The organism is Mycobacterium sp. (assembly GCF_051006775.1).
Taxonomy (GTDB): Bacteria; Actinomycetota; Actinomycetes; order Mycobacteriales; family Mycobacteriaceae; genus Mycobacterium.
The window spans coordinates 1-57671 of record NZ_JBPCSX010000177.1; the positions used below are offsets into that span (position 1 = coordinate 1).

The 57671-nt window shown below is 66.7% G+C and carries 50 protein-coding genes and 2 pseudogenes (1 of these 52 running past the window's edge); 10 read left to right on the forward strand and 42 right to left on the reverse strand.

Going from position 1 to position 57671, the window contains the following annotated elements; translation table 11 throughout:
- The 12 genes from ACR2JI_RS12825 to pyrR form a co-directional block, all read right to left on the reverse strand.
- Positions 1 to 614 (reverse strand): S-adenosylmethionine synthetase N-terminal domain-containing protein (locus ACR2JI_RS12825; RefSeq protein WP_526390484.1); only part of this gene is annotated, 614 nt, incomplete at its 3' end.
- Positions 615 to 686: 72 nt separating this feature from the next.
- A complete protein-coding gene (coaBC, locus tag ACR2JI_RS12830) occupies positions 687 to 1934 on the reverse strand; it encodes a bifunctional phosphopantothenoylcysteine decarboxylase/phosphopantothenate--cysteine ligase CoaBC (RefSeq protein WP_526390486.1) in 1248 nt (415 codons plus the stop codon).
- A gap of 21 nt (positions 1935 to 1955) precedes the next feature.
- The gene (gene rpoZ, locus ACR2JI_RS12835) at positions 1956 to 2276 is read right to left on the reverse strand and encodes a DNA-directed RNA polymerase subunit omega (protein ID WP_526390601.1); all 321 of its coding nucleotides are present in this window, start codon (positions 2274 to 2276) and stop codon (positions 1956 to 1958) included.
- 31 nt (positions 2277 to 2307) lie between these two features.
- Positions 2308 to 2904: a guanylate kinase gene (gmk, locus tag ACR2JI_RS12840; RefSeq protein ID WP_526390488.1), complete on the reverse strand. Its 597-nt coding sequence runs from the start codon at positions 2902 to 2904 to the stop codon at positions 2308 to 2310.
- A gap of 20 nt (positions 2905 to 2924) precedes the next feature.
- Positions 2925 to 3236 carry an integration host factor, actinobacterial type gene (gene mihF, locus ACR2JI_RS12845; protein ID WP_526390490.1) on the reverse strand — a complete coding sequence of 104 codons (312 nt, stop codon included), beginning with the start codon at positions 3234 to 3236 and terminating at the stop codon, positions 2925 to 2927.
- A 369-nt stretch (positions 3237 to 3605) separates the two neighbouring features.
- Positions 3606 to 4436, reverse strand: a complete 831-nt coding sequence (gene pyrF, locus ACR2JI_RS12850; protein WP_526390492.1) for an orotidine-5'-phosphate decarboxylase — start codon at positions 4434 to 4436, stop codon at positions 3606 to 3608.
- Positions 4437 to 4439: 3 nt separating this feature from the next.
- The gene (carB, locus tag ACR2JI_RS12855; RefSeq protein WP_526390494.1) at positions 4440 to 7781 is read right to left on the reverse strand and encodes a carbamoyl-phosphate synthase large subunit; all 3342 of its coding nucleotides are present in this window, start codon (positions 7779 to 7781) and stop codon (positions 4440 to 4442) included.
- Between the two features lie 95 nt (positions 7782 to 7876).
- The gene (carA, locus tag ACR2JI_RS12860) at positions 7877 to 9001 is read right to left on the reverse strand and encodes a glutamine-hydrolyzing carbamoyl-phosphate synthase small subunit (protein WP_526390496.1); all 1125 of its coding nucleotides are present in this window, start codon (positions 8999 to 9001) and stop codon (positions 7877 to 7879) included.
- A complete protein-coding gene (locus ACR2JI_RS12865; RefSeq protein ID WP_526390498.1) occupies positions 8998 to 9537 on the reverse strand; it encodes a PH-like domain-containing protein in 540 nt (179 codons plus the stop codon). The genes carA and ACR2JI_RS12865 overlap by 4 nt, the downstream gene beginning before the upstream one ends.
- Positions 9534 to 10832, reverse strand: coding sequence for a dihydroorotase (locus ACR2JI_RS12870; RefSeq protein WP_526390500.1), 1299 nt, complete (start codon positions 10830 to 10832; stop codon positions 9534 to 9536). The genes ACR2JI_RS12865 and ACR2JI_RS12870 overlap by 4 nt, the downstream gene beginning before the upstream one ends.
- Positions 10829 to 11779 carry an aspartate carbamoyltransferase catalytic subunit gene (locus ACR2JI_RS12875; RefSeq protein ID WP_526390502.1) on the reverse strand — a complete coding sequence of 317 codons (951 nt, stop codon included), beginning with the start codon at positions 11777 to 11779 and terminating at the stop codon, positions 10829 to 10831. Before ACR2JI_RS12875 ends, ACR2JI_RS12870 begins: the two co-directional genes overlap by 4 nt.
- Positions 11776 to 12342, reverse strand: a complete 567-nt coding sequence (pyrR, locus tag ACR2JI_RS12880) for a bifunctional pyr operon transcriptional regulator/uracil phosphoribosyltransferase PyrR (protein ID WP_526390504.1) — start codon at positions 12340 to 12342, stop codon at positions 11776 to 11778. Before pyrR ends, ACR2JI_RS12875 begins: the two co-directional genes overlap by 4 nt.
- 76 nt (positions 12343 to 12418) lie before the next feature.
- Between pyrR and ACR2JI_RS12885 the strand changes: the two genes are divergently transcribed.
- Positions 12419 to 13621, forward strand: a complete 1203-nt coding sequence (locus ACR2JI_RS12885) for a serine hydrolase domain-containing protein (protein ID WP_526390506.1) — start codon at positions 12419 to 12421, stop codon at positions 13619 to 13621.
- On the opposite strand, the gene ACR2JI_RS12890 is transcribed toward ACR2JI_RS12885, so the two are convergent.
- The 4 genes and pseudogenes from ACR2JI_RS12890 to ACR2JI_RS12905 form a co-directional block, all read right to left on the reverse strand.
- A complete protein-coding gene (locus tag ACR2JI_RS12890) occupies positions 13618 to 14529 on the reverse strand; it encodes a class I SAM-dependent DNA methyltransferase (protein ID WP_526390603.1) in 912 nt (303 codons plus the stop codon). The genes ACR2JI_RS12885 and ACR2JI_RS12890 overlap by 4 nt on opposite strands.
- Positions 14515 to 14982 (reverse strand): annotated as a pseudogene (gene nusB / locus ACR2JI_RS12895) (transcription antitermination factor NusB); the annotation flags it as partial. The gene ACR2JI_RS12890 and the pseudogene nusB, both read right to left, overlap by 15 nt.
- Positions 14983 to 14984: 2 nt before the next feature.
- Positions 14985 to 15545 (reverse strand): elongation factor P, encoded by a 561-nt coding sequence (gene efp / locus ACR2JI_RS12900; RefSeq protein WP_526390508.1) that lies wholly within the window; start codon positions 15543 to 15545, stop codon positions 14985 to 14987.
- A 113-nt stretch (positions 15546 to 15658) separates the two neighbouring features.
- The gene (locus tag ACR2JI_RS12905; RefSeq protein ID WP_526390510.1) at positions 15659 to 16750 is read right to left on the reverse strand and encodes a M24 family metallopeptidase; all 1092 of its coding nucleotides are present in this window, start codon (positions 16748 to 16750) and stop codon (positions 15659 to 15661) included.
- 33 nt (positions 16751 to 16783) lie between these two features.
- On the opposite strand from ACR2JI_RS12905, the gene ACR2JI_RS12910 reads away from it, so the two are divergent.
- The gene (locus ACR2JI_RS12910) at positions 16784 to 17305 is read left to right on the forward strand and encodes a B-4DMT family transporter (protein WP_526390512.1); all 522 of its coding nucleotides are present in this window, start codon (positions 16784 to 16786) and stop codon (positions 17303 to 17305) included.
- A gap of 20 nt (positions 17306 to 17325) precedes the next feature.
- Here ACR2JI_RS12910 and aroQ read toward each other — a convergent pair whose 3' ends face one another.
- From aroQ to ACR2JI_RS12960, 10 genes and pseudogenes are all read right to left on the reverse strand, one after another.
- Positions 17326 to 17757: a type II 3-dehydroquinate dehydratase gene (aroQ, locus tag ACR2JI_RS12915; protein ID WP_526390514.1), complete on the reverse strand. Its 432-nt coding sequence runs from the start codon at positions 17755 to 17757 to the stop codon at positions 17326 to 17328.
- A 31-nt stretch (positions 17758 to 17788) separates the two neighbouring features.
- Positions 17789 to 18883, reverse strand: a complete 1095-nt coding sequence (aroB, locus tag ACR2JI_RS12920) for a 3-dehydroquinate synthase (RefSeq protein WP_526390516.1) — start codon at positions 18881 to 18883, stop codon at positions 17789 to 17791.
- Between the two features lie 146 nt (positions 18884 to 19029).
- Positions 19030 to 19536: pseudogene (locus ACR2JI_RS12925) on the reverse strand (shikimate kinase); the annotation flags it as partial.
- A 5-nt stretch (positions 19537 to 19541) separates the two neighbouring features.
- Positions 19542 to 20756 carry a chorismate synthase gene (gene aroC / locus ACR2JI_RS12930; RefSeq protein WP_526390518.1) on the reverse strand — a complete coding sequence of 405 codons (1215 nt, stop codon included), beginning with the start codon at positions 20754 to 20756 and terminating at the stop codon, positions 19542 to 19544.
- Between the two features lie 22 nt (positions 20757 to 20778).
- Positions 20779 to 21207 (reverse strand): prepilin peptidase, encoded by a 429-nt coding sequence (locus ACR2JI_RS12935; RefSeq protein WP_526390520.1) that lies wholly within the window; start codon positions 21205 to 21207, stop codon positions 20779 to 20781.
- A gap of 9 nt (positions 21208 to 21216) precedes the next feature.
- On the reverse strand, positions 21217 to 22041 hold the full coding sequence (locus tag ACR2JI_RS12940; protein WP_526390522.1) for a shikimate dehydrogenase: 825 nt from the start codon (positions 22039 to 22041) through the stop codon (positions 21217 to 21219).
- 3 nt (positions 22042 to 22044) lie between these two features.
- On the reverse strand, positions 22045 to 23295 hold the full coding sequence (locus tag ACR2JI_RS12945) for an endolytic transglycosylase MltG (RefSeq protein ID WP_526390524.1): 1251 nt from the start codon (positions 23293 to 23295) through the stop codon (positions 22045 to 22047).
- An 11-nt stretch (positions 23296 to 23306) separates the two neighbouring features.
- Positions 23307 to 23792 carry a Holliday junction resolvase RuvX gene (gene ruvX / locus ACR2JI_RS12950; RefSeq protein WP_526390526.1) on the reverse strand — a complete coding sequence of 162 codons (486 nt, stop codon included), beginning with the start codon at positions 23790 to 23792 and terminating at the stop codon, positions 23307 to 23309.
- 20 nt (positions 23793 to 23812) lie between these two features.
- Positions 23813 to 26518, reverse strand: a complete 2706-nt coding sequence (gene alaS, locus ACR2JI_RS12955; protein WP_526390528.1) for an alanine--tRNA ligase — start codon at positions 26516 to 26518, stop codon at positions 23813 to 23815.
- Positions 26519 to 26758: 240 nt separating this feature from the next.
- The gene (locus tag ACR2JI_RS12960; protein WP_526390530.1) at positions 26759 to 28108 is read right to left on the reverse strand and encodes a replication-associated recombination protein A; all 1350 of its coding nucleotides are present in this window, start codon (positions 28106 to 28108) and stop codon (positions 26759 to 26761) included.
- A 308-nt stretch (positions 28109 to 28416) separates the two neighbouring features.
- Between ACR2JI_RS12960 and ACR2JI_RS12965 the strand changes: the two genes are divergently transcribed.
- The 3 genes from ACR2JI_RS12965 (at position 28417) to ACR2JI_RS12975 (ending at position 31492) form a co-directional block, all read left to right on the forward strand.
- A complete protein-coding gene (locus ACR2JI_RS12965) occupies positions 28417 to 29802 on the forward strand; it encodes a hypothetical protein (protein ID WP_526390532.1) in 1386 nt (461 codons plus the stop codon).
- A 101-nt stretch (positions 29803 to 29903) separates the two neighbouring features.
- Positions 29904 to 31172 (forward strand): LGFP repeat-containing protein, encoded by a 1269-nt coding sequence (locus ACR2JI_RS12970; protein WP_526390534.1) that lies wholly within the window; start codon positions 29904 to 29906, stop codon positions 31170 to 31172.
- A 56-nt stretch (positions 31173 to 31228) separates the two neighbouring features.
- Entirely contained in the window at positions 31229 to 31492 is a 264-nt protein-coding gene (locus ACR2JI_RS12975; RefSeq protein WP_526390536.1) for a hypothetical protein, read from the forward strand.
- A gap of 67 nt (positions 31493 to 31559) precedes the next feature.
- On the opposite strand, the gene ACR2JI_RS12980 is transcribed toward ACR2JI_RS12975, so the two are convergent.
- The 5 genes from ACR2JI_RS12980 to aspS form a co-directional block, all read right to left on the reverse strand.
- Positions 31560 to 34454: an MMPL/RND family transporter gene (locus ACR2JI_RS12980; protein WP_526390538.1), complete on the reverse strand. Its 2895-nt coding sequence runs from the start codon at positions 34452 to 34454 to the stop codon at positions 31560 to 31562.
- A complete protein-coding gene (locus ACR2JI_RS12985; RefSeq protein ID WP_526390605.1) occupies positions 34451 to 34855 on the reverse strand; it encodes an MmpS family transport accessory protein in 405 nt (134 codons plus the stop codon). The genes ACR2JI_RS12980 and ACR2JI_RS12985 overlap by 4 nt, the downstream gene beginning before the upstream one ends.
- 301 nt (positions 34856 to 35156) lie before the next feature.
- The gene (locus ACR2JI_RS12990; protein WP_526390540.1) at positions 35157 to 36482 is read right to left on the reverse strand and encodes a hypothetical protein; all 1326 of its coding nucleotides are present in this window, start codon (positions 36480 to 36482) and stop codon (positions 35157 to 35159) included.
- A gap of 20 nt (positions 36483 to 36502) precedes the next feature.
- Positions 36503 to 37825, reverse strand: a complete 1323-nt coding sequence (locus ACR2JI_RS12995; RefSeq protein ID WP_526390542.1) for a hypothetical protein — start codon at positions 37823 to 37825, stop codon at positions 36503 to 36505.
- Positions 37826 to 37839: 14 nt separating this feature from the next.
- On the reverse strand, positions 37840 to 39627 hold the full coding sequence (aspS, locus tag ACR2JI_RS13000; RefSeq protein WP_526390544.1) for an aspartate--tRNA ligase: 1788 nt from the start codon (positions 39625 to 39627) through the stop codon (positions 37840 to 37842).
- A 155-nt stretch (positions 39628 to 39782) separates the two neighbouring features.
- Between aspS and ypfJ the strand changes: the two genes are divergently transcribed.
- Complete coding sequence (gene ypfJ, locus ACR2JI_RS13005; RefSeq protein WP_526390546.1) at positions 39783 to 40661, forward strand: KPN_02809 family neutral zinc metallopeptidase; 879 nt, start codon at positions 39783 to 39785, stop codon at positions 40659 to 40661.
- Between the two features lie 12 nt (positions 40662 to 40673).
- On the opposite strand, the gene ACR2JI_RS13010 is transcribed toward ypfJ, so the two are convergent.
- From ACR2JI_RS13010 to ACR2JI_RS13025, 4 genes are all read right to left on the reverse strand, one after another.
- Entirely contained in the window at positions 40674 to 41120 is a 447-nt protein-coding gene (locus tag ACR2JI_RS13010; RefSeq protein ID WP_526390548.1) for a hypothetical protein, read from the reverse strand.
- A gap of 77 nt (positions 41121 to 41197) precedes the next feature.
- Positions 41198 to 41626: an Rv2576c family protein gene (locus ACR2JI_RS13015; protein ID WP_526390550.1), complete on the reverse strand. Its 429-nt coding sequence runs from the start codon at positions 41624 to 41626 to the stop codon at positions 41198 to 41200.
- Positions 41627 to 41660: 34 nt separating this feature from the next.
- Positions 41661 to 42920: a histidine--tRNA ligase gene (gene hisS / locus ACR2JI_RS13020; RefSeq protein WP_526390552.1), complete on the reverse strand. Its 1260-nt coding sequence runs from the start codon at positions 42918 to 42920 to the stop codon at positions 41661 to 41663.
- Positions 42917 to 43588 carry an MBL fold metallo-hydrolase gene (locus tag ACR2JI_RS13025; RefSeq protein WP_526390554.1) on the reverse strand — a complete coding sequence of 224 codons (672 nt, stop codon included), beginning with the start codon at positions 43586 to 43588 and terminating at the stop codon, positions 42917 to 42919. The genes hisS and ACR2JI_RS13025 overlap by 4 nt, the downstream gene beginning before the upstream one ends.
- Positions 43589 to 43736: 148 nt before the next feature.
- Between ACR2JI_RS13025 and ACR2JI_RS13030 the strand changes: the two genes are divergently transcribed.
- Both ACR2JI_RS13030 and ACR2JI_RS13035 read left to right on the forward strand, forming a co-directional pair.
- Positions 43737 to 44609, forward strand: a complete 873-nt coding sequence (locus tag ACR2JI_RS13030) for a peptidylprolyl isomerase (protein WP_526390556.1) — start codon at positions 43737 to 43739, stop codon at positions 44607 to 44609.
- 118 nt (positions 44610 to 44727) lie between these two features.
- Positions 44728 to 45702, forward strand: a complete 975-nt coding sequence (locus ACR2JI_RS13035; RefSeq protein ID WP_526390606.1) for a peptidylprolyl isomerase — start codon at positions 44728 to 44730, stop codon at positions 45700 to 45702.
- Positions 45703 to 45814: 112 nt separating this feature from the next.
- Here the strand turns inward: ACR2JI_RS13035 and ACR2JI_RS13040 are convergent, their stop codons facing one another.
- The 6 genes from ACR2JI_RS13040 to yajC all read right to left on the reverse strand — a co-directional run bounded on the left by ACR2JI_RS13040 (position 45815) and on the right by yajC (position 53833).
- Positions 45815 to 48151 carry a RelA/SpoT family protein gene (locus tag ACR2JI_RS13040; protein ID WP_526390558.1) on the reverse strand — a complete coding sequence of 779 codons (2337 nt, stop codon included), beginning with the start codon at positions 48149 to 48151 and terminating at the stop codon, positions 45815 to 45817.
- Between the two features lie 33 nt (positions 48152 to 48184).
- Positions 48185 to 48715, reverse strand: coding sequence for an adenine phosphoribosyltransferase (locus ACR2JI_RS13045; RefSeq protein WP_526390560.1), 531 nt, complete (start codon positions 48713 to 48715; stop codon positions 48185 to 48187).
- Positions 48712 to 50373, reverse strand: coding sequence for an ABC transporter substrate-binding protein (locus ACR2JI_RS13050; RefSeq protein ID WP_526390562.1), 1662 nt, complete (start codon positions 50371 to 50373; stop codon positions 48712 to 48714). Before ACR2JI_RS13050 ends, ACR2JI_RS13045 begins: the two co-directional genes overlap by 4 nt.
- Before the next feature lie 7 nt (positions 50374 to 50380).
- Positions 50381 to 51592 (reverse strand): protein translocase subunit SecF, encoded by a 1212-nt coding sequence (gene secF / locus ACR2JI_RS13055; protein WP_526390564.1) that lies wholly within the window; start codon positions 51590 to 51592, stop codon positions 50381 to 50383.
- 3 nt (positions 51593 to 51595) lie between these two features.
- Entirely contained in the window at positions 51596 to 53425 is a 1830-nt protein-coding gene (gene secD, locus ACR2JI_RS13060; RefSeq protein ID WP_526390566.1) for a protein translocase subunit SecD, read from the reverse strand.
- Between the two features lie 84 nt (positions 53426 to 53509).
- Positions 53510 to 53833, reverse strand: coding sequence for a preprotein translocase subunit YajC (gene yajC, locus ACR2JI_RS13065; protein WP_526390568.1), 324 nt, complete (start codon positions 53831 to 53833; stop codon positions 53510 to 53512).
- Between the two features lie 139 nt (positions 53834 to 53972).
- Here yajC and ACR2JI_RS13070 point away from each other — a divergent pair, with 139 nt between their 5' ends.
- Positions 53973 to 54692: a nitroreductase family protein gene (locus tag ACR2JI_RS13070; RefSeq protein WP_526390570.1), complete on the forward strand. Its 720-nt coding sequence runs from the start codon at positions 53973 to 53975 to the stop codon at positions 54690 to 54692.
- Positions 54693 to 54789: 97 nt separating this feature from the next.
- Positions 54790 to 56130, forward strand: coding sequence for a 4-aminobutyrate--2-oxoglutarate transaminase (gabT, locus tag ACR2JI_RS13075; RefSeq protein ID WP_526390572.1), 1341 nt, complete (start codon positions 54790 to 54792; stop codon positions 56128 to 56130).
- Positions 56131 to 56209: 79 nt separating this feature from the next.
- On the opposite strand, the gene ACR2JI_RS13080 is transcribed toward gabT, so the two are convergent.
- A protein-coding gene (locus tag ACR2JI_RS13080; RefSeq protein ID WP_526390574.1) for an amidohydrolase crosses the window boundary here: on the reverse strand, positions 56210 to 57671 show its 3' portion. 164 nt of this gene lie beyond the right edge of the window; only the last 1462 of its 1626 coding nucleotides appear in the window; its start codon lies off the right edge, out of view; the stop codon is at positions 56210 to 56212.

The following is a 57671-nucleotide window of genomic DNA, read 5'->3' on the forward strand; positions in this document are numbered from 1 at the left end:
TGCTGGGTGGACAGCACCACGGTGTCCAGCCGGATCGGAGTGGTGCCCTCGTACTGGATGGTCACCTGGGTCTTGCCGTCCGGGCGCAGATACGGCAGCTTGCCGTTCTTGCGGACCTCGGACAACCGGCGGGCGAGCCGGTGCGCCATGGCGATCGGCAGCGGCATCAACTCGGGAGTGTCCCGGATGGCGTAGCCGAACATCAGGCCCTGGTCTCCGGCACCCTGGGCGTCCAGCGGGTCCCGCTCCCCCTCGACCCGCGACTCGTAGGCCTCGTCGACACCCTTGGCGATATCCGGGGACTGCCGGCCGATACCGACGTTGACCCCGCAGGACGCCCCGTCAAAGCCCTTCTCCGAGGAGTCGTAGCCGATCTCGAGGATGCGTTGCCGGACGGTGTCGGTGATATCGGCGAAGGCCTCCTTGGCCGAGGTCGTCACCTCACCGACAACGTGCACCTGACCGGTGGTCACCAGCGTCTCCACCGCAACGCGAGACGTCGGGTCCGCCGCCAGCAGCGAGTCGAGGATCGAGTCACTGATCGCGTCACAGATCTTGTCGGGGTGTCCTTCGGTCACCGACTCACTGGTGAACAGCCGACCGTTGTCGCTCACAATTTCCCCTTCGCTGAACTTCCGATCAAATCCTATTAACCCGGGCTGACACCGACGGTCGCCGGGTGAACGCTATCCCTCGCGGCGGCGAAGGAACGCTGCGACCGCGTCCACGATACGGCTCGCCATCAGAGTCTTCGAACCGTGCTCAAGGGTCACCTCGGTTCCATCGGCACCCAGCAGCCAGCCGTCATTGCTGTCCACCTCGAAGGCCCGTCCGTCCCCGACCGCATTGACCACCAAGAGGTCGCAAGCCTTGCGCTGGAGCTTTGCCCGGGCGTGGAACAACACATCGCCCTGGGCGTCACCGGTCTCGGCGGCGAACCCGACGATGACGGCCATATTCGGCAGTTGGCCGTCGGAACGCTGCCGTACCGCACCGGCCAGCACATCGTCGGTGCGCACCATGTCCACCGAGTAGCCCTCGGTGGCATCGGCGGTCTTCTTGATCTTGCTGGTCGCCACCTGCACAGGCCGGAAGTCGGCCACCGCGGCCGCCATCACCAGCACGTTCGCATCCGGGGCGTGCTTGGAGACCGCCTCGTGCATCTGAGCGGCCGATGCCACCCGCACGACCTCGACGCCGGCCGGGTCAGCCAGGCCGGCGGTGTTACCGGCGATCAGCGTGACCTCGGCACCGCGCTGTGCTGCCACCCTGGCCACCGCATAACCCTGTTTTCCGGAACTGCGGTTACCGATGAACCGGACCGGATCCAGGGCTTCCCGAGTGCCACCGGCGGTGATCACGACCTTCACCCCGGCCAGATCGAACGGCAGCGCATCGCCGCGGGCCAGGAGCAGCTCGGCGAAGGCGGCGATCTCCTCGGGCTCGGGGAGCCGGCCCGGGCCGCTGTCAGAACCGGTGAGCCTCCCGGCGGCAGGTTCGAGCACCACCGTGCCGCGGCGGCGCAGGGTGGCGACGTTCTCCGAGGTGGCGGCGTGCTGCCACATCTCGGTGTGCATGGCCGGGGCGAAGAGCACCGGGCAGCGCGCCGTCAGCAGCGTCGCGGTCAACAGATCATCGGCGCGGCCGGCCGCGGCGCGGGCCAACAGGTCTGCGGTCGCCGGAGCGACCACCACCAGATCGGCTTCCTGACCCAACCGGACATGCGGGACTTCGGGGACATCCTCGAAGACCCCGGTGCGCACGGGATGACCGGACAGCGCCTCGAAGGTAGCCGCACCGACGAATCGCAACGCCGACTCGGTGGGCACTACTCGAACGTCATGGCCGGCTTCACCGAGCTGACGAACCAGTGAGCACGCCTTGTACGCGGCGATGCCACCGGCGACGCCGACGATGATCCGCTTGGGAGTCATGGCAGACCCGTGCCGGACGTGCTATTCGCCTTCGGTGTGCTCAAGCAGGTCGGCGTGGATCTCGCGCAGCGCGATCGACAGGGGCTTCTCCTGCAGGCCCGGCTCGACCAGCGGGCCGACGTACTCGAGGATGCCGTCACCGAGCTGGTTGTAATAGTCGTTGATCTGACGCGCGCGCTTGGCGGCATAGATCACCAGCGCGTACTTGCTGGAGACCCGATCGAGGAGCTCGTCGATCGGCGGATTGGTGATGCCCAGCGGGGTGTCGTAGGCGGTCGCGGCACCGGGGGCCGGATCGTAATGATCCGAAGTGATAGTCACGTAGAACGTCTCCTGGCGGATTGAGGTGGGTTCACGCCGGCCTCGGCGCTCATCAAGGCGTGCTGCCCACCAGCAACGATACCAATTCAGCGCATGCCGATTCCAATTGGTTGTTCACAACGACCCTGTCGAACTCCCCCTGAGCGGCCAGTTCGGCCTCCGCAGTGGCCAGTCGCCGGGCTATGACCTCGGGCGTTTCGGTTCCCCGGCCAACCAGTCGCTGCTCCAACTCGTCCCAACTCGGCGGGGCAAGGAACACCGTCAGGACCTCGGGCAGGGCCGCTTTGACCGCCCGGGCACCGGCCAGGTCGACCTCGATCAGGACGGGCCTGCCCGCCGCCGCGGCGGCGGCGACCGGTTCGGCGAGCGTGCCCGACCGGTGCAGTCCGCCGTGGATATCGGCCCACTCCAACATCGCACCGCTGTCGATGAGCCCCTGGAACTTTTCCGGGGTTACGAAGTGATAATCAACGCCTTCGACTTCGCCCGGCCGCGGTGAGCGGGTGGTCGCCGAGACGCTGAAGTGAAGATCGGGCACCTGCTGGCGCAACCGACGCACGACTGTCGACTTACCGACGGCAGAAGGGCCGGACAGCACGAGCACACGACCTCGTGTACCCACACCGTCCGGCCCGTCGCCGACATTCATCGGCCTGCCTGGGGAAAGGTTCAGGCGAACTTTTCCAGCAGAGCCTTGCGCTGACGATCGCCGAGGCCGCGCAGACGGCGGGTCGGCGCGATCTCCAGCTCAGTCATGATCTCCTGCGCCTTGACCTTGCCGACCTTGGGCAGGGCCTCCAGCAGCGCGGAAACTTTCATCTTGCCGAAGACCTCGTTGGTCTCGGCGTCCTTGAGCACCTGTGCCAGGTTCGTGCCACCGCGCTTGAGCCGATCCTTAAGCTCTGCGCGTGCACGACGTGCTTCGGCAGCCTTTTGCAGGGCTGCGGCGCGCTGCTCATCGGTCAACTGGGGAAGGGCCACGGTTTCCTCCGTCTCGTTTCCATTTCTGGACCATCAATGTTGTGCCTGGGCCGGGTTCTTCAGCCAGCGACGACGACCGTACCCACGCTGTCGGACGAAATCTAACCCGCCCCCCTGCTTCCAGCGGTAAAGCCGCAGCACAGGACCGCCTCAGAGCCCCAATACCGTCCGTTGTGGCGCCGTGTCGGGCTCGGATCGGCCGACGCCGGTGAAAATCGGCATAATTGCCGTCTAGCTGCGCTTATGTACCCATATCGGGTCAGGAAACAGGGTCCCGAGCGGCGTCTTGTCGGCCCGGCGGCAAAGTCCGGCCCGCAATTTCAGCCCAATTCCACCGAAACGGCGTGTCGCGCGTGTCGCCGGGCCGAATCAGGCCAGATAGGCGACCGCGTCGCGCAGCCTTTCACCGGCCGCCCGGACCGCAGCGGCGTCCGGCCCGGCCTGCAGGACCTCACGCGAAACCGCCGGCAGCAGTTGGCCCGGTTGTGCCCCACCGAGGCCGCCGAGGGCGTCGGGCCGCCCGCCCTGTGCGCCCACCCCGGGCACCAGCACCGGTCCGGCCAGCGCGCTCACATCGGGCACCGCGGCGCCGAGGGTGGCACCGATGACGACGCCGACGGATCCGAGTTCGGTTGTGGCAGAACCGTTCACCGCAGCCGCATCGTCCACGATCGACTGCGCGACGGTGCGCCCGGCGGCGATCGCGCGCTGGACGGAAGCGCCTTCGGGATTGGACGTGGCGGCCAGGACGAAAACTCCCCGACCGTTGGCGGCCGCCAGGTCAATCAAGGGGGCCAGTGAGCCGAAACCCAGATACGGCGAGGCGGTCACCGCGTCGGCCGCCAGCGGCCCCTGGCCCACCCAGGCTTCGGCGTAGGCGGCCATCGTCGAGCCGATATCGCCGCGCTTGGCATCGGCGAGCACCAGCGCCCCGGCTTCCTGCAGCGCTGCCGTGGTGCGCTCCAGCACGGCGAAACCCCGTGAGCCGTAAGCCTCGAAGAACGCCACCTGAGGTTTGACGATCGCGAATCCGACCGGGCCTGAGGTGTACGCCTGCACGCAGATATCGCAGAACCGGGCCAGGCCCTCGGCGTCGATCGACAGGCCCCAGGCCCGCATCAGTTCCGGATGCGGGTCGATCCCGACGCACAGCGGCCCCCGCGCGGCGATCGCGGCCGCCAACCGGCTGCCGAACCCCATCGCTCAGGCCTCGCCGAGCGTGGCGTGCAACTCCTGCAGGGAGCGCACGTCGATATCGCCGCGAATGGCCGCCTCGATGCCCTGGACGGCGGCCGAGGCGCCCTGCACCGTGGTGATGCAGGGAATGTTCATCGACACTGCCGCCGACCGGATCTCGTAGCCGTCGATACGCGGCCCGGAGTTGCCGTACGGGGTGTTGACCACCATGTTGACCTCGCCGGCGTTGATCGCGTCGATCGCCGTCATCGCAGGGCGCCCCTCGCCCGGATCCTCGAAATGCTTGCGCACCACCTCGCATGGAATTCCGTTGCGGCGCAACATCTCAGCTGTGCCGTCGGTAGCGAGCACACGGAAACCCAGATCCGCCAGGCGCTTCACCGGGAAGACCAGGGAGCGCTTATCTCGGTTGGCCACCGACACGAACACCGTGCCCGACATCGGCAGGGAACCGTAGGCCGCGGTCTGGCTCTTTGCGAATGCGGAGCCGAAGTCGTGGTCGATACCCATCACCTCGCCGGTGGATTTCATCTCCGGGCCGAGCAGGGAGTCGACACCGGAACCGTCCGCCCGGCGGAACCGCCGGAACGGCAGCACCGCCTCCTTGACCGCGACCGGGGCGTTGCGGTGCGGGCTGGAGCCGTCGCCGGACTTCACCAGCAGACCCTCCTGGCGAAGCTGGGAGATGCTGGCGCCCAGCATGATCCGCGCGCAGGCCTTCGCCAGCGGTATCGCGGTGGCCTTGGAGACGAACGGCACCGTCCGGCTGGCGCGCGGGTTGGCCTCCAGCACGTAGAGCACATCGTCCTTGAGCGCGTACTGCACGTTGAGCAGTCCGACCACTCCCACGCCGTGCGCAATGGCCTCGGTCGCTCGGCGCACGGCCTCGATATCGCTGCGGCCCAGGGTGACCGGCGGCAGCGCGCAGGCGGAATCACCGGAGTGGATACCGGCCTCCTCGATGTGCTCCATGATCCCGCCGATGTAGACCTCGGTGCCGTCACAGAGCGCATCGACGTCGATCTCGATGGCATCTTCGAGGAAGCGGTCGACCAGCACCGGATGCTCCGGTGAGAGCTGGGTGGCCCGGGTGATGTACCCGTGCAACGTCTTCTCGTCGTAGACGATCTCCATCCCGCGCCCGCCCAGCACGTAGGACGGCCGCACCAGCACCGGATAGCCGATCGTCGCGGCGATCTCGCGGGCCTCCTCGAAACTGGTGGCCAGGCCGAACCTCGGGGCCGGAAGGCCCGCGTTGACCAGCACCTGCCCGAACCGTCCACGATCCTCGGCCAGGTCGATGGCCTCGGGTTTGGTGCCCACGATCGGCACCCCCGCGGCTTCGAGCCGGTGCGCCAGACCCAGCGGGGTCTGCCCGCCGAGTTGGACGATCACCCCGACCACGCCGGGACCACCTTCACCGGAGATGGCCTCGGCGCGGTAGACCTCCAGGACGTCCTCGAAGGTCAGCGGTTCGAAGTACAGCCGGTCGGCGGTGTCGTAATCGGTCGAGACGGTCTCGGGATTGCAGTTGACCATGACGGTCTCGAAACCGACCTCCGAGAGTGTGGTGGCCGCATGCACACAGCTGTAGTCGAATTCGATGCCCTGCCCGATGCGGTTGGGCCCCGAACCCAGGATCAGCACCTTGGGTCTGTCGGTCTGCGCAGCCACCTCTGTCTCAGCCGCCGGATCCAGCTCGTAGCTGGAGTAGTGGTACGGCGTCTTCGCCTCGAACTCCGCGGCGCAGGTGTCGACGGTCTTGAACACCGGATGAATGCCCAGCCGCTGACGCAGCGTGCGAACACCTGATTCACCGGCCAGTTCGGGTCGGAGCGCGGCGATCTGGCGATCCGACAGTCCGCTGTGCTTGCAGCGGCGCAGCAGTTCGGCGTCGAGCACCGGCGCCTCGACCAGCTCGGCCCGCAGCGCCACCAAGCGCAAGATCTGATCGACGAACCAGGGGTCCACGCCGGAGGCCTCGGCCACCTGCTCGACGGTCGCACCCAGCCGCAGCGCCAGTTCGATGTCATAGAGCCGGCCCTCGGTGGGGGTTCGCAACCGGGTCAGCACATCGTCGACCCAGCCGTCATCGTCGGGCTGGGTCCAGAACCCGGCCTTGGTGGTCTCCAGGGACCGCATGACCTTGCCGAGTGCCTCAATGAAGTTGCGGCCCAACGACATCGCCTCGCCGACTGACTTCATTGTGGTGGTAAGGGTGGGGTCTGCGCCCGGGAACTTCTCGAATGCGAACCGCGGCGCCTTGACTACGACGTAGTCCAGTGTCGGCTCGAAACAGGCCGGGGTCTCTCGGGTGATGTCGTTGATGATCTCGTCGAGGGTGTACCCGATGGCCAGCTTGGCAGCCATCTTGGCGATCGGGAACCCGGTGGCCTTCGAGGCCAGCGCCGAGGACCGCGAGACGCGCGGGTTCATCTCGATGACGATGAGCCGGCCGTCTTTGGGGTCGACGGCGAACTGGATATTGCAGCCACCGGTGTCCACACCGACCTCGCGCAGGATCGCGATGCCCAGGTCGCGCATTTTCTGGTACTCGCGGTCAGTGAGCGTCATGGCTGGGGCGACGGTCACCGAGTCCCCGGTGTGCACGCCCATCGGATCGAAGTTTTCGATCGAGCAGACCACCACGACGTTGTCCTTGAGGTCACGCATCAGCTCGAGTTCGTATTCCTTCCAGCCGTAGATCGACTCCTCGATCAGCACGTTGGCCGACGGCGAGGCGGCCAAGCCCTCCCCTGCCATCCGCTCCACCTCGTCGGGCGTGTAGGCCATACCGGAGCCGAGTCCACCCATGGTGAAAGAAGGGCGTACGACGACGGGCAGGCCCAGTTCGGCGACAGTCTCGCGGACCTCCGCCATGGTGTAACAGACTGCGCTCCGGGCGGATTCGCCGCCGACCTTGGCGACGATGTCCTTGAACTTCTGGCGGTCTTCACCGCGCTGGATGGCGTCGAAGTCCGCGCCGATCAGTTCTACGTTGTAGCGCTCGAGTGCGCCGTTCTCGTGCAGTGCGACGGCGGTGTTCAACGCGGTCTGCCCGCCGAGGGTGGGCAGCAGGGCATCGATGGGATTCCCGCGCGCCGCCTGCTGGGCAAGCACCTTCTCGACGAAATCCGCGGTGATCGGCTCGACGTAAGTGAAGTCGGCGTACTCCGGGTCGGTCATGATCGTGGCCGGATTGGAGTTCACCAGGCTCACGGTCAGACCCTCGGCGCGCAGCACCCGGCACGCCTGGGTGCCGGAGTAGTCGAACTCGCAGGCCTGCCCGATCACGATCGGCCCCGACCCGATGACCAGGACATGCTTGAGATCGGTGCGGCGTGGCATTTATTGCTCCCTCATCCCCGCGCGAGCGTGCGCGGACGTACACCTGGTGCGGCGTGTCGGCGTGCCGACACGCACGCTCACGACAGATGGCGGGCTCATTTGGTGCCCTCCATCAGATCGACGAACTGGTCGAACAGGTAGTTGGCGTCGTGCGGGCCGGCCGCCGCCTCGGGGTGGTACTGCACCGAGAACGCCCGCCCGCTGACAAGTTTCACGCCTTCGACCACACCGTCATTGGCGCAGGTGTGACTGACCATGGCCGGCCCGAACTCGGTGTCGAACACCTCACCGGCTTCGCCTTCGAGGGCGAACCCGTGATTCTGTGCCGTGATGGCGACCCGGCCGGTCGCGTGGTCCATCACCGGGATGTTGATACCGCGGTGACCGAACACCATCTTGTAGGTGGCGCGACCGAGCGCCCTGCCGAGGATCTGGTTGCCGAAGCAGATGCCGAACAGTGGGATACCCGCACCGAGCACTGCGCGCGTGACGGCCACCACCCGGTCGGCCGTGGCCGGATCACCGGGCCCGTTGGACAGGAACACCCCGTCCGGTTCGAGAGCGGCGATCTGCTCGAAACTCGCCGTCGAGGGCAGCACGTGAGTGCGGATACCCCGCGATGCAAAGTTACGCGGGGTGTTGGTCTTGATACCGAGGTCAAGCGCGGCGACGGTGAATCGTTGCGGTCCTTGCGGTTCCACGATGTAACTGTCATCGGTGCTCACCTCACCGCACAGGTCAGCACCGAGCATCGAGGGCTGGTTGCGTACCCGCTGCAGCAATTCGTCGTCGTCGGCCAACGCGGGTCCGGAGAACACCCCGGCCTTCATCGACCCGGCAGTGCGCAGATGCCGCACGATCGCGCGGGTGTCCACATCGGCGATACCGACGATGTTCTGCCGGATCAGTTCATCGTCGAGGGTTCCGGTGGCACGCCAGTTCGAGGCCCGCGGGGACGCGTCGCGGACGACGTAGCCGGCCACCCAGATCTTGTCGCCGCGACTCTCGCCGTCCTCACGATTCCAGCCCGTGTTGCCGATCTGCGGCGCGGTGGCGACCACGATCTGCCGGTGGTAGCTGGGGTCGGTCAGGGTCTCCTGATAGCCGGACATCCCGGTGGAGAACACCGCCTCGCCGAGGGTCTGGCCGAGGGCGCCGAATGGCGTGCCGGTATAGGCGCGCCCGTCCTCGAGCACCAGCACGGCCTTGGGTCGGGTCACGCTGCTTCTCCTATCGGTTGAGCCATCCATTGGGCGTAGTCGCGGCTGTCGTCGCCGCGGAATCCGGTGTCGATTTCGGTGCCCGACGGCAGCCGCCAGCGGATCACCAGGATCGCCCCACCGGATCCGTCCTGCCCGGCAGGCCGGCCCGGGATGACCTTGCCGGCCAGTGCCCGTTCGGCGCGGACGCCCGCGATGGCGGCCCTCGCCATCCAGATCGGCCCGGCGCCGGAGCGTTCCATCAGCACACCCTCGGGGTAGCAGGTGAGGACCGCCTTGGACCGGTAACCCAGATCGCCGACGGTCACCCGTTCGAGCCACCGCAGCGCGATGGTGCTGCCGACGTAGAGCCCGCAGGTGGGGGCGAAGACGGCCGGGCCGACGAGATCGGGCATCGTGGGCATGGTGCCGATCAACTCGGTCTGACGCAGTGTGCGGTTGCGCCATCCGCGCAACATCCGGCGGATCACCACGCCGATCAGCACGACGACGACGAATCCGAAGATGTACGTCCCGATCGCGGTGCCAGTGTTCATCCGAGCAGGGCCCCGCCGTCCCGGGCGGTGATCCGACCGCGCAGCAGTGTCGCTGTCACGGTGGCCGGCAGCGTCATGGCCTGATACGGGGTGTTGGCCGATCGGCTCGCCAGCGCCGGGCCGTCGACGGCCCAGCTGCCGGCCGGGTCGACGACCACCAGGTTGGCGGGCTCACCCACCTCCAGCGGACGACCCTGATCATCGAGACCGACGATGCGGGCCGGGTTCTCGCTCATCACCCTGGCGACACCGCGCCAGTCCAGCAGTCCGGTGGAGACCATGGTCGCGGCCACCACCGACAGCGCGGTCTGCAGCCCAAGCATGCCGGGCCGGGCCCGGCTGAACTCGCAGCACTTCTCCTGCTCGGCGTGGGGGGCGTGGTCGGTGGCCACGCAGTCGATCACACCGTCGGCCAGGGCCTGGCGCAGCGCCTGGGTGTCGGAGGCCTCACGCAGCGGCGGGTTCACCCGGTTGACGCCGTCATAGCTGGACAACCGGCTGTCATCGAGCATCAGATGGTGCGGGGTGACCTCGGCGGTGATCGAGATCCCCTGCTGCTTGGCCCATTTCAGGATCTCGACCGTGCCCTCGGTTGAGGCGTGACAGATATGCACCCGGGCGCCGGCATCGCGGGCCAGCAGTGCGTCGCGGGCCACGATGGACTCCTCGGCTGCCCGGGGCCAGCCGGCCAGACCCAGCCGCGCGGCGTTGGGCCCCTCGTGGGCCACCGCGCCCACGGTCAGCCGCGGCTCCTCGGCATGCTGGGCGATCAGCACGCCCAACCCCGCGGCGTATTCCAGGGCCCGGCGCATGACCAACGGGTCGGCCACACAGACCCCGTCGTCGGAGAACAGTCGCACCCGCGCGACACCGGCGTGCATCAGACCCATCTCGGTGAGTTGGGTGCCGTGGAGTCCTACCGTCACCGCGCCGACCGGATGGACGTCCACCAGTCCGACTTGCTGACCTCTGCGCCAGACATGGTCGGTGACCACCGGTGTGTCCGCGACGGGATCGGTGTTGGCCATCGCGAACACCGCGGTGAAGCCACCCAGCGCCGCTGCGGCCGAACCGGTTGCGATGTCCTCGGCGTACTCCCGGCCGGGCTCACGCAGGTGGGTGTGCAGATCGACCAGACCGGGTAGCAGCACCTGGCCGGTCGCGTCGATCATCTCGGCACCCTTGGGCGCCTTGAGCCCGGTTCCGATCTCGGCGATCTGACCGTCTGCGGTCAGCACGTCGACCGGATCACCCTCGCCGTAGAGCCGGACACCTTTGATCAGCACCGGAGTCATACGCTCACCGCCTCATCGGTTCCGAGCAGAAGGTGGAACAGCACCGCCATCCGCACATGCACTCCGTTGGAAACCTGTTGCAGCACAGCCGATTGCGATGAATCCGGAACGGAGAAGGAGATCTCCATACCCCGCAGCATCGGACCGGGATGCAGCACCACAGCATGCTCGGGCAGCATCGCCTGGCGACGCTCGGAGAGGCCGTAGCGCATCGAGTACTCGCGTTCGGAAGGGAAGAATCCACCGTTCATCCGCTCGGCCTGGACGCGCAGCATCATCACCGCATCGGCGGAGGGCAGTTCGGCGTCGAGGTCGCCAGAGACGGTCGCGTTCCCCCAGTCGCTCACCCCGGTCGGCAGCAGAGTCGGCGGGGCCACCAGCACCACCTCGGCGCCGAGGGTGCCCAGCAGTGCCACGTTGGAGCGCGCCACCCGGCTGTGCAGGATGTCACCGACGATCACCACCCGCCGGCCCTCGATCTCGCCGAGGCGCTGCCTGATCGTGAGTGCGTCGAGAAGGGCCTGGGTGGGGTGCTCATGGGTGCCGTCCCCGGCATTGACCACGGACGGCCCGGAGCCGTCGGCCTCCAGGGTCCACTCCGCCAGCTGCTGGGCCGCACCCGATGCCGGGTGCCTGATGATCAGCATGTCCGCACCCGCGGCCCGCAGCGTGAGCGCGGTGTCGCGCAGCGACTCCCCCTTGGCCGCCGAGGAACCCGAGGAGCTGACGTTGATCACGTCGGCGCTCATCCACTTACCGGCCACCTCGAAGGACACCCGGGTGCGGGTGGAGTTCTCGTAGAACATCGTGATGATGGTGCGTCCGCGCAGGGTGGGCAGCTTCTTCACCTCGCGGCCCAGCAGGGCCTGACGGAACCGGTCGGCGTTGTCCAGGATCGCCGTGGCGTCGTCACGGTTCAGATCACTGGCCGACAGCAGGTGCCTCATCGAGCGGGACCTCCCTCCGGTGCGATCCAGATGCCCTCGACCTCGTCGTCCTCGGTAAGCCGGACCTTGACGTTCTCGCTGCGAGAGGTGGGGACGTTCTTGCCGACATAGTCGGCCCGCAACGGCAGTTCGCGGTGACCGCGATCGACCAGCACCGCCAGTTGGACCGCTCGCGGCCTGCCGATGTCGCGGAGCGCGTCCAGTGCGGACCGGACCGAACGGCCGGTGTAGAGCACGTCGTCGACCAGGATAACCAGCGCGCCGTCGATACCGCCGGTCGGGATGGAGGTGTCCTCCAGCGCACGCGGCGGTTTGAAGTCGAGATCGTCGCGGTAGAGCGTGATGTCCAGACCACCCCGGTCGACGGTGACGCCGGAGAACTCGTGGATCTTCCCGGCCAGCCGTTCAGCCAGGGTGACGCCGCGGGTGGGGATGCCCAGCAGGACCACCCGGGGCGCGTCGGCGCCATCCAGTGCGGTCTTCTCGATGATCTGGTGCGCGATTCGGGAAACGGTACGGGCGACGTCCGCAGCGGACATCAGTTCCCGGTCGTCGGCGCCCATGTACCGGACCTCCTTCTCCGCCTCGCGGGACGGTTCGTTAAAGGATGTCGATCTCGGGAAGCGTAGCATCGCGCCGATGAGCCTCGCCGACAACCGGTCCTCGATCGCCGAGGCCGTCGACGCCGGGCTGATCTCCGGCGCTGTGACGCTGGTGTGGCACCGGGGGAATGTGCTGCAGGTCAACGAGATCGGCCAGCGGGATGTCGAAGCCAGGCTGCCGATGCGGCGCGACACCATCTTCCGGATCGCCTCGATGACCAAGCCGGTGACCGTCGCCGCTGCCATGGCGCTGGTCGAGGAGGGCAGGCTCGCCCTGTCCGACCCTGTCACCCGCTGGCTGCCGGAGCTGTCCGACATGCGGGTTCTGGTCGACCCGAACGGCCCGCTGGACGCCACCGTCCCGGCTCATCGCCCGATCACCGTCGATGACCTGATGACCCATCGCAGCGGCCTGGCCTATTCGTTCTCGGTGGGCGGCCCGATCGCCCGGGCCTACGCCGGAGTCTCGCTGCGCCAGGATCAGGACCAGTGGCTCACCGAGGTGGCCGCACTGCCACTGGTGCATCAGCCCGGCGAACGGCTGACCTACAGTCATGCCACCGAGGTGCTGGGCATCCTGCTGTCGCGAATCGAGGGCAGGCCCCTGCAGACCGTGGTGTCCGAACGAATCCTCGAGCCGCTGGGCATGACCGACACGGGCTTCTTCATCGCTCCTGACAAACGCAACCGTGCCGCCACGATGTACCGGCTCGATGCCGACACCGGCCTGCAGCACGATGTGATGGGCCCGATCCCGGTGCAGGAACCGCGGTTCTGCCAGGGCGGCGCCAGCCTGGTATCCACCGCCGATGACTACCTCAAGTTCGCCCGGATGCTGCTCTCCGAGGGCATCCTGGATGGGACTCGGGTGCTCTCGCCGGAGTCGGTGACCGCAATGCGCACCGATCAGCTCAGCGAGGATCAGAAGCGCCACCCGTTCCTCGGAATGCCGTTCTGGATCGGCCGGGGCTTCGGCCTGAACCTGTCGGTGGTGACCGACCCGACGCGCTCGACGCAGCTGTTCGGGCCCGGCGGGGTGGGAACGTTCAGCTGGCCCGGGGCGTACGGAACCTGGTGGCAGGCCGATCCGTCCAACGATCTGATCCTGATCTACCTGATCCAGAACTATCCCGATTTCTCCGCCCCTGCAGCGGTGGTCGCGGGCAACACCGACATGGCGAAACTGCAATCCGCCCAACCGAAATTCATCCGCCGCAGTTACGCGGCGCTGGAGCTCTAGCCCGATTCCGATTCCGGCCGCCGGGCGGTGATGCACCACGACGCGGCAGGTATCGCGATCCCGTCCGGGCCGCGGTGATGCTCGAGCGCCTCGACGACGCCTGCGATGACCTCGACCCGAAGCGCCGCATCGGCCGCCAGGAAGGCGCCGCCGAGCGGTCCCGCGCTCAACACCCGTTCGGCCGCCGCCGTGCCGTCTCCTTCGAAGACGAAGGGTGCGTCCACCGATTGGATGTCGACGTCGACGAAACCGACGGCGGCCAACAGCGCCGCGGTGGCCTCAGGATCGGCCATCGAGAACGGCCCCGGAGCGCCGCCGGCCGGCAGTGCCGGCCGCGCGATACCGAGGATCTGCGTTGCCGTCGAGTTGGTCAGTGCCATCCACGGATTGCGATCCAGGTGCTGCCACACCGATGCGGCCAGCCGGCCGCCCGGGCGCATCGCCGCGAAAATATTGGCCAGCGCCTGCTTCGGATCGGGGAAGAACATCAGACCGAAGCGGGAGTGGACGGCATCGAACGGCTGGCCACCGCCCGCGACCCCGGCCAGATCAGCGGTGGCGACATCCGCTGCAACCGCCTCGCCGTGCACGCCCGCGGCGCTCAGTCGCCGGCCGGCGGCGGCGGCCATCTCAGGCACCAGGTCCACTGCCGCAACCCAGCCGTCGTGTCCGACCTCCGCGCCCAGCGCGACCGCGGAAATCCCAGGGCCGCAACCGAGATCGGCGACGCGTTCACCGGGCCGGGCGTTCAGCGCCACCCGGGCTGCCACCCCGTGCGGGCCCATGGAGAGGGACAATTCCTCGGCTTGGGCGTCCCAGACCGCGGCGAGCCTGCCGAAATGCTCACCGGCGTCGCCCATCGCCGCGCCGGGCTCCTGCCCTGGATCTTCGCCGGCAGCATCGCGCATCGCCTCGGACGCCGCCCGGATCTGCGGGGTCACCAGCATCAACTGGCCGAGAACGCCGTTGACGAAACCGGGCGACTCATCGGTGGACAGTTCCTTGGCGAGTTCGACGGCCTCGTCGACGGCGACGGGCTCCGGAACATCGTCGGCGTAGAGCAGTTCCCACACCGCGACCCGCAGAACCGCACGGTCTACGGCGGGTAGCCGGTCCAGCGTCCAGCCCTGCAAGTGCGCGGTGATCAGGTCATCGATCTGGGCGGCATGCTCTGTCACGCCACGCGCAACCGTCACGCTGTAGGAATTGAGTTGGGAAACCTCGGTGTTCGACTCCGCCAGTGCGGTGCGACCCTCGGCCACCTCGGCCGCGGAAAGACCGCGTGCCTCCGCCTCGAAGAGCAGGTCCACCGCACGCTTGCGGGCCTGGTGCCTGCCCTTCTCCGGCTTTCGGTCCGTCATTCCTAGTTGACGCGGCCTACGTAGCTGCCGTCGCGGGTGTCCACCTTCAGCTTGTCACCGGTGTTGATGAACAACGGAACCTGAATCTCCGCACCTGTCTCCAGCGTGGCCGGCTTGGTGCCGGCGCTGGACCGATCCCCCTGCAGCCCTGGCTCGGTGGAGGCGACGAGCACCTCGACGGTCACCGGCAGTTCCAGGTACAGCGGCGCGCCCTCGTTGAACGCGATCTGCACCGGCATGCTCTCCAGCAGGAAGTTCGCCGCATCACCGACCAGCTTCTCCGGCAGCGGATGCTGCTCGAAATCCTCGGAATCCATGAACACGAAGTCCGCGCCGTCGCGGTAGAGGTAGGTCGCGTCGCGGCGGTCCACGGTCGCGGTCTCCACCTTCACCCCGGCGTTATAGGTCTTGTCGACGACCTTTCCGGACAGCACGTTCTTGAGCTTGGTGCGGACGAAGGCCGGACCCTTGCCGGGCTTGACGTGCTGGAACTCGGTGATGGTCCACAGCTGGCCGTCGATGTTGAGCACGAGGCCGTTCTTGAAGTCGGCAGTAGATGCCACGGTGGGTCGTTCTCCTAGAGTGCGAGCGGACTACAGAGTTGCCCGGAGCTTACCTGTCGGTGTCCGATGCGGAATTTTCCGGTGACGCCCCGGTCCGCTTCCACAAACGCCGCCTACAGAACGGTCAACTCCTTGGGGAATCGCGTGAGCAACTCCGGGGCGCCCTCCCCGACCGCGAGGGTGTCCTCGATGCGTACCCCGCCGCGGCCGGGTAGGTACACCCCGGGTTCGACAGTCACCACCGAACCGGCGCGCAACGTCCCGGTGGCCGCAGCGCCGATCCCGGGGGCCTCGTGGATCTGCAGGCCGACCCCGTGGCCCAGGCCGTGGCCGAAATGGTCGCCGAAGCCGGCCTCGGTGATCACCTGGCGCGAGGCGCCGTCCACCTCGCGCAGCGCCGCCCCGGGCTTCAGTGCGGCCCGCCCGGCCCGCTGTGCCTCGGCCACCAGGGCGTAGATATCCCGCTGCCACTCCGACGCCGGACCCAGGACGAACGTGCGGGTCATATCGGAGTGGTAGCCGCTGACCAGGGCCCCGAAGTCGATCTTGACGAAATCACCGGCGCCCAGTTCGGCATCGGTGGGCCGGTGGTGCGGCACAGCGGAGTTCGCACCGGCGGCCACGATGGTCTCGAAGGAGGGACCGTCGGCGCCATGGTCGCGCATCAGCGACTCCAGGTCACGAGCCACCGCACGTTCGGTCCGGCCGGGCCGCAGACCGCCGCTGTCCACCAGTTCGGCCAGCGCCGTGTCGGCGGCCGCGCACGCCTGCCGCAGCAGCGCGACCTCGCCGGCGTCCTTGACCTCCCGGAGGCCCTCGACGGCGCCACCGGCACGAACCAGCGACGCGGCCGGATGCTCGGCCAGCCGCCGGGACAGCGTGTCGAAACCGTCCACCGTGACCACATGGCTCTCAAAACCGATTCGGCAACCGCCGTCGGCTACCGCCCGTCCGACCAGGTGGGGGCCACAGGCCCGCTCGATCACCGTCTCCAGCTCAGGGGCCTGCCGCGCCGCCTGGGTCAGGTAGCGCGAGTCGGTGGCCAGCACCGCAGGCGTGTCACCGGCGAACACCAGCAGGGCGGCGTTGGAGCCGGTGAAGCCGGACAAATACCGCACATTGACCAGGTCGCTGACCACCATGGCGTCGAGGTCGGCCGCGGCCAGTTTGGCGGCCAGCCGCGCCCGGCGTTGGGAATGTGTCACGGCCGGTGACGGTACTCGCTACGCTGTTGCCCCATGAAGACCTGGTTGTCTCGCGCACTGGTGTTCGCGGCTGGAATGGTGTTGCTCCGACTCGTGCAGGGGGCGTTGATCAACGCCAACCCCACCAATGCGGGCGTGATCAGCCTGCTCCTGGTGCTGATTTTCGCCGCCGCCGCATTCGTGTGGGGTTGGCGGGACGGCGTGGCCGACGCCCGGGCCAGCGCTGATCCGGACCGCCGCCGCGACTTGGCGATGCGATGGCTGGTGGGCGGTCTGCTGGCCGGCATTATCAGCGGCGCCGTGGTGTGGTTCATCTCGCTGTTCTACCGGGCCATCTACGCCGACGGACTGTTCGCCGAGGTGACCGCATTCGCCGCGTTCACCGGCCTGCTGGTCTTCCTGCCGGCGATAACCGCCGTCACCCTCGGTCGCTGGTCGGTCGACCGCAACCGGGTCGACGAACCACGGCGCGGCGCCGGCGATGACGGGTCCGAGACCGATGTGTTCGACGCGGTGCGCGACGAGGAGCACACCGGTCAGATTCCGACGGTCTGAGATTCAGCCGGCGCCTGGATTCAGCTGGCGCCTGCGAGATACCGCAGCGCCAACAGGTAGCCCTGCACACCGAGTCCGACGATCACCCCGGTGGCAACACCGCTGAGGTACGAGTGATGCCGAAAGTCTTCCCGGGCATGGACATTCGAAATATGCACCTCGATCACAGGGGCGCGCAATTCTGCGCATGCGTCGCGTAACGCGATCGAGGTGTGAGTCAGTGCGCCGGCGTTGATGATCACCGGGTCGCCGGCGTCGGCAGCGGCGTGCACCCAGCCCAGTAGTTGCTCCTCGCTGTCGCTCTGCCGCACCACCGCAGTGATCCCCAAGTCGGCGGCCTCGGACTCGATCATCGCCACCAGGTCATCGTGGGTGGCGCTGCCGTAGACCTCCGGCTCACGCCTGCCGAGCCGCCCCAGGTTGGGCCCGTTGAGCACCAGAACAGTCGTCATCGCTGCCTTCTCCTCTTCGCGCCAGCGCTCATCAATCAGACACCTCCGCGTAGGCCGCCGCCAGCAGGGCCGGATCCGGGCCCTCCAGTCGTCCGGGTCTGGCCAGTCCGTCGAGCACCACGAACCGCAGCACCCCCGACCGGGTCTTCTTGTCGCCGGCCATCGATTCCAGCAGTTCCGGTAGTGCGTCGGCGTCATAGCTGACCGGAAGGCCCAGCGCGGTCAGCACATCCCGGTGGCGGCGGACGGTGGCGGCGTCGAGCCGACCGGCGATCCCGGCCAGTTCGGCCGCGAACATCAGTCCGACCGACACCGCAGCGCCGTGTCGCCACTGGTAACGCTCGCGTCGTTCGATGGCGTGCGCCAGGGTGTGCCCGTAGTTGAGGATCTCCCGCAGCGCCGATTCCTTCTCGTCGGCCGCGACAACCGCGGCCTTGACCGCGATCGCCCGCCGAACCAACTCCGGCAGCACCGTCCCAGCCGGATCGACGGCGGCCTTCGGATCGGCTTCGATGAGGTCGAGAATCACCGGGTCGGCGATGAAACCGGCCTTGACGATTTCAGCCATGCCGGCCACCAGCTCATTGGTCGGCAGGGTGCCCAGCATCGACAGATCGACCAGTACGGCCGTGGGCTGATGGAACGCGCCGACCAGGTTCTTACCGGCCTCGGTGTTGATCCCGGTCTTGCCGCCGACAGCGGCATCGACCATCGCCAGCAGGGTGGTCGGCACGTGCACGATGTCCACGCCACGCAACCAGGTCGCGGCCGCGAAGCCCGCAACATCGGTCGCCGCTCCCCCGCCGAGACTGACGACAGCGTCCTTGCGGTCGATGCCGATCCGGCCCAGAACCTCCCAGATGAACGCGACCACGGCCAGATCCTTACCGGCTTCGGCGTCGGGCAACTCGATCCGGTGTGCATCAACTCCCTTGGCGGACAACCGGTTACGGATCGACTCGGCAGTCTCGGTGAGCACCGGCTGATGCAAGATCGCAACCCGGTGGCGCGAGCCGAGCAGCTCGTCAAGCTCGCCGAGCAGCCCGCTGCCGATGATCACCGGGTAGGGCGGGTCGACAGCGACCTCGATGGTCACCGGCCCACTGCTCACATCGGGGGCGCTCATTTGCGAACTCCGGCGCGACGGGCCAGGGTCGCGGGTGTGACGGGTCCGGACTCGACCACCGGCGGTGCCGCCGGAGCGGCCGTCGGCTCCGGTGCGGGAGCCGGCACAGCCGGACGACGCCAGGACGGGCGGCGGCGGCGCTGTTCGGGGTTCTCCAGCCGCGACGCGATGTAGCGCACGACGGCGCCGGGGTTGCGGCGGTTGGTGTTCACCCGGATGGTGGCGGCCCGTCGATAGAGCGGAATGCGCTCGTTCATCAGTTCGCGGTACTTCTCGGCCCGGTCCGGGCCTGCCAGCAGCGGCCGCACCGTACTGCCGCTGGTACGCCGAACCCCCTCTGCCGCACTGATTTCCAGGTAGACCACATTCTGACCGGACAGCGCATCCCGCACTCCGGCGGTAGTCACCGCGCCACCGCCCAGCGACAGGATGCCGTCGTGGGTGTCGATGGCCTCCCGGATCACCTCTTCCTCGATCTGACGGAAGCCCGCTTCTCCGTCGGTGGCGAAGATATCGGCGATGGTGCGGCCGGTGCGTGCCTCGATGACGGCGTCGGTATCGAGCAGTGTCAGGCCCATGGCTTTGGCGAGCCGACGCCCAATGGTCGATTTCCCCGATCCCGGCAGCCCGATGAGCACGGCTTTCGGTGCCATCTCCGTTACCCCGACAGCCGTACCGCGGAGTCGGCCGCGAGCGTCTGGCGCTCAGCGATCGCGCGCAGGTAGCCCGCGATATTGCGCCGGGTCTCCGTCAGCGAGTCGCCACCGAACTTCTCCAGCGCGGCGCGGGCCACGACCAACGCCACCATCGCCTCGGCCACCACCCCCGCAGCGGGAACCGCGCATACGTCGGAGCGCTGATGGATCGCCACCGCCTCCTCGCCGGTCGCCAGGTCCACGGTCGCCAGCGCGCGTGGCACCGTCGAGATCGGCTTCATCGCGGCGCGAACCCGCAGTGGCTGCCCGTTGGTCATGCCGCCCTCGAGTCCGCCGGCCCGGTTGGTGGAACGCACCACACCGTCGGGCCCTGGATACATCTCGTCGTGCGCACCGGTGCCCCGACGGCGGGCGGTCTCGAAACCGTCGCCGATCTCGACACCCTTGATGGCCTGGATCCCCATCACGGCGGCCGCCAACTGGCTGTCCAGCCGGTTTTCACCGCTGGTGAACGAACCGAGTCCGATCGGCAGACCGTGTACGACGACTTCGACAACACCGCCGAGGGTGTCCCCGTCCTTCTTGGCGGCCTCGATCTGGTCGATCATCGACTGCTCGGCGGCGGCGTCGAACGCCCGCACCGGGCTCTGGTCGATACGCGCGAGATCTTCGGCGGCCGGTGGCGGGCCGGCGTAGGGGTCCGATGCGCCGATCGAGATGACGTGGGACACCACCTCGACACCGAATGCCTGCTTGAGGAATGCCTTGGCAACCGTGGCCGCCGCGACCCGGCCGGCGGTCTCGCGGGCGCTGGCCCGCTCCAGGACCGGGCGGGCGTCGTCGAAGTCGTATTTGAGCATGCCGGCGTAGTCGGCGTGGCCCGGACGGGGCCGGGTCAGCGGAGCGTTGCGAGCGGTGTCGAGGTCAGCGGCGTCAACCGGGTCGGCCGACATCACCGTCTCCCATTTCGGCCACTCGGTGTTACCGATCTCGATGGCGATCGGGCCACCCAGTGTGCTGCCGTGACGCAGGCCGGCCAGCACTGTGACCTCGTCCTGCTCGAACTTCATCCGGGCGCCGCGGCCGTAGCCGAGGCGACGCCGGGCCAGCTGGGCACCGATGTCGGCGGTGGTGACCTGCACACCGGCGACCATGCCTTCGACCACGGCTACCAGTGCTGGGCCGTGCGATTCACCTGCGGTCGTCCATCGCAACACGTCCCAATCTTCCCACGCGCCGCTAGAAGATCACTAACGCCACCGCGGCCAGACTGGCCAGACACATCGCCGGGCCGTGCGGCAGCGGGCCACCCCGGCCCCGCGCCAGGCCCGACAATGCCGTCAGCAGCGGCGCGGCCAGCGCCGCAAGCGCCCAGACGTCGGCTCCGAAGGCCCCGGTGAGCGCCCCGAGCCCGAGTGCCAGTTTCACATCCCCGGCGCCCATCGCGGTCGGCGCCACCAGATGAACCAGCAGGTAAAGGGCGGCGAGTGCCAGCGCGCCCGCCACCGCGGGCAGTCCGCGGCCGACGACGGCAGCCACGCCCGGCAGTACCACCGCGCCACCGAGGGTCAGCGGGTTGGGCAGTCTGTGCTGGCGGATGTCGACCGCGCTCAGTACCACGGCCCAGGCCAGCACCACCACGCAGCAGATCACCCCGACTGCGCCCATGCCGGCACGCTAACCCAGGGCGGCGGTCATCTCACGTCGCGGAGCGGGCCGGCCTGTGAATTGTTCGACCTGACTGAACGCCTGGTTGAGCAGCATCTGCAGGCCGCTGATGACCTCGCCGCCGGCGGCGGTCACCGCGCTCGCCAACGGGGTCGGCCAAGGGTCGTAGATGGCGTCGAGCAGAACCGGGACGGACGCGAACCCCGATGCATGGCCGGCTGCGGCGTCGGCCGGGATGGTGCTCACCAGAACATCGGCGGCGGCGGCCAGTGCCGGCAGTTCGGGATCGGTGAAGTTCCGCACGATGGTGAGCGCGCCGAGGGTCGAACCCACGTGCACCAGGCGGGCTGCCTTCGCCGCATCGCGGGCAACCACGGTGATCTCGGTGGCGCCCAGGCCGGCCAGCGCCGCCACCGCGGCAGGCGCGGTGCCGCCCGATCCCAGCACGATCGCCCGGTCTCCCCGCAGCGGTGCGGGATCACGGGGGTCATGCAGGTGCGCGAGAGCGCCTGCCACACCGTCGATGTCGGTGTTGTCGGCCCGCCAGCCGCGATCGGTTCGCACCAGGGTGTTGGCCGAACCGACCAATTCGGCGCGCTCGGTTCGCTCGTCGGCGAACTGCAGGGCGGCGAACTTACCCGGCATGGTGACCGAGACGCCAACCCACTCGGGGCCGAATCCGCTTACCAGCGTTGGCAATTCGTCAGCGGTGCATTCGATGCGTTCATAGGTCCAGTCAACGAGGCCCAGTGCCCGGTAGGCGGCCAGGTGCAACTGCGGCGAACGGGAGTGCGCGACGGGCGACCCCAGGACTGCTGCCTTCCTCGCCACCATGAACTAGCGCCCCGAATTGAGGATGCCGCTACTCAACGCCTTCTCACGGTTGGCCAGATGCTGCTGGTAGTCACTGGTGAACAGTGTGGTGCCGTCGGCGTCGACGGTCACGAAGTACAGCCAGTCCCCCGGTTCCGGACGCTCTGCGGCATTGAGCGCATCCGCCCCCGGCGAGCAGATCGGTGTGGCCGGCAGGCCGGACTTCGCATAGGTGTTCCAGGGTGTCTCGGTATGCCGGTCAGCATCGGTGGTGGCGAGTTCCCGACGGTCCAGCGGATAGTTCACGGTGGAATCGAATTCGAGACGGTCGTACCAGTTGGCCAGCCGGTTGTAGATCACCCGCGCCACCTTGGCGAAGTCCGCCGGCTGAGCTTCCTTCTGCACCAGCGAGCCGACGATCAGCACCTCGTAGGGCGAAAGATTCAGCACCTTGGCGGCGTCGAGAAGCCCACCCTGGAGGTACTGGTCGTTACTTTCGGCGACCAGGGTCGCCAACATCTGCTTGGGGGATGCGAACGGGTCGATGTTCCAGGTGCCGGGCGCGATCAGCCCTTCGAGACGACGATGGCTCTGCCCCATCACCCCGGCGCCCTTGATGGCCCAGTCCGGCACGTTCAGCGATGACAGCGGACCGTCCCCGGCGGCGGCCTTGAGGTCCTTGGCCGACACGCATTTCTTGGAACCGTTGAGCTCAACGCAGCTCGCGTCCGCGATGAGGCTGAAGATACCGGGATTGACCGAGTCAGAGCCGATCACCTGGTGATCGTCGAGTTGTTTGCCCTCCGGGATGATGAGCTTGCCCACTCGCGACGCCGGGTCGATCAGCTTCTGCACCGCCGTCGCCGCCGGAATCTCGGTACGAAGCTTGTAGTAGCCGGGCTGGATCGCGGCCAGAGCGGCGTTGCCGCGCGCGGCTGTCATGAAGGGGTCCGCGCCGGCGATCACGCCCTTGTCCACAAGGTTCCCGGCGATGACGGATCCTGAATCACCGGGGTGCACCTCCACCACGATGTCCTCGGCGCCCTCCCCGGTGTAATCGGCGGGCTGCTTCGGATCGCCGAACAGCTTCGGGCCGAGGAGAAGGGCCAGCGCGACAACCGCGATCAGCCCCAGCAGCGCCACGAGCCGACGGCGACGGTACGGCGGCGCCCCGCCGTGACCCTCGCGTTCGACACCGACCGCGGTGGGCGTGGCGCGCCCGGGTCCCGGCTCATCAGAATCCGTTATCAACGGTTCCAGATCGTCGTTCGCCACGGATCCCTCACTTACCGTTCCGGCGCCGCGGCGCGACGTTGATCAAGCCAGCCCTGCAGGATCGCCACGGCGGCAGCCTGATCGATCTTGCCCCGTTGGTCCTTTGCGCGCACCCCCGCTTCACGCAGGGAACGCGCTGCGCTGACGGTAGTCAGTCGCTCATCGGCGAGTCGCACCGGGATCGGCTGGATCCGTCCGGCCAGCAGGTCGGCCATCTCCACCGCATCGTCTGCGGAGGCTCCGGCCCGGTCTGCCAGCGTGCGCGGCAGGCCCACCACCACCTCGACCACGTGCAATTCGTTCACCAGGCTGACGATCCGACGCAGGTGTCCGGTTCCGCGGTCGCGGCGCACAGTCTCGACCGGAGTGGCCAGCACGCCGTCGGGGTCGCTGACCGCCACCCCGATTCGGACTGTGCCGACGTCGACGCCGAGTCGCCGTCCCCTGCCCGGGTCGTCGGGACCGGGCCGGTCGGGCACGCGATTCTGCGCAGACACGTGACGATCCCTTTCGAACCTCAGCCGCGGGCCAGTTCGGCGCGCACCGCCGCCAAAGCGGACTCGATCCCGGCGGGGTCCTTGCCCGAACCCTGGGCGAGATCAGGCTTACCGCCGCCGCGACCGCCGACCGCGGCCGAGACCGACTGCACAAGTTCGTTGGCACGCACCCCGCAGTCCTGAGCGGCCTGGTTGGCGGCGACCACGAAGGGCACGGTGGGCCCGTTCTCGGAATCCGCGTCGGAGATGAGCACCACGACGCCGGGGTCAGATCCCAACCGGGATTTGATGTCACCGACCAGTGAGCGGAGGTCCCCGGCGGACATACCGGAGGTCATCCGTTGAGCCACCAGGCGAACCTTGCCGACCTGCTCGGCGGTTCCAGCGGCATCGGCGGCACCCGACCGGGCGGCGTTGAGCCGAACCCGCTCCAGTTCCTTCTCCGCAGTTCTGAGCTTCTCCACCAGGGTGGCCACCCGGGCTGGAACCTCGTCGGAGGGCACTTTCAGCGAGGAGGCCAGGCCGGCCATCAGGGCACGCTCCTTGGACAGGTGCCGGAACGAGTCCAGGCCCACATAGGCCTCGACCCGGCGCACGCCGGAGCCGACCGAGGACTCGCCCAGGATGGTGATCGGCCCGATCTGCGCGGAATTGTTCACATGGGTTCCACCGCACAGTTCGAGCGAGAACGGGCCGCCTATCTCCACCACCCGAACCTCGTCGGGGTACTGCTCGCCGAACATCGCCATCGCGCCCATCGCCTTGGCCTTCTCCAAGCCGGTCAGGAAGGTGTTGACCGGATAATCGGCCTGCACGGCCTCATTGGAGACCTCCTCGACCTGATGTCGCTGTTCTTCGGTCAGTGCGCTTTGGGAGTTGAAGTCGAAGCGCAGATAGCCGGGACGATTCAGCGATCCGGCCTGAACAGCGTTGGGGCCCAACACCTGTCGCAGCGCCGCGTGCACCATGTGGGTGCCGGAATGGCCCTGGGTGGCACCGCGACGCCACTGCGGATCCACCGCCGCGACGACGGTGTCGCCCTCGACGAACTCGCCGGACTCGATGTTGACCCGGTGAACCCACAGGCTCTTGGCGATCTTCTGCACATCAGTGACGGCGGCCTTGGCGGACCCACTGCCACCGGTGCCGGTGATCTGACCGGCATCGGCGATCTGCCCGCCGGACTCGGCGTAGAGCGGCGTGCGGTCCAGCACGATCTCGACCCGCAGATCGATGTCACCAGGTGCGTGATGGGCCACCACCGGCACCCGCTTACCGTCGACGAAGATGCCCAGGATCCGCGCCTCGGAGCTCAACTCGTCGAAACCGGTGAACTCTGTGGGACCGGCGTCGACCAGCTCGCGAAAGGCCGACAGATCCGCGTGGGCATGCTTGCGTGCGGCGGCGTCGGCCTTGGCACGACGGCGCTGCTCGGCCATCAGCTCGCGGAACCCGAGCTCATCGACGCTCAAGCCGGCCTCGGCGGCCATCTCAAGGGTCAGCTCGATGGGGAACCCGTAGGTGTCGTGCAGTGCGAACGCATCAGATCCGGCGAGTTGGGTCTTGCCCGACGATCGGGTGGCGGTGGCAGCGTCCTCGAACAGCTTGGAGCCCGACGCCAGGGTCCGGTTGAAGGCGGTTTCCTCGGCCACCGCGATCCTGCTGATCCGGTCGAAGTCGGTGACCAGTTCCGGGTAGGACGGACCCATCGCATCGCGAACGGTTGCCATCAGCTCGCCGATGATGGGCGCCTCGATGCCCAGCAGCTTGGCCGACCGGATGATGCGGCGCAGCAGGCGCCGAAGCACATAACCGCGACCCTCGTTGGAGGGGGTGACGCCGTCGGCGATGATGACGGCCGCGGTGCGCGTGTGGTCTGCGATAACCCGATAGCGGATGTCGTCAGTCCCGTTGCCCTGGCCGTAGCCGCGCGGAGCGTACTGCTCGACCTTGTCGATCACCGGGCGCAGCAGGTCGGTCTCGTAGACGTTGTCAACGCCCTGCAACAGGCAGGCGATGCGCTCCACACCCATGCCGGTATCGATGTTCTGGCGCGGCAGCGGTCCGAGAATCTCGAAATCGTCCTTGCTGGTTCCCTCGCCACGCTCGTTCTGCATGAAGACGAGATTCCAGATCTCGATATAGCGGTTCTCGTCGGCCTCCGGCCCGCCCTCGACCCCGTATTCCGGTCCGCGGTCGTAGTAAATCTCCGAGCAGGGCCCGCACGGTCCCGGGATGCCCATCGACCAGTAGTTGTCGGCCATCCCGCGGCGCTGGATGCGCTCCGGCGGGAGGCCGGCGACCTCCTGCCACAGCTGCTCGGCCTCGTCGTCGTCGTAGAAGACGGTGGCCCACAGCCGTTCCGGATCGAATCCGTAACCGCCCTCGCTGACGGGCTTGGTCAGCAGCGTCCAGGCCAGCTCGATGGCCCCGCGCTTGAAGTAGTCGCCGAACGAGAAGTTGCCCGCCATCTGGAAGAAGGTGTTGTGGCGTGTGGTGATGCCCACCTCATCGATATCGGGGGTCCGGATGCACTTCTGGATGCTGGTGGCGGTCTTGTACGGCGCGGTGCGCTGACCCAGGAAGAACGGCACGAACTGCACCATGCCTGCGTTGACGAACAGCAGATTGGGATCGTCGAGGATCACCGAGGCGCTGGGCACCTCGGTGTGTCCGGCGTTGACGAAGTGATCCAGGAAACGCTTCCTGATCTCATGGGTCTGCACGGGGCACCACCCTACCGGTCGCCGTTGACCTGCCAGGAAGCTCAACCCCACCGATCGGCGCGGGTTGTCCCGGTCCAGATCGACCAGCGCCACGCACTGCCTGGTGCCCGGCAGTGGGGTCCCGCCAACCACCGGCACCGATGTCGACGGCGACACGGTGGCCGGCGGGACGTGGTCAGCGCCGTGGCCGGGCGATCCGTGGGCGTGCCGGTGGCCGTCGTCCCGGGGTCACACGACGTTTCAGCGCATGCGGCGAATGATGGCCCGCAGCTTGGCCAACCGGCCGCCGATCTCACGCTCGGCGCCCCGGCCGGTGGGCTGGTAGTAGTCGACGCCCACCACTTCCACGGGTGGATACTGTTGCGGCACAACGCCATCGGGATCATCGTGCGGATAACGGTAACCCTGCGCATTGCCGAGCTTGGCCGCTCCCGAGTAATGACCGTCGCGCAGGTGGGCGGGTACCAGTCCGGCTTTTCCCGCGCGGATATCGCTCATGGCAGCGTCCAGAGCGGTGGTGACAGCATTGGACTTCGGCGCGGTGGCCAGGTGGACGGTGGCGTGCGCCAGCGTCAGCTGAGCCTCCGGGAGCCCAATCAACTGGACGGTCTGCGCCGCGGCCACCGCGATCGGCAGCGCGGTCGGGTCTGCCATGCCGATGTCCTCGCTGGCCAGGATCATCAGCCGGCGGGCGACGAACCGGGGGTCCTCACCGGCCACCAGCATCCGCGCCAGATAGTGCAGTGCCGCATCGACGTCGGAACCGCGGATGGACTTGATGAAGGCGCTGACGACGTCATAGTGCTGATCGCCGTCCCGGTCGTAGCGCACCGCGGCCCGGTCCAGCGACTGCTCGACGGCTTCGACGGTGATCGTGTCCCCTGCGGCAGTCGCGGTCTCCGCGGCGACCTCCAGTGCGGTCAGGGCCCGCCGGGCATCCCCCGCCGATAGTTGGACAAGCAGTTCCACCGCGTCGTCGGAGATCTCGACCGCGCCGGCCAGTCCGCGCGGATCGGCCACCGCGCGGCGCACGACGGTCTCGACCTCCTCGCCGGTCAATGGCTGCAACTGCAGGATCAGCGAACGCGACAACAGCGGCGCGACCACTGAGAACGATGGGTTCTCCGTGGTGGCGGCCACCAGTAGCACCACCCGGTTCTCGACTGCGGCCAGCAGTGCGTCCTGTTGAGTCTTGGAGAACCGATGCACCTCGTCGATGAACAGGACGGTCTGCTCGCCGCCCAGCAGTGCCCGGCGGGCCTGCTCGACGACGGCCCGCACCTCCTTGACGCCAGCAGTCAGCGCGGACAGCGCCTCGAAGCGCCGTCCGGTCGCATGTGAGATGAGTGAGGCGAGTGTGGTTTTTCCGGTGCCCGGCGGCCCGTAGAGGATCACCGATGCCGCACCGGTTCCCTCCACCAGTCTGCGCAGCGGCGATCCCGAAGCCAGCAGATGGGACTGTCCGACAACTTCCTGCAAGCCGCCGGGTCGCATCCGGACGGCAAGGGGGGCCGAGGCCGGCGACACCGGGTCGATCCTGCCGCCGAACCCGGTTTCCTCCCCGGGAAGTTCGAACAGGCTGTCGGGCACGGTTCAGGAATACCACGTCCGATGGCGACCTCGGGCTAACCCCGACCGCCGCGACGTCACCGTCCAGTTTCAGTTATGTACTGCTTGTTTTCGATAATCACCGTCGGGCGCACAGAAATTTTTGCGATATCAGCAAATAACCTGTTGTAGGCGCATTGTTTGCAGCTCAACGAGCATTGGAGTGGATCATCCTTATTTTTGCTCAAATGGGTATCCGCAAACATTTGGCTGGGTTAGTTTGGGTCGCCTCACGACATCACGCCATAGGCCGTCACGCCGAACCGTCCGAACGTGCGAAAGGGAAACCCGTGTCAGATAAGAGCAAGCCCCTCAACATCGTCGAAAACTTCGTCGACAAGCCCTACACCGTGCAGCGACTGGTCGAGCGCCCGGTCGAGCGCGTCGTCGACAAAGCAGTAACCCTCGAACGGGTGATTGAACGCCTCGTGGTCGACACCGTCGACAAGGTGGTCGACAAGCCGGCTCAGGTGTCACGCCTGGTCGAGCGTCCGGTGGTGAACGTGGTCGACGAGGTCGTCGACAAGCCCGTCAAGGTCACCCGCACCCTTGAGCGCCCCGTCGTCACCGTGATCGATGAGGTCGTCGATAGACCGCTGAAGGTGGGCCGGTCCGTGGAGCGCCCCGTCGTGACGATCGAGGACAACATCGTCGACCGCCCGGTCGAGGTCTCCCGCCTGGTCGAGCGTCCAGTGGTCAACATCATCGACAAGATCGCCGACAAGCCGGTCGAGGTGCAGCGACTGGTGGAGAAGCTGGTGGTCAATGTCGTCGACAAGATCGTCGACAAGCCGACCCAGATCCAGCGCCTGGTGGAGAAGCGGATCGTCGATATCCACGACAACGTGGTTGAGAAGCCGGTCACTGTGCAGCGACTGGTGGAGAAGCCGGTCGTCAACCTCGTCGAGAAGATCGTCGAGGTACCGGTCGAGAAGATCGTCTACCGGACGGTGGAGAAGCCGGTCGAGAAGATCGTCGAGATCACGGTGGAGAAGCCGGTGGTCAAGGTGGTCGAGAAGATCGTCGAGGTCGTCGTGGAGAACATCGTCGAGAAGATCGTCGAAAAGCCCGTTGACCGGGTCGTCGAAAAGGTCGTCGAGAAGGTCAACGTGATCGAGAAGATCGTCGACAAGCCCGTCGACCGCATCGTCGAAAAAACCGTCGAGCGCCCGCGCATCGTCGAGAAGGTCATCGACAAGCCCGTCGAGAAGGTGCTCGAGAAGCTGATCACCAATCCGGTGCTGATGGAGAAGGTCGTCTACAAGGACGTGGAGTACGTCGACGAGCGGATCGTTGAGCGGCCCATCGAGACCGTCGTCGAGCGGATCGTCGAGCGGCCGGTGTACCGCGAGGTCGAGAAGATCGTCGAGAAGCCGGTGGAGAAGATCGTCGAGATCGTGGTCGAGAAGCCGGTGATCGTGCACAAGTACGTCGAGCGGCCCGTCGAACGGGTTATCGAGCACGGCGAGGAGATCACTGTGGCGCGCCGCGTGATGGGCAAGTCCGCTGATGTCGAGGCGAAGTTCATCGGGCGCGACGCACGTCAGGTCGACTGGGTGGAGAGGGTGACCGGTGAGCATCCAGACGACGACATCGTCGGTGACAAGTCAACGGTGTTCAAGGCCCGTGAGGCCTACGTCGTGGATCCCAACGATCCGCGTAGCCGTCGCCAGTAACCGGACCGGTTTAGCCGGAATATGAGAAGCATGGCGCCGGGGCGGTCGAACCCCCTCCCGCCCCGGCGTCATCCACCACAAGCCAACTGAGGAGCCCTGCAGTGACACCAAACGTTTCGTCCCGATCCCGCCGTGGTGCGCTGTTACTCGGCGGGATCCTAGTTGCGGCCAGCGCCACGCTGACGACCGCGCCAGCGGTCAAAGCCGCGCCCTCCGCCGATGCCGTGAACGCCATCAACGATCGCTACAGCACCTTCGGCGGCGAGGCATCGCTGCTCGGCGCGCCGACCGGCGAGGCGGTGGATGTACCCGGTGGCGCCGAACGTGACTATGAAGGCGGAGCGATCTTCTTCTCGGAAAAGACTGGCGCCCATGTCATGTATGGGGCGATCCTGGATCGGTACAACGCATTGGGCGGACCGGGCGGTGAACTCGGCTACCCGAAGAACGACGAGAGCGACACCGGTGACGGTACCGGCCGCTTCAATGACTTCATGACGCCCGGCGGCGCCTCCATCTACTGGACCCCTCAGTGGGGTGCTTCGGTGATCAAGGGCCGGGTACTGGAGGCCTGGCGCCAATCCGGCGGTATCACCGGACCATTCGGCTATCCGAGCGCCGACACGTCGATCATCGACGGAATTCAGACCGCGAAGTTCGTCGGTCCGGAGGGGACCGAGATCCAGTGGTCGGAGGCCGGCGGACTGGTCACCATTCCGACCGCGCTCGCCGCAAGCATCCCTGGGTTCAGCGCCACAACGCCGACGGCAGAAGGGACGACGTCCGTGACCAAGCCCAGCCCATCGACGCCCACAACACCCTCCCCGACCACGGGCCGGAAGTGGTGGTGGATTCCGGTCGGGCTGGCCGCACTGGCACTTGTCGGCGGGGTCCTCCGACTGCTCAGTCGCAAGCCGAGGCCTGCCGCTTCGGTGAAGGTCGCCACTCAGCGCACCCCTGATGTCACAAGTCCGGTTGCGGTCCCAACGCCTCCGGCATCGGTTCGTCCGGTCGTCGCGGCCCCTGCACCTGCGCCGCGGCCACCGGCGCCGCCCGCCCCGCCGGCGCCGACGAAGATGGTCCCGCTGGTAAAGACACCCCCGCCGGCACCCAAACCGGTGAAACCACCGCCACCGCCACCCACCGCCAAGTCGGTTCCGGAACCCGCCAGGCCAATCCGGCCACTGTTGTCCGAGCCGCCGAAGGCCGCGATCCACTCCGAGGCGACGCCCCACCACGATCTTGCCCCGGTGATCAAGTACGAGTCGTCGGCTCCCGCCGACACCAGGATTCAGGTGACCTACGAGAACAACGCGCTCGGCGACAACCAGGAAAGCGTCGCCGACAAGAGTGATGCCCGCCCGGACTAATTCAACAGCGGCAGTCGAAACCGACTGCCGACAACACCGAGAAGAAAGAAGTACTAATGGGTAACTGGGATTGGCTGCTGGGCATCGTCGGCGGCCTTATCGGCGGCAACGTCGCCGGCGCGAAGAACAGTCTGGGATCGGCCGGTAACAGCGCAGCCGGCGCTCTGGGCGGCGCACTGGGCGGCGGGCTGCTCGGCAACGCACTCGGCGGCTCCGGCGATATCGCACAGATCGTCGGTTCGCTCGGTGGCGGCGGCGTGGCCGGTGCGGTCATCACCGCGGTCGTCGGCATGCTGATGAAGGGCCGCGGCGCGAAGTAGTCACCGATCCATAGTCGTGTTGTCGATTTCCTGAAGGGACTGGCACGAAAGGACTGGCGCGAAAGGACTAGGTGGCGACGAGCGCCTGCTCGTCGTCGGCCTGGTCACTCGCCTTGTCTGCGCGCCAGGACTGGGGCACCGGACGCTGCCGCACCACCTGCGGCCACCAGAACCAGCGGCCGAGCAGTGCGGCGATGGACGGGGTCATGAAGGACCTGATCACCAGGGTGTCGAATAACAGACCCATGGCGATGGTCGAGCCGACCTGTGCCAGGACCTTGAGCTCGCCGAAGACCATGGTCGCCATCGTCAGCGCGAACACCAGACCGGCGGATGTGACCACCGAGCCGGTACCGCCCATGGAGCGGATGATTCCGGTGTTCAACCCGGCCGGTATCTCTTCTTTGAATCGGGAGACCAGCAGCAGGTTGTAGTCGGAGCCGACTGCCAGCAGGATGATCACCGACATCGCCAGCACCATGAAGTGCAGCGGTTGCCCGAGGATGTTCTGCCAGATGAGCACCGACAGACCGAATGATGTGCCCAGCGACAGGGCCACCGTACCCACGATGACAGCGGCGGCGACCACCGCCCGGGTCAGGATCAGCATGATGATGAAGATCAGGCACAGCGCGGCGATACCGGCGATCATCAGATCGTAGTTGGCACTGTCCTGCATGTCTTTAAAGCTGGTCGAGGTGCCGGCCAGGTAGATCTTGGAACCCTCCAGCGGCGTTCCCTTGATGGCCTCGAATGCCGCGTTGCGGATGGTGTCGACGTGGCTGAGCCCTTCCTTGGACATCGGATCGCCCTCGTGGGAGATGATGAACCGCACCGCCTTTCCGTCCGGCGACAGGAACATCTTCATCCCGCGCTTGAAGTCCGCGTTGTCGAACACTTCGGGCGGCAGATAGAACGAGTCGTCGTTCTTGGCATCATCGAACGCCTTGCCGAGCGCGCCTTGATTCTCCTGCAGCTCCTGCATCTGGTCGTACATGCCGGACTGGGTGCTCTGCATGGTCAACTGCATGGTCTGCATCGAGCGCATGGTGTCGATCATCGGTGGCATCAGGGTGCGCATCTCGGCCGTGAGCACATCCAGCTGATGCAGGCTTGGCAGCAGGGTCTGGAAGTCGTCGGTGGTCGCGTCTATTCCGTCGATGGTGTCGAAGATCGACCGGGTGGCCCAGCACATCGGGATGTCGAAACAGTGCGGCTCCCAATAGAGGTAGTTGCGGATCGGCCGAAAGAAGTCGTCGAAATCGGCGATGTGGTCACGCAATTCGCTGATGTCCTCGTACGTGAGATCCATCTTGCCGACCATGTCGTGAGTGACCGCGTTCAGCGCACCCATCAGCTCGTACATCTTGGTCATGCTGTCGATGTTGATGTCCATGTCATCGCCCATTTTGAGCATGTCCTTCATGCGGTCCTGAAGGTACGACATGTTCATCGTCTGCAGGTTGCCCTGCATACCGATCATGAACGGGATCGAGCTGTGCTCGATGGGGGTGCCCAAAGGGCGGGTGATGGACTGCACCCGCCCGATACCGGGCTGGTGGAAGATCTGCTTGGCCACCCGCTCGATGACCAGGAAGTCCGCCGAGTTCCGCAGATCGTGATCGGACTCGATCATCAGTAGTTCGGGGTTGAGCCTGGATCCCGGGAAGTGCCGATCCGCAGCCGCGTAGCCCTGGTTGGCAGGGATGTCAGGCGGGAGATAGTGCCGGTCGTTGTAGTCGGTGTGATAGCCCGGCAGGGCGAGCAAGCCGACCAGAGACAGTGCGATGGTGGCGATGAGTATCGGTCCCGGCCAGCGCACCACGGCCGCGCCGATCCGTCGCCAGAAACGAACCCGCATGGCGCGCTTGGGTTCTAGCGCGCCAACTTTGCCTGCCGCGACGATCACGGCGGGCCCCATCGTCAGGGCGGCCGCCACCACCACGACCATGCCGACCGCGACCGGGATTCCCAATGACTTGAACATCGGACTTCGGGTGAAGTGCAGACAGAGCATCGCGCCGGCGATCGTCAGCCCGGAACCCAGAATCACGTGCGCGGTGCCGTGGAACATCTCGTAATAGGCGGCTTCGCGGTCTTTGCCCTTACCGCGGGCCTCCTGATAGCGGCCGAACAGGAAGATGACGTAGTCGGTGGCGGCGGCGATCGCCATCAATGTCAGCAGGCTCACCGCGAACGTCGACAAACCGATCAGGTGATTGTGACCCAGCACAGCCACGATGCCGCGGGCCACCGCCGCTTCGATCCCGACCATGAACAGGGCCAGCAGAACAGTCACGATCGACCGATAGACGAACAGCAGCATTAAGGTGATGACACCGAAAGTCAGCATCGTGGTCACCTGCAGGCTGCGGTCGCCGGCGATATGGGTGTCGGCCATCAACGCCGACGGGCCGGTGACGAACGTGGTGATACCGGGTGGCGCGGGAACACTGGAGACGATCTTCTGGGCGGCCGCCACAGACTCGTTGGCCAGTCCCTCGCCCATATTGCCGGCCAGATACACCTGAACGTAGGCGGCTTTGCCGTCGGCGCTCTGGGATCCAGCCGCGGTCAGTGGATCGCTCCAGAAGTCCTGAACGTGCTCGACGTGTGTGGTGTCGGCCTTGAGTTTGGCGACGACCTGGTCGTAGTAGGTGTGGGCCGCATCGCCGAGTGGCTGATCGCTCTCCAGCAGGACCATCACCGAGGTGTTGGAGTTGTACTCCTGAAAGACCTTGCCGATCTTGTTCATCGCAATTGTCGACGGCGCATCCTCCGCCGCCATCGGAACCGACTGCGCCTGACCGACGACTTCGACCTGGGGAACGATGGTGTTTGTCAGGAAGGTCAGCGCCAGCCAGCCGATGATGATCGGCAGCGAAAGCAAGCGGATCCAGTGGGCGATATGTGGCCGCGGGGGCTTACCTGCAGCCTGCCGCTGCTTCGACAGCGTGATCATCCGGACTTGACGATGCAGAACGTCTGGGCACTGACCCCGCTGGACCGGCGCTCGGCTTTGACCACGCCATCGACGGTGACCCGACAGCCGATGGAGTCCGCGTCACCCTGGGCGACGAGGTTGGCCGCCGCGGCCGGAGCCGTGGTGGTCAGCGTCAACGACCAGGGCAGCGCCACATCGCGGACGATCTGCGGTTCGGCGTCGAGGTCCAGGTAGTTGATGGTTGCCGTCGCCCCGGGTTGACCGAAGACCTCGTAGGTGACTGATTTGGGGTTGAACGGCTTGGGATCGTTGACCAGACCGCTGCCCTCCCGGGTCAGTTCGGTCTTGCCGAACATGCCGTGCAGGCGATCGACTGCGAACGCGCCCACCGCCACGACAGCCAGGATCAGCAGCGCCATCCACGACTTCCTGAAGCCGCGGGCCAGCCAGTATCCAACCGTCTTACGGCGGGGACCCGCGGTTCGTTTCGCCTCTCTACGGGCGCGCCGGGCGACCCGGCGGGCTTTCGGAGTGTGGCTGGTCTCGATTCCCTCGTGCGGCGGGGTCGCTGTGCCCAGTTGCTCGTCTGCGGGCAGTTCAACGGTCATGGCGTCCTCCTCTGCCCCGCGAACACAATCGACACCGGTACATAGTAGAACTAACAGTATCGCGGCGCGAAGCCGGTGTGACACGTGTCATGGCTTTGTCAGCGTTGGCTGCTCACTCGACAGATCCGGAAAGCCCCATGTCGTCGAGGGCATTGCGGGCCACCGCAGCCAACTCGTCTCGGGTGGTGGTGTAGGCAGCGTTGCTGAAGCCGATGGCGATCCACACCCGACCGTTCACCCGCCCCGAGATCACCGGATGGAAGATGCCGTCGGCGCGGCGGATATCGCGCACCGTGATGCCCTGTTCGAAGGGCAGAAAGAATGTCGACACCGCGTCGGTGCCGTCTGGCCGGTTGGTTGCCGGGTCAAGCTCGCCGAGGTAGGAGCAGCCGACCTCTTTGCTCTTGAGCACCATGCCTTCGAGTCGGCGCACTGCCTGTTGCGGCACATACGGCACCAGCGGTAGTGGGCCCAGCAGTTCATTGCCGGATTCCCCGAGGCCGCGCAGCGCTTCCTTGAATTTCAGGCGCGCATCGGACAGATCCGTGGTGACCACGTCGGGATCAACGGTGAAGGTCACACTCGTCAGGGCATTCGCCCGATCGTCCCCCGGCGTGCGCTCGCTGATGGGAACGGAGATATTGACCATCCCATCCTCTGCCAGCCAGTCCAGATGCTTTCCACATCTGGCTCCGAAGCCCAGCAGCAGTGTCGGACCGGACCCGCCGAGTTCGCCGGCTCGCTTGTCCCACTGCTCGGCGTCGACCTCGATCACGACTGACGGGACCATCGCCTGCCGGTCCAGACCAGCCTGGGCGGGAATCGCCGGAGGCTTCTGCCGAACCGCTGCCGTGCCGTCCTTGCGGGCCAGCCGAAGGGCTGCCAGGACCGACTTTCCGACGTCGGGCAACCCGCGAATCAACACCCGGGCGTCCTCCCGCACCGCTTGGAATCTGGTGCGCGACGAGGGTTTCGGATAGCCCAGCTCGCGAGTTATTCCCTTGGCGGCCTCGGTGACAGCGACAACGGCGCCACCACCGTCGGCGATAGTGTGCGAGACGATCAGCACGACGGCCGCACCGCCGTCGGCGAACGGCAGCACGGCCAATCTCCACGATGGGCCGCGCTCCGGATCGATCGGCACGACCGCCTGCTCGGCGACCCACGCTCGAAACTCGCTACGCGGCCGAGCCGTCGGCGCGATCTCGATATCCGGCAGGCCCGGCCAGACGACCCATCTATGCCTGCCGAACGGGAGCCGGGAGCGTTCGATACGCCGGCCGAGAAGTCCCTGCCCGAGGTTGTGATGGAACCGGCGCAGAGCCGCGAGGTCGACCTCATGGTCGTAGATCCAGCACCATCGGATCAGTGGATCGCGACCGCGCGCCCGCAGACCCAGGAACGATGCCTGGTCTATGTAGTCGATCGTGTTGTCCACGCCGCCATCATAGGAGCGGGCTATTCGATGATCCCGGATAACCTGAAGTCAGCCAGGGCCTCGCGGACCTGGTGCACCAGATCATCCCTGGTGGTGGTGTCGTCGGCGTTGGTGTAGCCGATGCTGATGAAGATCCTGCCGTGAACTCGACCGGTGACCACCGGAAAGAACATGCCCCTGGTCCGGCGGGTGTCCGCCTTTGAGAGGTGCTCGGCCATTCGTACGGAGAAAAAGTCGGCGTCGGTCCCGTCCGGGCGGTTCGCGTCGGGAGCAACCTCTCCGAGGTTGGAACTGCCGATGACGCCGGCCTTGATGACCATGCCCTCCAACCGCCGGGCGGCAGCCTTCGGCACCACCGGGACCAGCGGAAGCGGCGTGAGCAGTTCGCGGCGGGCATCTGCGAGTGTGGACAGCGCTGCTTTGACATCCGACCGCACCGAGCCCAGGTCCTCGCAGACCCGGCCCGGGTCGACGATCACCGACACCTGAATCAACGCGTTTCCACGGGTGTCACCCTCGGTCCGTTCGTTGACCGGGACGGTGACCTCCACCATGCCATCGCTATTGACCCAGCCGAGCCTGACGCCGAGTCGGGAAGTGACGCCGATGAACAATGATGTCGGGGTGCCGCCGAGTGCAGCTGCCCGGGCGTCCCAGTCCCCAGCGTCTCCGTAGACGGTCAGCGCGGGAACCGAGACAGGTCCAACCGGTTCCGAAATCCCGCCACTCAACTCGCGCGTGGGGCCCGAGACGGAGTCTCCCCGCTTCCGGAGCAATCGGGCCATGGCGACGGCCGCCCGGAACATCGCGGGGACCTCTCGGATGAACCGGAGCGAATCAGCCAGCAGCGCAGACATTCTCGGGCGCGGGACAGCGGGGTAGCCGAGATTGCGGTCCACCCCGTTCACAGCTTCCGCCACGGCGACGATCCCACCGATTCCATCGGCCACGGTGTGGGACAGCACCAGCGTCACCGCAGCACCGCCTTCGGCGATCGGCTGCATCGCCAGTCGCCAGGACGGCCCGTATTCAGGGTCGATCCGCAGTGCGGCCTGTTCGTCGACCCACACATGGACCTCAGCGCGCGGTCGCGGCGATGCAGCCACGTCGATATCAGCCGGGCCCGGCCAGGCGATCCAGCGGTGCCTGCCGAACGGCAGCGGCGATCGCTCGATTCGCCGGCCCAGCAGCCCCCGGCCGAGGTTGCGATGAAACCGCCGCAACCCCTCGAGATCGACGCTGTGTTCATAGATCCAGGTGTACTGGATCACCGGCCCGTGGCCCAAGGCCCGCAGGCCCAGAAATGACGCCTGATCGATGAAGTCGAGCGTGTTATCCATCATGTCGGCGGGCGATGTCAGTGCGTGGTCTTCGCAGTCTCGGGCTTGTGGTCCATACCGCTCTCCTTGCGCTGCTGTGCGGTGATCGGCGCCGGCGCATCGGTCAGCGGGTCGATACCGCCGCCGGACTTCGGAAAGGCGATCACATCCCGGATCGAGTCCGCCCCGAACAGCAGTGCGGTGATCCGGTCCCATCCGAACGCGAGACCGCCATGCGGCGGTGCGCCGAAGGTGAAGGCTTCCAACAGGAATCCGAATTTCTCTGCGGCTTCGTCATTGTCAATGCCCATTACCGAGAAAACCCGCTCCTGCACATCGCGGCGATGGATACGGACCGAGCCACCGCCGATCTCATGGCCGTTGCAGACTATGTCGTAGGCGTCGGCGAGCACTGATCCTGGATCGGTGTCGATGCGCTCGGCGTGACCCTGCTTCGGTGCGGTGAACGCATGGTGCACCGCGGTCCAGGCGCCCGATCCCACCGCGACGTCGCCGGCTGCGGTCGCATCACCGGCGGGCTCGAACAGCGGCGGATCGACGATCCACACGAACGCCCACGTGTTCGGATCGATCATCTCCAGACGTCGAGCGATCTCACCGCGCGCAGCACCGAGCAGTGCCCGGCAACTCTTCACCGGGCCGGCCGAGAAGAACACGCAGTCACCGGGTTTGGCCCCCACCCGCGCCGCCAACCCGTCGCGCTCCGCGTCGGAGAGGTTCTTGGCCACCGGTCCGCCAAGAGTTCCGTCGTCCCCGATGAGCACATAGGCCAGACCCTTGTGTCCGCGTTGCTTGGCCCACTCCTGCCAGCCGTCGAGAGCCCGTCGCGGCTGGGAGGCCCCACCGGGCATCACCACCGCGCCGACATACGGCGCCTGGAACACCCGGAACGGGGTGTCGGTGAAGTAGTCGGTGCATTCGACGAGTTCCAGATCGAACCGCAGATCGGGCTTGTCCGAACCGAATCGGCTCATGGCATCGGCATAGGTCATCCGCGGGATGGGATGCGGCAACTGATAGCCGATCAGCGCCCACAGCGAGGCGAGGATCTCCTCGGCGACTGCCATCACCTCGTCTGCGCCGACGAAACTCATCTCCAGATCGAGTTGGGTGAACTCGGGCTGGCGGTCGGCCCGGAAATCCTCATCGCGGTAGCAGCGGGCGATCTGGTAGTAGCGCTCCATACCGGCGACCATGAGCAACTGCTTGAACAGCTGCGGACTCTGCGGCAGCGCGTAGAACGACCCGGGCTGGAGCCGGGCCGGCACCAGGAAGTCGCGGGCCCCCTCCGGTGTGGAACGGGTCAGGGTCGGGGTCTCGATCTCCACGAAGTCGTGGGCGGCCAGTACGCCTCGCGCCGCGGCATTGACCTTCGAGCGCAAGCGGATCGCATCCCCCGGTCCGCCCTCCCGGCGCAGATCCAGATAGCGGTATTTGAGTCGGGCTTCCTCGCCCGGTTGCTCGTCGAGTTGGAAGGGCAGTGCGGCGCTCTCCCCCAGCACGGTCAGCGCCGTCGCGTTGACTTCGATTTCACCGGTGGCGATATCGGCGTTGGCGTTGCCTTCCGGCCGGGTCTCGACCACACCCTGCACCGCGACGCAGAACTCAGCACGCAACCGGTGCGCCTGGGCCAGCACCTCAGCGTCCCGGAAGACGACCTGGGCCACCCCGGAGGCATCGCGCAGATCGATGAAGATCACCCCGCCGTGGTCACGCCGCCGTGCGACCCAGCCGGCCAGCGTGACCGTCTGCCCGGCGTCGCCTGCCCGCAACGAACCAGCGCCATGACTGCGCAGCAATGTCACTCCTAGGGGAACCGACTGTTTCTGGCGGGTGTTCCGCCGGTTGGAGTCTATGGAGTCCGCGGGTCACCGCGACGACCGACACCTGGACCTGCGATTGTGGCAAGCTTGTCCCGGCGGCTCACCAGGGGCGGCAGCAAAAATATCGAGGAGCACCGATGACCTTCAACGAAGGTATGCGGATCGACACCAGCACGACCTCCACCGGTGGCGGTGGCGGTCGCGGTATCGCGATCGGTGGCGGTTTCGGCGGCCTGGCCATCGTGCTGCTCGCGCTGTTCCTCGGTGTCGATCCCGGCCCAGTGCTCAGCCAACAGCAGATCGGGGCCCCGTCCCAGTCCGGGCCGACATATGACGTGTCCAAGTGCCGGACCGGAGCCGACGCCAATGCGCACGTGGAGTGCCGGGTGATCGCTACCGGCAACTCCGTTGACGGCGTCTGGCAGCAACTGCTGCGCGGTTACCGTCGGCCCGCGCTGAAGCTGTTCAAGGGCCAGGTCCAGACTGGTTGCGGCCCGGCAACCAGCGATGTGGGGCCGTTCTACTGCCCGGCGGACCAGACCGCCTATTTCGACACCGACTTCTTCAAGGTCCTCGAGACGCAGTTCGGTTCCAGTGGCGGCCCACTGGCCCAGGAGTACGTCGTCGCACACGAGTACGGCCACCACGTTCAGAACCTTCTCGGCGACCTCGGCAAGGCACAGAAGGGCGTCCAGGGCGCGCAGGGCAACGGCGTGCGTTCCGAACTACAGGCCGACTGCTACGCCGGGGTGTGGGCGCACTACGCCTCCACGACCAAGCAGCAGGGCACAGATGTCACCTATCTGCAGCCACTGACCGACAAGGACATCGCCGACGCGCTGTCGGCCGCGTCCTCGGTCGGTGACGATCGCATCCAGAAGGAAACCACCGGGCGGGTCAATCCCGAGCGCTGGACGCACGGCTCATCCGAGCAGCGGCAAAAGTGGTTCACCGTCGGTTATCAAACCGGTGACCCCAACAAGTGCGACACGTTCAGCGCACGCGAACTGAACTAGCGGTAAGCCACCTCAGCCGGCGTTACGCAGCGTCGGGGGAAGTGGTGCGACCAAGTCACCGATCAATCCCAACAACTGCACGGCGCCTGCCTCCGCACCCTCGACGAACGTGCTCAACTGGCCGACATCGGTTCCGCGATAACGGCTTCCTGCAACCACACCGACAAGGGCGGGGTCGCAGGAAGGCTGGATCACCGCACCCACGTCGTGGCATTCGTCATTCCATCGGGACACTGCTTGCTGGAACACCTCGCTGTGCCCGGCCGGGTAGTACCGGTCGCCGGTGATGCTGATCTGCACGGCGTCCCGCTCTGCCCCGCAGACCGCGAGGTGGACGTGCAAGCGGGCATGGCCGGTAAGAATTCGGGTGTCGACGAGATAGAAGTACTCGTCATCCCGGTGGCCGCGGAAATACCGCACACCACGGGTGCGTAGATACTTCTCGATCAGCTCGTTCATACCCGGAACAACGCCGGGTGCCCGGTACCCGGTTCCCGGGCCGGATTAAGAATCGGGTTAAGAAATCACCGAGGCCGCTACCACCGCGACAGGAAGCACTGCGGGCTGTACGGGGCGTCGCCGACGACAGCCACCTGGCCGTCGATGCTGACCTCGCAGTGCGCCTCGGGGGCCGCCTGTCCGCCGCGCGTGGTGCTGCTCACCTGAAGGAAGGCCCACTGGGGATCGGCGAACGTGGTCGAGAACGTCCACGGCGCACCGGGCGAGACGTTGACGGTCTCGCGCTTCATATACGTGTAGGCGTCAGCGTTATAGGCGTCCTTGCTGGGCGGCTGTGCCGTCAGGTAGGTGACGGTGAAGTCCGAGGGGCCGGCCGCGGTCAGGGTGTAGGTCACCTGATGCTGGTCCGGATCAGCGCTGGAAACGGCGTGCGTGGTCACAACACCCGCAGCGGCCAGCACGAATGCCGCCGCAACCCTGACTGTGGTTGTTCGCATATCAGTCATATCGACCACGGTACCGGCGGTGTTACCCCGGAATTCAGGCCAGCTTTCCCAGTACGTCAGACACCACGGCGGCCACCGGAACATCGACCTGCTCGCCGCTGGAAAGGTCCTTGATACCGACGGTTCCGGCCTCGATATCGCGGTCGCCTGCCACCAGTGCCAGCCGGGCACCGGAGCGGTCAGCGGCGCGCATGGCGCCCTTGACGCCCCGGTCGCCGTAGGCCAGATCAACCCGGACGCCGGAGGCCCGCAGGGAAGCGGCGATCTGCGCCAGCTCGATCTTGGCCCGGCCGCCCATCGGCACCCCGAACACATCACATCGGGTGGCATCGCCCACGGTCTTGCCCTCCGCCGCCAGCGCCAGCATGGTTCGGTCCACCCCGAGTCCGAAGCCGATGCCGGAGAGGTTCTGGCCACCGAGTTCGGCCATCAGGCCGTCGTAGCGGCCGCCGCCGCCGATTCCGGATTGCGCGCCAAGGCCGTCGTGGACGAACTCGAAGGTGGTCTTGGTGTAGTAGTCCAGCCCGCGCACCATCCTTGGGTTGATCACATACGGCACACCCAGGGCGTCGAGATGCGCCAGGACGGTGTCGAAATGACCCCTGGCGGCGTCGGAGAGGTGATCAAGCATCACCGGCGCGCTCGCGGTCATCTCACGGATATGCGGACGCTTGTCGTCGAGCACCCGCAGCGGATTAAGTTCGGCGCGCTGCCGGGTCGACTCATCGAGATCGAGACTAAACAGGAAGTCCTGCAACAACTTCCGGTATTGCGGCCGGCAGGTCTCATCCCCCAGCGAGGTGATCTCCAGCCGGAAGCCATCCAGGCCCAACGACCGGAATCCGGCATCGGCCACCGCGATCACCTCGGCGTCCAGCGCTGGGTCATCGACGCCGATTGCCTCGATTCCGACCTGCTGAAGCTGGCGGTAGCGTCCGGCCTGGGGACGTTCGTAGCGAAAGAACGGTCCGCAGTAGCAGAGCTTGACCGGCAGCGCGCCGCGATCCAGACCGTGCTCGATCACCGCCCGCATCACCCCGGCAGTACCCTCCGGGCGCAGCGTCACCGACCGCTCGCCGCGGTCGGCGAAGGTGTACATCTCCTTGGACACCACATCGGTGGACTCCCCGACCCCGCGTGCGAACAGCGCGGTGTCCTCGAAGATCGGCAGTTCGATATCGCCGTAGCCGGCCAGTCGAGCCGATGCCAGCAGACCGTCCCGGACCGCGACGAACTCCGCGGACTGCGGGGGAAGGTAGTCCGGGACACCCTTGGGGGCCTGAAAATCACTCACAGTGAGGTGATCCCCTGCAGGAACGGATTGGTGCGGCGCTCGACGCCGATGGTGCTGGCTTCGCCGTGGCCGGGCAGAACCCGGGTGTCATCGGCGAGCACGAACATCTTGGTGATGATCGAGTCCAGCAGGTCCCGGCCACTGCCACCGGGCAGGTCGGTCCGCCCGACGGACTGCTTGAACAATGTGTCGCCGGTGAACACCAGTCCACTGGAGTCGGCGGGACGTACCCGGAAGGCGACCGACCCGCGGGTATGCCCCGGGGTGTGGTCGACAGCGACGCCGAAGGCGCCGAAGTCCAATTCGGCGCCGTCGGAATCGAGTTCGATCAACTGTTTGGGCTCCCGGAACAGCGCGCCGAAGGCGATCTGGCCGATCCGGGGGCCGAAACCGCGGATCGGGTCGGTGAGCAGGTGACGGTCCTCGGGGTGGATGAACACCGGGCAGCCGTAGCTGTCGGCCACCTTCTGCGCCGACCAGATGTGGTCGATATGGCCATGGGTGAGCAGCACCGCGGCCGGGGTGAGCCGATTTTCGTCGAGGATTCGGCGCAGCGGTGCGAAGGCCCGCTGACCAGGGTCGACGATGATCGCGTCAGCCCCCTGATGGGGGGCCAGCACGTAGCAGTTGCAGGCCAGCATTCCGGCCGCAAACCCCGTTAGTAGCACGGTGACCAGTCTCGCACCCGAAGGTCACGGTTGATCCTGCTGGGTCCCGGTGGGTCCCGGTGGGTCCTGGAGGGGCGAAGCCCCCGCTCACATGTTCGGCTGGCAGACTCAAGGGCGTTCCCGACCCGACCTTTGGAGGACCACCGCTGTGCCCAGCAATGCACAACGACGCGAGACGGCGAAGCGCAAACTCGAACGGCAGCTTGAGACCCGGGCCAAGAAGGAGAAGCAGCAGCGCATCCTGACGGTGGCGGGGTCGCTGCTGGCCATCGCGATCGCGGCAGGCCTCATCGCGTGGTTCGTCCTGGGCGACAAAGACACCACGACGGCCGCGTCCGCGCCGTCGTCGTCGGCATCGACCCCCACGACGCTGACCCGCGGCGGCGACGGCCAGTTGCCGGCATTCAAGGCCCCGGCGGACTTGGGTGCCAACTGCCAGTACCCGGGCGCTCAGCCGGCGAGCAGGAAGGTCGAGGCGCCCAAGGCCGGCAAGGTGCCCACCGACCCGGCCACCATCAGCGTCAGCATGTCCACCGACCAGGGCAATCTGGGGCTGATCCTCAATAACGCCGAAGCACCGTGCACGGTCAACAGCTTCGCCAGCCTGGCCCAGAAGGGTTTCTTCGACAACACGATCTGCCACCGTCTGACCACCTCGGCATCGCTGGGTGTGCTGCAGTGCGGGGATCCCGGCGGCACCGGGTCGGGCGGACCGGGCTACCAGTTCGCCAACGAGTACCCGACCAACCAGTACCCGAAGAATGATCCGGCGCTGCAGAAGCCGGTGCTGTACCCGCGCGGGTCGCTGGCAATGGCCAACGCCGGCTCCGACACCAACGGCAGCCAGTTCTTCCTGGTCTACAAGGATTCGAAGCTGCCGCCGAACTACACGGTCTTCGGAACCATCGACAGCACCGGACTGGCCACGCTGGACAAGATCGCCGCGGCCGGAGTCGCAGGAGGCGGCGAGGACGGCAAGCCGACCACCGAGGTGAAGGTCAAGTCCGTCCTTCTGGACTAGACAGCCCATGTCCGTCCCGCCATATCAGGATCAGGACCCGTCCGCGCCCCGCTACGGGGTGCCGGCGGCCGATTCGGGCTATGCGGAATACCCGGCCTACCCCCCGGCGCCGCCGCCGATGCCCTACCCCTACCTGGGTAATCCCTACCCGCCCTACCCGCCGCCGCGGCCGCGGCCGACCAACGCCCTGGCGATCGCGTCACTGATCTGCGCTTTCCTCTTCGCGCCGCTGGGGATCGTGTTCGGCCACCTGTCGCTGTCGCAGATCAAGCGGTCCGGCGAGGAGGGCCGCGGTCTTGCGGTAGCCGGACTGGTGATCGGCTACCTGGTCACCATCGGCACCATCCTGGCCCTGATAGCCGGCGTGCTGTTGTTCTCCTGGGCGGCCCGGGTAGTCCGGGAGAACACCTATCCCGACGGGGTCGGGGTGATGCGCCCCCGCGCCGCCGCACCACCGGGTGACGCAAGCCTGCCGCCGTTCAATCCCCCGGCCGCACTCGGGGCGGCCTGCGCCTACCCCGCGACCGCCACACCGGCGGTCCGGCCGGTCCTCCCGCCGCAGGACGGGCCTTCTCCCGAGCAGCCGCCGGTCACCGCCACCATGGAGACCAACGACGGCCCGGTGCGTCTGGAACTGGACAGCGCGACGGCGCCGTGCACCGTCAACAGTTTCGTCACCCTTGCCGAGCAGGGCTTCTTCGATGAGACCGAATGCCATCGACTGAGCAATTCGCCGACGCTGGCGGCGCTGCAATGCGGCGACCCGACCGGATCCGGCAGCGGCGGTCCCGGATACCGCTTCGCCAACGAGTACCCGACCAACCAGTACCGGCCGTTCGACCCCGCGCTGAGCCGACCGGTCACCTATCCTCGCGGCACCGTGGCGATGGCCAATTCCGGACCCGACAGCAACGGCAGCCAGTTCTTCATCGTCTACCGTGATTCGAAGCTGCCGCCGACCTACACGGTGTTCGGCCGGGTGGACGATAAAGGCATGCTCACCGTCGATAAATTGGTCTCCGCGGGGGTTGACGGCGGCGCCGACGACGGCAGGCCGCAGCAACCTGTCACGATCACCACGATTCGGCTCTGAGCAAAGCCGGCAGCGGGCCTGTCATCGCGGCGTCACCTGATCGCTGCCAGAATCGGTCGACCCTGCGAGGTCCGCCATGTCAACCACCAAGCCACTGGCGAGACCGGCATCGTCAGGCGGCGGACGTCACCCGGTAGACGTCGTAGACGCCCTCGATGTTGCGGACAGCGTTGAGCACATGGCCCAGATGTTTGGGGTCGCCCATCTCAAATGTGAAGCGGCTGATGGCAACTCGGTCGTCGGAGGTCGTCACCTGAGCGGAGAGGATGTTCACCCGTTCATCGGCGAGCACCCGGGTGACATCGGAAAGCAACCGGTGCCTGTCGAGCGCCTCAACCTGAATGGCGACCAGGAACACCGACGTCGGCGACGGCGCCCAGACCACCTCGATGATGCGCTCGGACTGCAGCTGCAGATCGGTGGCATTGGTGCAGTCGGTGCGGTGCACACTCACCCCGCCACCGCGGGTGACAAAGCCCATGATGTTGTCACCGGGCACCGGCGTGCAGCATTTGGCAAGCTTGGTCAGCGTGCCCGTCGCACCCGGCACCGCTACCCCGGAGTCCTCGGTGTCGCGCTGACGCACCGGCATCGTGGTCAGGGTGGCCCGCTCGGCCAGTTCGTCCTCCGCGTCCTCGGCGCCGCCGAGTTGTGCCAGCAGTCGCTGCACGACGTGGCGCGGCGAGACGTGGCCCTCGCCCACCGCGGTGTACATCGAGGAGACGTCGCCGTAGCGCAGTTCCTTGGCCAGGGCCGTCATCGCCTCGCCGTTGACCAGACGCTGCAGCGGCAGACCACCGCGGCGGACCTCGCGGGCGATCGCATCCTTACCCGCCTCCAGCGCCTCCTCACGGCGCTCCTTGGCGAACCACTGCCGGATCTTGGCCTTGGCGCGCGGCGACACCACGAAGCCCGCCCAATCCCGGGACGGACCGGCGCTGGGCGCCTTGGAGGTGAAAACCTCGACCAGTTGGCCGTTTTCGAGGGTGCGCTCCAACGCGACGAGGCGACCGTTTACCCGCGCGCCGATACATCGATGGCCTACCTCGGTGTGCACCGCGTAGGCGAAGTCCACCGGAGTCGATCCGGCCGGCAGCGTGATCACGTCACCCTTGGGGGTGAATACGAAGATCTCCTGCACCGCGAGGTCGTAGCGCAGCGACTCGAGGAACTCGCCGGGGTCGGCGGCCTCACGTTGCCAGTCCAGCAGCTGCCGCATCCAGGCCATATCGTCGATCTCGGCGGCGGCGTGCGGATGCACCACCCGGCCCTTTGCCTCTTTGTAACGCCAGTGCGCGGCGATGCCGTACTCGGCGGTGCGGTGCATGTCGCGCGTGCGGATCTGCACCTCCAGCGGTTTGCCCTCCGGGCCGACCACGGTGGTGTGCAGCGACTGGTACACCCCGAACCTCGGCTGGGCGATGTAGTCCTTGAACCGGCCCGGCATCGGCTGCCACAGCGAATGAACGACGCCGACGGCGGCGTAGCAGTCGCGGATCTCATCGCACAGGATCCGTACGCCGACCAGATCGTGGATATCGTCGAAGTCGCGACCCTTGACAATCATCTTCTGATAGATCGACCAGTAGTGCTTGGGCCGGCCCTCCACCGTCGCACCGATCTTCATGGCGCCGAGCGCAGCGCCGATCTCAGCTCGCACCTTGGCCAGGTAGGTGTCCCGCGAGGGAGCCCGGTCCGCGACCAATCGCACGATCTCGTCGTAGCGTTTGGGATGCAGGATCGCGAACGATAAATCCTCGAGCTCCCACTTGACCGTCGCCATACCGAGCCGATGAGCAAGGGGCGCAATGACTTCCAGGGTTTCGCGGGCCTTACGTGCCTGCTTCTCCGGTGGCAGAAAACGCATGGTCCGCATATTGTGCAACCGGTCGGCCACCTTGATCACCAGCACGCGCGGGTCGCGCGCCATCGCGATGATCATCTTGCGGATGGTTTCGCCTTCAGCAGCACTGCCCAGCACGACCCTGTCGAGTTTGGTGACACCGTCGACGAGGTGGCCAACCTCTTCGCCGAACTCGACGGTCAGCGCGTCCAGCGTGTAGCCGGTGTCCTCGACGGTGTCGTGCAGCAGCGCGGCGACCAGTGTGGTGGTGTCCATGCCCAACTCGGCGAGGATGTTGGCGACCGCCAGGGGATGGGTGATGTAGGGGTCCCCGGAGCGCCGCATTTGGGTGGCGTGCTTGGCCTCGGCCACTTCGTAGGCACGCTGCAGGATCGTCAGATCCGCTTTGGGGTAGAACTCGCGGTGTACGGCGACCAGCGGTTCCAGCACCGGATTGAGCGTGCTGCGCGCAGACGTCATCCGGCGGGCCAACCGCGCCCGCACCCGTCGCGAGGCACTACTGGTGGTCTTGGGGGTGTCCGGCCGGGACTCGGGGGTCTCGGCGACCTGCAGCGGCTGTCCAGGGCCGCCCGGTTGCTCCGCCATGCTCACCTCCGATTCCCCCCGAGGATATCGCCTCTAGACCCGCTGGAGGCTGTGCACCGGCAGCGGCGTCAGCAGGTCGCGCCCACCGAGCGCGGTCAGCTCGATCACGACGGCAGCCAGCGTCACCTCGGCGCCCGCGGTGGTCAACAGGTCGCGCGCGGCCGCAACCGTCCCCCCGGTGGCCAGCACGTCGTCGATGACGGCGATTCGGCAACCCCTCAGATCGATCGCATCGAACGGGATTTCCAAGGTGGCGGTGCCGTACTCCAGCGCGTAGCTGCGGCTGTGCACCGGTGGCGGTAACTTGCCACCCTTGCGGATGGCCAGCACACCGACTCCGAGCCGATGGGCCACCGCGCCGCCGAGCAGGAAGCCCCGCGCGTCGATACCGGCGATCAGATCGGCGCCCTCGACAGCACGTGCCAGCGCGTCGGTCACCGCCGCGAAGCCGTGCTTGTCGGCCAGCACCGGGGTCAGATCACGGAACAGCACACCGGGTTCCGGGAAGTCCGGAACCTCACGGGTCAGCGCCGCGATGACCGCACCGACATCGCCACCGCTCACGGCTCGAGAATCCACCGGTCCATGTTCCAGCCCGCGCCCCACCTGGTGGGGTTGGGCTGGACACCGAACATCTTCTTCGAAGCCAGCACCGTGCGCTCCTGGCGGTACAGCGGCAGGGTGGGAACATCGGCCCACAAGATGGGCGAGCCGTCGGTGAGCAACCGCACCTGTTCTTTGGGGTCGGTGGTGACAGCGAGGGCGGAGATGATGCCGTCAATCGGTGGGTTGGAGTAGGCCGGCAGGTTGTTGCCGTTACCGGTGTGCAGCGTGTACGCATCCATGGCCGAGGATCCGGTGGACCCGCTTCCCGTCGCGCCACCAGTACTGGCCAGCAGGGCGTCGATCTGTCCGTCGCGCAAAGCCTGGGGGCCAGTGGTACCGGAGGTCACGTCCTCGACGGTGATGCCGGCCGCCTCGCACGACTTGGTGATTGCCGCGATGGTCGCGGCCAGCCGCGGGTTAGGCGCCTGGTAGCCGATGCGGACGGTCATCGGCACACCGTTGATCGCCGCACGTGCCGCGTCCGGGTTGGCCACACTGAACTGACCGGCTTCGGCGGCGGATTCGATTGCGCTGTAGGCGTTGTCGCCCACCGGGTTGAGTCGGGTGTTGACAATCGGCATACCGGCGTTGGTGGCGATCACGTCGCGGGGCGTGCACAACGCCACCGCACGCCGGGCAGGCGGAGCCGAAAGCGCCCCCTGCGAGGCGAAGATCAGCTGCTCGATACCGCCGGAGGCGATCTCTTCGCGGCTGTAATCATCCGGGGCGGTGAGAGTGCCCGACGAACCGGTTGCCACGTCGACGACGTGGAAGGTGCCGTTGTTGACGCGGTCTTGCACATCGACACCATGTGGCCACACCGTGATCCGTTTGGTCACCGGCTTGGTGCCCCACCACTTGTCGTTGACGATCAGCACAACAGCGCCTTCGGACAGCACCGAGTCGATCTTGTAGGGACCCGCGGATGGGAAACGCTTGAGGTCTGAAGCCTTCATGTCGGGCTTAAGGTCCCAACCGGTGTTCCACGCATCGGCGATACGCGCGACGGCGGCAGGATCACCGCCGAAAAGTGTTGCCGTAACGTCGATTCCCAGTTCATCTCCGATGACGTGCGACGGCATCACCGAGGTTGCGGTGAACAGACCCTCGTAGTCGGCGACGGCGCGACCCGGGAAGAAATTGACCCTGGCCTTCTTCGAACCCGGCTGGCACTCGATACCGGAGATGTCGAGATACCCGGCCTGGCTGGCGGCGTCGAAACCGGGAAACCTGCCCGACTGCGCAGCCCAGGTCAGCACCAGGTCGTCACAGGTGACCGGTTTGCCGTCGGAATAGACCGCGCCATCGGCGATCTGGTAATCGAGCACCAGCGGTTCACGACCTACCACCGACACCGAACCGAAGTCGCGATCGGCCAGCGCCTGCCCGTCAGGACCGTGAAAACTGAATCCGGTCAGCACCCGGGCAAATGCCTGCGGACCAGCGGAGGCAGCGCCGTTTACGGTGTTGGTGTTGTAGCTGCCCAAAGTTCCGTCTACGGCAAAGTTGATCTGGTCGGCGGCAGCGCTGCCACACGCTGCCAGCGAAACCGGGGCCAGCAGTGCGAGCGTGGCCGCGATCGCGATCGTGGCCGACCGGCGACGCTCGCGAACCACCGCGCGGCTACTTGCGCGTGCCACGCTTGCCGGACGGACGATTCGGCCGGACCGGACGGGCCCCCGGCGCCGGGGTGGACCCCACGGTCACCGACTCCTCCGCCGGGATGGTGTCCAACTCGGCGGCAGCAGCCGGCTCGCTGGATGCGGGCTTACGCCGGCTAAGCACCCGGCGGGTGTGATTACGGACCAGTTCGGTGCGTTCCCGCAACGACACCATCAGCGGTGTGGCGAAGAATATCGACGAGTAGGTACCCACGATGATGCCGATCATCATCACCAGCGCCAAGTCTTTGAGTGTGCCGACGCCCAGGATCCATACTGCGACGACCATCAGGGACGCCACCGGCATGAGCGAGATCAGACTGGTGTTGATCGACCGCATGAACGTCTGGTTGACCGCCAGGTTGGCCTGCTCGGCGAAGGTGCGCCGGGTGGTGTGTTCGAAACCCTTGGTGTTCTCCTCGACCTTGTCGAACACGATGACGGTGTCGTAGAGCGAGTAACCCAGAATCGTCAACAGGCCGATCACGGTCGCCGGTGTGACCTCGAACCCGACGAGTGAGTAGATGCCGGCGGTCGTGATGAGATCCAGCGCCAACGAGCCCAGTGCCGCCAGAGCCATGAATTTCTCGTAGCGAATGGTGATGTAGATACCGACCAGCACCAGGAACACCGCCAAGGCGATGAGCGCCTTCTTGGTGATCTGCCCGCCCCAGGTCTCCGACACAGCGGAGTCGCTGATGGCCTGCTTGCTGGGCTTACCATCTTCACCCTTGGGCTGGAATTTCTCGAAGAGGGCGTCGCGAAGCTTGGCAGTCTCTTCGTTGTCGAGCGTCTCCGAGCGGATCTGCACGGTGGAACTCGCTCCGTTGCCAACGATCACCACCGACTCGGGCGCATTGCCGATGGCTTGCTCGAATACCTCCTGAACCTGAACCACGGACGCGTCACCACGCGGGAAACCGACTTTGGTCCCACCCTGGAAGTCGATACCGAAAGTGAATCCCTTCAGCACGATGCTGGCGATGCCGATGGCGACCAGCAGGGCGGTGATGGCGAACAGAAGCTTGCGCTTTCCCATCACATCGAAGCCGCCGGTGCCGGTGTAGAGCCGGTTCAGAAAACTGTGCTTGGGCAGCGCGGCGGCATTCGCCGTCGCGACCCGTTCCTCGAGGATCTCCTCGACAGCAATGTCGGCATTGATGTTGTCAGTCATGGGTCATCCCCGTCCCGTCGCGGCAGCAACTGCGCGGCGCTCGCGCGCGATCTCCTGAACCGCCCCGAGACCGTTCAACGCCGGCTTGGCCAAGGTTGGCGACTTGGAGGCCAGGTACACCAGCGGCCAGGTCACCAGGAATACCACCACCACGTCGAGGATGGTGGTCAGCCCCAGCGTGAAGGCGAAGCCCTTGACCTGCCCCACCGCCAGGAAATACAGCACCGCGGCGGCGAGGAAGCTGACGGCCGAACCCGAGAGGATGGTCTTGCGCGCCCGCACCCATCCGCGCGGAACCGCCGAGCGGAATGATCGGCCCTCGCGGATCTCATCCTTGATGCGCTCGAAGAACACCACGAAGGAGTCGGCGGTGGTGCCGATGCCGATGATCAGGCCGGCGATACCGGCCAGGTCGAGGGTGTAGTTGATGTACCTGCCCAGCAGGATCAGGATTCCGAACACCATGGCGCCGGAGGCGACCAGCGACAGCAGGGTGAGCACGCCCAGCACCCGGTAGTACGCCAGCGAGTACAGCAGCACCATCGCCAGCCCGATGGCGCCCGCGATCAGGCCGGCGCGCAGTGAGGTCAATCCCAGCGTCGCCGAGACCGTTTCGGCCTCGGAGGATTCAAAGGACAGTGGGAGCGAGCCATACTTGAGGACGTTGGCCAGGGACCTGGAACTATCCACGGTGAACGGTGGGTCACCACCGCTGATCTGGGTGCGACCACCCGGGATGGCCTCCCGGATCTGCGGGGCGCTGACCACCTTGGAGTCCAGGGTGAAGGCGGTCTGGGTGCCGATGTTGGCGCTGGTGAAGTCACCCCAGGTCTTGGCGGCCTCATCTTTGAATTCCAGGTCGACCACGTATGCGCCGCTCTGCTGATCGAAGCCCGAGGATGCGGTCTTGATCTGATCGCCGCTGATGATCGACTTGTCCAGGATGTAGACGTACTTCTTGTCCTGCGAGCAGGCCACCAGGGGCAGGTTCGGATCGTCGTTGCCGGCCAGCGGATCTTCCTGATCGCAACGTCCGGCAACGTACTGCACGGCGAAGATCAACAGCGTCTGGTTGGTGCTCTGGCGCAGTTCCTTCTCGAACTTGATCCGTCCGGCGAGATCCTTCTTCGCATCCGGCGGTCCGGGCGGCGCCGTGGGCTGCCCCGCGGCGCCGGGAGTTCCGGGCGGCGCGGCCGGGCTCGACGGTGCCGGGCTCGACGGGGCCGGGCTCGACGAGGGCGACGGCGCCGGTGTCGGCTCAAGGGGGTAGGGACGCGGCTGGGGGGCCGGGCTGGAGGGGGCCGGGCTGGGCGGGGCCGATGACGGCGCAGACGAACCAGCTGAGGGAGCCGGCGCTTCGGTCGGAGGGACGGGCGGCGCACCCGGGGCCGGCGGCGCACCCGGGCCAGGGGGCGCGCCCGGGGCGGCGGGCTTCTTGTTGATCGCCTCGACCGGAATCGGCTGGCCGATCACCGGGCGGATGAACAGCCGCGCGGTCTGGCCAAGGTTGCGGGCCTCGCTGCTGTCATTGCCGGGGACCGTGATGACCAGGTTGTCGCCGTCGATCACGACCTCGGATCCGGACACGCCCAAACCGTTCACGCGGGCGCTGATGATCTCCTCAGCCTGCGTGAGCGCTTCGCGGGTGGGCTTGGACCCATCCGGGGTGCGAGCGGTCAGGGTGACGCGGGTTCCGCCCTGCAGATCGATACCCAGTTTGGGTTTGGCCTGCTTGTTGCCGGTCAGGAATACCAGCAGGTAAACCCCGACCAGCAGGACGAGAAACAGCGCCAGCCAGCGGTACGGACGCACCGGCGCCGAAGACGATGCCACGAGTCGATTCTCCTAATTGTGTGCCGCGATCCGCCCGACGGCCGACCGCGCTCCCCGCAAAGGGTACGGGGCGCAACGAGCGTTTCAGTCCTTGGACAGCCGGTCGGCGTCGCTCTCGGTCAGTTCGGCGCCGCCGATGACGGGCTCCTCCGGTTCAATCCGGTCTCGCACGGCCAGCTTCACCCAGCGGGTGACGACCCCGGGGGCGATCTCCAGGTCAACGGTGTCGTCGCCCAGGCCGACGATGGTGCCCTGCAAACCGGATGTGGTGTTCACCCGGTCCCCCGCCCGTAGCGATTCCTGCAGGTCGATGGTCGATTGCATGGCCTTCCGCTGGCGACGGGAGGCGAAGAACATGAAGGCGCCCATGATCAGGATCAGGGGCAGGAAGCTCAGTAATTGTTCCATGGCAGCGCGTGCTCTTTCAGAGTCGTCGATCCGGGTCCGACGGTCACGGGCCCCACGTCAGAACAGTGTGCCACTCGCCGTATCCGACGCAGGCCACACCCATTGCCCCGGGGCGTGGCGCGCGGCCAAGATGGTGGCAATGGACCTCATCGAAGCTCTGCGGACCACCGGCGCAGTCCGGGAATTCACTGATCAGCCGGTCACGGACGAGGTGCTCGCGCGGGTGCTGGACAACGCCCGCTTCGCCCCCAGCGGCGGAAACGCTCAGGCCTGGCATGTTGTGGTGGTCAAGGACCAGGCGATCCGCCGCGCGATGCGTGACCTCTACCTGCCCGGGTGGCATGACTATCTGGCGATGCGGGCCGCCGGCCTGCGACCGTGGGCGCCGGGCAACGACCCTGCCGCTGAGACCGCGGCCGTCAGTTCCGCCCCCGAGGAGCTGCGTTCAGCGTCAGGCCAAGGCTTTGCCGGTGAATTCGACCGGGTGCCGGTGCTGCTTGCGGTTTTCGCCAACCTTGCGGCACTGGCCGCGGTGGACCGCGACTTCGACCGCTACACCTTCGCCGGCGGAGCCTCGATCTACCCGTTCGCCTGGAACATCCTGCTCGCGGCCCGCGCCGAGGGACTGGGCGGCGTGCTGACCACAATGCTCATCCGCGAGGAAGGCGCGGTGGCAGAACTGCTCGGCGCGCCGCCGGGGTGGGCGCTGGCGACCGTTATCGCCCTCGGTCATCCGGTGCGGCAGTTGCAACGCCTGCAGCGCCGGCCGGTGCCGGAGTTCGCGACCGTCGACCGGGTGGATGGTATTCCGTTGTCGACGCCACCGGGACCATCGGGAACCGAGGTACCGGCGACGTAATCCATCCCGCGGCGCTCCCGCAGTCGTGTTTTCAGTTGCACACCTGCGAGGCCCGACTAGGCTCAATCTCACCCGCCGACCGATCAGGAGCACCGACGTGAGCACCGTCGAACAGAGCCGCAAACTCGTCACTGCGATCCCCGGCCCCAAGTCGCTGGAGATGACGAAACGCCGTGTTGCGGCGGTGTCGCGCGCGGTCGGAGTCACCATGCCGGTGTCATGCGCGCGGGCATCCGGCGGAATCATCGAGGACGTCGACGGCAACCGGTTGATCGACCTGGGCTCGGGTATCGCGGTCACCACCATCGGCAACTCCTCGCCACGGGTGGTCGAGGCGGTCCGCGAACAGGTGGCCGACTTCACCCACACCTGTTTCATGGTGACCCCATATGAGGAATACATCGAGGTCTGCGAACACCTCAACCGGCTCACCCCCGGCTCGCATGAGAAGCGCAGCGCGCTGTTCAACTCCGGTGCCGAAGCGGTGGAGAACGCGATCAAGATCGCCCGGGCCTACACCGGCCGCCAGGCCGTGGTCGCCTTCGATCACGCCTATCACGGCCGGACCAATCTCACGATGGCGCTGACGGCCAAGTCGATGCCCTACAAGAGCGGCTTCGGACCGTTCGCCCCGGAGATCTACCGCGCACCGATGTCCTACCCGTACCGCGACGGCCTGGTCAACAAGGAGTGGGGCACCAACGGGGAGCTGGCCGCAGAGCGGGCCCTGAGTGTGATCGACAAGCAGATCGGCGCCGCCAACCTGGCCGCGATCATCATCGAACCGGTGCAGGGCGAGGGCGGCTTCATCGTTCCCGCGCCGGGCTTCCTACTCGCGCTGCGGTCCTGGTGCACCGACAACGATGTGGTGTTCATCGCCGACGAGGTGCAGAGCGGGTTCGGCCGCACCGGTCAGATGTTCGCCTGCGAGGACGAGGGCATCGTCCCAGACCTGATCGTGACCGCCAAGGGCATCGCCGACGGCCTGCCGCTATCAGCGGTCACCGGCCGCGCCGACATCATGGACGCCCCCCACGTAAGCGGACTGGGCGGCACCTACGGCGGCAATCCGGTCGCCTGTGCGGCCGCACTGGGCACCATCGAGACCCTCGAGATGGACGGCATGCTGGACCGGGCCAAGCAGATCGAGCGGGTGATGAAGGACAAGCTGCACCGCATCCAGGCCGATGACGACAGGATCGGCGATGTCCGCGGTCGCGGCGCGATGATCGCCGTCGAACTGGTGAAATCCGGCTCATGCGAACCCGATCCGGAATTGACCAAGGCGCTGTGCGCCAAGGCGCACGCCCAGGGTGTGCTGGTGCTCAGCTGCGGAACCTACGGCAACATCCTGCGATTCCTCCCGCCGTTGTCCATCAGCGACGAGCTGTTGATTGAGGGCCTCGACGTGCTTGCTGCAACCCTTTCCGAACTCTGAAATCTCGGCGGCACTGGACTTCGGCTGCGTGTGGATCAACACCCGGATCAAGCACGTTATGACATACACCGGCGAGTAGTCAGGACGGGAAAGCGGCTTCCCCTCGGAGGTAGGTGGCGCGGATCCCGATGTCGGGGATCCCCAGGGGCGAGGTCGAACGAGGGTCGCGCTCGAGCCACACCAGATCGGCACTGGCACCAGGAGTTATTCGGCCCCACAGCTTTTCACTGAAAGCCTGGTAGGCCACCCCGGCGGTGTATGCCGCCAGTGCCCGTTCGATAGACAGTTTTTCGTGCGGCGTCCATCCGCCGGGCGGGTCGCCGTCGGCGGTCTGCCGGGACACCCCGACCGCGATGCCCTCCAAGGGGTGACCGGATGACACCGGCCAGTCCGAGCCGAGTGCCAGAGGCGCCCCGGATCCGACCAGGGTGGCCATCCGGTACTGCAGGTCGGCACGTTCGGGACCGAGCCGCGGAATGGTCAGCACCCTCATCAGCGAATCCATCTGTGCCCACAGCGGCTGCATATTCGGGATCACACCGAGTTGGGCGAATCGCCCGATGTCGGCGTCATCGGCCAGTTGGACGTGCGCGATAACCGGGCGGCGGTCCCGCCGTCCGTTGTGGGCCAGCACATGTTCAATGGCATCGAGCGCCTGGCGGACCGCGGCATCGCCGATCGCATGGATGTGGATCTGCAGTCCGAGATCGTCAACGCGACGGGCGGCCTCGGCAAGCGAATCGCCCTCCCAGTTGCGCAGCCCGTGGCTGTGAATGCCGGAACAGTAGGACTGCAGTAGCGCACCGGTCTCGTTCTCCACCACCCCGTCGGCGAAGAACTTAACCGTCTGCGCGGTCAGCAGTGGGTTGCCGATCTGCTCGACCCGCCGGCGCGATTCCGCGAACTGTTCGACCTGGGTGTCGAAGAACCGGGGGTCTGCATAGAGCGCGAGGTTGAACCGCATCCGAAGCTCATCGCGCCCGGCGGCAGTCAGATAGGTCGCGACATCGCCGGGTTCAGTCCAGGCGTCCTGAACCCAGGTGACACCGCGTGCCAGCAGATAGTCGGCTGCGATGCCCAGTGCCGCGACGCGGACGTCCTCATCCGGCGGCGGCATCACGTTCATCACCAGATCGACGGCTCCCCACTCGCGCAGGGTGCCGAGCACCGATCCGTCCTCGCGGTGTGGGATCTCCCCGAGGATCGGATCGGGGGTGTCGGCGGTGATGCCGGCCCGGTTGAGCGCCTCGGTGTTACACCACACCGGGTGGTAGTCCAAGGCCCGCAGCACCACAGGCCGGTCGGCCACCGCGGCGTCGAGCCAGTGGGCATCAAACAGCCCGCCGGGGGCCAGGCTGCCGTCGTAGGAGGCGCCGTAGATCCATTCCCGGTCCGGATGTTCGTCGGCGTATTTCCTGACCGCGGCGATGATCTCGTCGACGGACCGGCAGGGCCGCACCGCGGGGCCGGCGGATTCCATGCCGCCGTACAGCGGGTGGGCGTGGCCATCGCCGAACGAGGGCATCAGCAGACCGCCCTCG

Bases quoted from the DNA above. Each gene is read 5' to 3' on its own strand.
- coaBC (WP_526390486.1), bottom strand. From the start codon at position 1,934: ATGACTCCCAAGCGGATCATCGTCGGCGTCGCCGGTGGCATCGCCGCG.
- gmk (WP_526390488.1), bottom strand. From the start codon at position 2,904: ATGAATGTCGGCGACGGGCCGGACGGTGTGGGTACACGAGGTCGTGTG.
- pyrF (WP_526390492.1), bottom strand. From the start codon at position 4,436: ATGGGGTTCGGCAGCCGGTTGGCGGCCGCGATCGCCGCGCGGGGGCCG.
- carB (WP_526390494.1), bottom strand. From the start codon at position 7,781: ATGCCACGCCGCACCGATCTCAAGCATGTCCTGGTCATCGGGTCGGGG.
- ACR2JI_RS12865 (WP_526390498.1), bottom strand. From the start codon at position 9,537: ATGAACACTGGCACCGCGATCGGGACGTACATCTTCGGATTCGTCGTC.
- ACR2JI_RS12870 (WP_526390500.1), bottom strand. From the start codon at position 10,832: ATGACTCCGGTGCTGATCAAAGGTGTCCGGCTCTACGGCGAGGGTGAT.
- ACR2JI_RS12875 (WP_526390502.1), bottom strand. From the start codon at position 11,779: ATGAGGCACCTGCTGTCGGCCAGTGATCTGAACCGTGACGACGCCACG.
- pyrR (WP_526390504.1), bottom strand. From the start codon at position 12,342: ATGGGCGCCGACGACCGGGAACTGATGTCCGCTGCGGACGTCGCCCGT.
- ACR2JI_RS12885 (WP_526390506.1), top strand. From the start codon at position 12,419: ATGAGCCTCGCCGACAACCGGTCCTCGATCGCCGAGGCCGTCGACGCC.
- ACR2JI_RS12890 (WP_526390603.1), bottom strand. From the start codon at position 14,529: ATGCGCGATGCTGCCGGCGAAGATCCAGGGCAGGAGCCCGGCGCGGCG.
- ACR2JI_RS12910 (WP_526390512.1), top strand. From the start codon at position 16,784: ATGAAGACCTGGTTGTCTCGCGCACTGGTGTTCGCGGCTGGAATGGTG.
- aroQ (WP_526390514.1), bottom strand. From the start codon at position 17,757: ATGACGACTGTTCTGGTGCTCAACGGGCCCAACCTGGGGCGGCTCGGC.
- aroB (WP_526390516.1), bottom strand. From the start codon at position 18,883: ATGAGCGCCCCCGATGTGAGCAGTGGGCCGGTGACCATCGAGGTCGCT.
- ACR2JI_RS12935 (WP_526390520.1), bottom strand. From the start codon at position 21,207: ATGGGCGCAGTCGGGGTGATCTGCTGCGTGGTGGTGCTGGCCTGGGCC.
- ACR2JI_RS12940 (WP_526390522.1), bottom strand. From the start codon at position 22,041: ATGGTGGCGAGGAAGGCAGCAGTCCTGGGGTCGCCCGTCGCGCACTCC.
- ACR2JI_RS12975 (WP_526390536.1), top strand. From the start codon at position 31,229: ATGGGTAACTGGGATTGGCTGCTGGGCATCGTCGGCGGCCTTATCGGC.
- ACR2JI_RS12980 (WP_526390538.1), bottom strand. From the start codon at position 34,454: ATGATCACGCTGTCGAAGCAGCGGCAGGCTGCAGGTAAGCCCCCGCGG.
- ACR2JI_RS12985 (WP_526390605.1), bottom strand. From the start codon at position 34,855: ATGGCGCTGCTGATCCTGGCTGTCGTGGCGGTGGGCGCGTTCGCAGTC.
- ACR2JI_RS12995 (WP_526390542.1), bottom strand. From the start codon at position 37,825: ATGATGGATAACACGCTCGACTTCATCGATCAGGCGTCATTTCTGGGC.
- ypfJ (WP_526390546.1), top strand. From the start codon at position 39,783: ATGACCTTCAACGAAGGTATGCGGATCGACACCAGCACGACCTCCACC.
- ACR2JI_RS13010 (WP_526390548.1), bottom strand. From the start codon at position 41,120: ATGAACGAGCTGATCGAGAAGTATCTACGCACCCGTGGTGTGCGGTAT.
- ACR2JI_RS13015 (WP_526390550.1), bottom strand. From the start codon at position 41,626: ATGACTGATATGCGAACAACCACAGTCAGGGTTGCGGCGGCATTCGTG.
- ACR2JI_RS13035 (WP_526390606.1), top strand. From the start codon at position 44,728: ATGCCCTACCCCTACCTGGGTAATCCCTACCCGCCCTACCCGCCGCCG.
- ACR2JI_RS13040 (WP_526390558.1), bottom strand. From the start codon at position 48,151: ATGGCGGAGCAACCGGGCGGCCCTGGACAGCCGCTGCAGGTCGCCGAG.
- secF (WP_526390564.1), bottom strand. From the start codon at position 51,592: ATGACTGACAACATCAATGCCGACATTGCTGTCGAGGAGATCCTCGAG.
- yajC (WP_526390568.1), bottom strand. From the start codon at position 53,833: ATGGAACAATTACTGAGCTTCCTGCCCCTGATCCTGATCATGGGCGCC.
- ACR2JI_RS13070 (WP_526390570.1), top strand. From the start codon at position 53,973: ATGGACCTCATCGAAGCTCTGCGGACCACCGGCGCAGTCCGGGAATTC.